General features: G+C 47.3%; 48 protein-coding genes (2 of these 48 only partly in view). 31 read left to right on the forward strand and 17 right to left on the reverse strand.

Features of this window, described 5'->3' with window-relative positions:
- Nucleotides 1-160 carry the final stretch of a hypothetical protein gene (locus UNH61_RS08435; RefSeq protein WP_326991641.1) on the forward strand. The gene continues 638 nt to the left of window position 1, outside the view, so 160 of the gene's 798 nt are visible here — the last part of the coding sequence; its start codon lies beyond the left edge, outside the window; the stop codon is at nucleotides 158-160.
- On the opposite strand, the gene queG is transcribed toward UNH61_RS08435, so the two are convergent.
- A complete protein-coding gene (queG, locus tag UNH61_RS08440) occupies nucleotides 141-1,061 on the reverse strand; it encodes a tRNA epoxyqueuosine(34) reductase QueG (RefSeq protein WP_339070821.1) in 921 nt (306 codons plus the stop codon). The genes UNH61_RS08435 and queG overlap by 20 nt on opposite strands.
- Before the next feature lie 106 nt (nucleotides 1,062-1,167).
- Here queG and UNH61_RS08445 point away from each other — a divergent pair, with 106 nt between their 5' ends.
- Together UNH61_RS08445 and UNH61_RS08450 are read left to right on the forward strand one after the other, a co-directional pair.
- A complete protein-coding gene (locus UNH61_RS08445; protein WP_326991643.1) occupies nucleotides 1,168-3,183 on the forward strand; it encodes a transglutaminase domain-containing protein in 2,016 nt (671 codons plus the stop codon).
- 3 nt (nucleotides 3,184-3,186) lie between these two features.
- Nucleotides 3,187-5,100 (forward strand): DUF3857 domain-containing protein, encoded by a 1,914-nt coding sequence (locus tag UNH61_RS08450; RefSeq protein WP_326991644.1) that lies wholly within the window; start codon nucleotides 3,187-3,189, stop codon nucleotides 5,098-5,100.
- 98 nt (nucleotides 5,101-5,198) lie between these two features.
- On the opposite strand, the gene UNH61_RS08455 is transcribed toward UNH61_RS08450, so the two are convergent.
- Complete coding sequence (locus UNH61_RS08455; protein ID WP_326991645.1) at nucleotides 5,199-6,461, reverse strand: DUF937 domain-containing protein; 1,263 nt, start codon at nucleotides 6,459-6,461, stop codon at nucleotides 5,199-5,201.
- Nucleotides 6,462-6,815: 354 nt separating this feature from the next.
- On the opposite strand from UNH61_RS08455, the gene clpB reads away from it, so the two are divergent.
- Together clpB and UNH61_RS08465 are read left to right on the forward strand one after the other, a co-directional pair.
- Nucleotides 6,816-9,416 carry an ATP-dependent chaperone ClpB gene (clpB, locus tag UNH61_RS08460; protein ID WP_326991646.1) on the forward strand — a complete coding sequence of 867 codons (2,601 nt, stop codon included), beginning with the start codon at nucleotides 6,816-6,818 and terminating at the stop codon, nucleotides 9,414-9,416.
- A gap of 114 nt (nucleotides 9,417-9,530) precedes the next feature.
- Nucleotides 9,531-10,010, forward strand: a complete 480-nt coding sequence (locus UNH61_RS08465) for a nucleoside deaminase (RefSeq protein ID WP_326991647.1) — start codon at nucleotides 9,531-9,533, stop codon at nucleotides 10,008-10,010.
- 97 nt (nucleotides 10,011-10,107) lie between these two features.
- On the opposite strand, the gene UNH61_RS08470 is transcribed toward UNH61_RS08465, so the two are convergent.
- The 4 genes from UNH61_RS08470 to UNH61_RS08485 all read right to left on the reverse strand — a co-directional run bounded on the left by UNH61_RS08470 (nucleotide 10,108) and on the right by UNH61_RS08485 (nucleotide 12,818).
- Entirely contained in the window at nucleotides 10,108-10,470 is a 363-nt protein-coding gene (locus UNH61_RS08470) for a zf-HC2 domain-containing protein (RefSeq protein WP_326991648.1), read from the reverse strand.
- Nucleotides 10,471-10,487: 17 nt separating this feature from the next.
- The gene (locus UNH61_RS08475; protein WP_326991649.1) at nucleotides 10,488-11,069 is read right to left on the reverse strand and encodes a sigma-70 family RNA polymerase sigma factor; all 582 of its coding nucleotides are present in this window, start codon (nucleotides 11,067-11,069) and stop codon (nucleotides 10,488-10,490) included.
- A 74-nt stretch (nucleotides 11,070-11,143) separates the two neighbouring features.
- Nucleotides 11,144-12,256 (reverse strand): zf-HC2 domain-containing protein, encoded by a 1,113-nt coding sequence (locus UNH61_RS08480; protein WP_326991650.1) that lies wholly within the window; start codon nucleotides 12,254-12,256, stop codon nucleotides 11,144-11,146.
- Complete coding sequence (locus tag UNH61_RS08485; protein ID WP_326991651.1) at nucleotides 12,246-12,818, reverse strand: sigma-70 family RNA polymerase sigma factor; 573 nt, start codon at nucleotides 12,816-12,818, stop codon at nucleotides 12,246-12,248. The genes UNH61_RS08480 and UNH61_RS08485 overlap by 11 nt, the downstream gene beginning before the upstream one ends.
- 92 nt (nucleotides 12,819-12,910) lie before the next feature.
- Here UNH61_RS08485 and UNH61_RS08490 point away from each other — a divergent pair, with 92 nt between their 5' ends.
- Nucleotides 12,911-13,687 (forward strand): C40 family peptidase, encoded by a 777-nt coding sequence (locus UNH61_RS08490; protein WP_326991652.1) that lies wholly within the window; start codon nucleotides 12,911-12,913, stop codon nucleotides 13,685-13,687.
- 45 nt (nucleotides 13,688-13,732) lie between these two features.
- Here the strand turns inward: UNH61_RS08490 and UNH61_RS08495 are convergent, their stop codons facing one another.
- The 4 genes from UNH61_RS08495 to purE all read right to left on the reverse strand — a co-directional run bounded on the left by UNH61_RS08495 (nucleotide 13,733) and on the right by purE (nucleotide 16,762).
- Nucleotides 13,733-14,266, reverse strand: coding sequence for an inorganic diphosphatase (locus UNH61_RS08495; RefSeq protein WP_326991653.1), 534 nt, complete (start codon nucleotides 14,264-14,266; stop codon nucleotides 13,733-13,735).
- A 230-nt stretch (nucleotides 14,267-14,496) separates the two neighbouring features.
- A complete protein-coding gene (locus UNH61_RS08500) occupies nucleotides 14,497-14,991 on the reverse strand; it encodes a hypothetical protein (RefSeq protein ID WP_326991654.1) in 495 nt (164 codons plus the stop codon).
- 260 nt (nucleotides 14,992-15,251) lie between these two features.
- Nucleotides 15,252-16,208 (reverse strand): PhoH family protein, encoded by a 957-nt coding sequence (locus tag UNH61_RS08505; protein WP_326991655.1) that lies wholly within the window; start codon nucleotides 16,206-16,208, stop codon nucleotides 15,252-15,254.
- 98 nt (nucleotides 16,209-16,306) lie between these two features.
- Nucleotides 16,307-16,762, reverse strand: coding sequence for a 5-(carboxyamino)imidazole ribonucleotide mutase (gene purE, locus UNH61_RS08510; protein ID WP_326991656.1), 456 nt, complete (start codon nucleotides 16,760-16,762; stop codon nucleotides 16,307-16,309).
- A 259-nt stretch (nucleotides 16,763-17,021) separates the two neighbouring features.
- Here purE and UNH61_RS08515 point away from each other — a divergent pair, with 259 nt between their 5' ends.
- Both UNH61_RS08515 and UNH61_RS08520 read left to right on the forward strand, forming a co-directional pair.
- Complete coding sequence (locus UNH61_RS08515; protein ID WP_326991657.1) at nucleotides 17,022-19,667, forward strand: PAS domain S-box protein; 2,646 nt, start codon at nucleotides 17,022-17,024, stop codon at nucleotides 19,665-19,667.
- A gap of 9 nt (nucleotides 19,668-19,676) precedes the next feature.
- A complete protein-coding gene (locus UNH61_RS08520) occupies nucleotides 19,677-20,066 on the forward strand; it encodes a response regulator (protein WP_326991658.1) in 390 nt (129 codons plus the stop codon).
- Here the strand turns inward: UNH61_RS08520 and rpe are convergent.
- From rpe to thrA, 5 genes are all read right to left on the reverse strand, one after another.
- Complete coding sequence (gene rpe, locus UNH61_RS08525) at nucleotides 20,047-20,712, reverse strand: ribulose-phosphate 3-epimerase (protein WP_326991659.1); 666 nt, start codon at nucleotides 20,710-20,712, stop codon at nucleotides 20,047-20,049. The genes UNH61_RS08520 and rpe overlap by 20 nt on opposite strands.
- A 34-nt stretch (nucleotides 20,713-20,746) precedes the next feature.
- Nucleotides 20,747-21,760, reverse strand: a complete 1,014-nt coding sequence (locus UNH61_RS08530) for a tetratricopeptide repeat protein (RefSeq protein WP_326991660.1) — start codon at nucleotides 21,758-21,760, stop codon at nucleotides 20,747-20,749.
- Nucleotides 21,761-21,784: 24 nt separating this feature from the next.
- On the reverse strand, nucleotides 21,785-23,080 hold the full coding sequence (gene thrC / locus UNH61_RS08535; protein WP_326991661.1) for a threonine synthase: 1,296 nt from the start codon (nucleotides 23,078-23,080) through the stop codon (nucleotides 21,785-21,787).
- Nucleotides 23,081-23,100: 20 nt separating this feature from the next.
- Complete coding sequence (locus tag UNH61_RS08540) at nucleotides 23,101-24,027, reverse strand: homoserine kinase (RefSeq protein ID WP_326991662.1); 927 nt, start codon at nucleotides 24,025-24,027, stop codon at nucleotides 23,101-23,103.
- A gap of 72 nt (nucleotides 24,028-24,099) precedes the next feature.
- On the reverse strand, nucleotides 24,100-26,544 hold the full coding sequence (thrA, locus tag UNH61_RS08545; protein ID WP_326991663.1) for a bifunctional aspartate kinase/homoserine dehydrogenase I: 2,445 nt from the start codon (nucleotides 26,542-26,544) through the stop codon (nucleotides 24,100-24,102).
- A gap of 788 nt (nucleotides 26,545-27,332) precedes the next feature.
- Here thrA and UNH61_RS08550 point away from each other — a divergent pair.
- The 8 genes from UNH61_RS08550 to UNH61_RS08585 all read left to right on the forward strand — a co-directional run bounded on the left by UNH61_RS08550 (nucleotide 27,333) and on the right by UNH61_RS08585 (nucleotide 38,352).
- Nucleotides 27,333-28,490: a homogentisate 1,2-dioxygenase gene (locus UNH61_RS08550; RefSeq protein WP_326991664.1), complete on the forward strand. Its 1,158-nt coding sequence runs from the start codon at nucleotides 27,333-27,335 to the stop codon at nucleotides 28,488-28,490.
- Between the two features lie 46 nt (nucleotides 28,491-28,536).
- Nucleotides 28,537-29,667 carry a 4-hydroxyphenylpyruvate dioxygenase gene (gene hppD, locus UNH61_RS08555; RefSeq protein WP_326991665.1) on the forward strand — a complete coding sequence of 377 codons (1,131 nt, stop codon included), beginning with the start codon at nucleotides 28,537-28,539 and terminating at the stop codon, nucleotides 29,665-29,667.
- A gap of 645 nt (nucleotides 29,668-30,312) precedes the next feature.
- Nucleotides 30,313-31,119, forward strand: coding sequence for a hypothetical protein (locus tag UNH61_RS08560; protein WP_326991666.1), 807 nt, complete (start codon nucleotides 30,313-30,315; stop codon nucleotides 31,117-31,119).
- A gap of 264 nt (nucleotides 31,120-31,383) precedes the next feature.
- A complete protein-coding gene (locus UNH61_RS08565) occupies nucleotides 31,384-32,133 on the forward strand; it encodes a L,D-transpeptidase family protein (RefSeq protein ID WP_326991667.1) in 750 nt (249 codons plus the stop codon).
- Nucleotides 32,134-32,323: 190 nt separating this feature from the next.
- Nucleotides 32,324-32,899, forward strand: a complete 576-nt coding sequence (locus tag UNH61_RS08570; RefSeq protein WP_326991668.1) for a gluconate 2-dehydrogenase subunit 3 family protein — start codon at nucleotides 32,324-32,326, stop codon at nucleotides 32,897-32,899.
- Nucleotides 32,900-32,937: 38 nt separating this feature from the next.
- Nucleotides 32,938-34,635 (forward strand): GMC family oxidoreductase, encoded by a 1,698-nt coding sequence (locus tag UNH61_RS08575; protein WP_326991669.1) that lies wholly within the window; start codon nucleotides 32,938-32,940, stop codon nucleotides 34,633-34,635.
- 85 nt (nucleotides 34,636-34,720) lie between these two features.
- On the forward strand, nucleotides 34,721-36,418 hold the full coding sequence (locus UNH61_RS08580; RefSeq protein ID WP_326991670.1) for a GMC family oxidoreductase: 1,698 nt from the start codon (nucleotides 34,721-34,723) through the stop codon (nucleotides 36,416-36,418).
- 119 nt (nucleotides 36,419-36,537) lie between these two features.
- A complete protein-coding gene (locus UNH61_RS08585) occupies nucleotides 36,538-38,352 on the forward strand; it encodes a beta-galactosidase family protein (RefSeq protein WP_326991671.1) in 1,815 nt (604 codons plus the stop codon).
- 74 nt (nucleotides 38,353-38,426) lie between these two features.
- Here the strand turns inward: UNH61_RS08585 and UNH61_RS08590 are convergent, their stop codons facing one another.
- Nucleotides 38,427-39,149 carry a LytTR family DNA-binding domain-containing protein gene (locus tag UNH61_RS08590; RefSeq protein ID WP_326991672.1) on the reverse strand — a complete coding sequence of 241 codons (723 nt, stop codon included), beginning with the start codon at nucleotides 39,147-39,149 and terminating at the stop codon, nucleotides 38,427-38,429.
- An 11-nt stretch (nucleotides 39,150-39,160) separates the two neighbouring features.
- Nucleotides 39,161-40,291, reverse strand: a complete 1,131-nt coding sequence (locus UNH61_RS08595) for a histidine kinase (RefSeq protein WP_326991673.1) — start codon at nucleotides 40,289-40,291, stop codon at nucleotides 39,161-39,163.
- A 248-nt stretch (nucleotides 40,292-40,539) separates the two neighbouring features.
- Between UNH61_RS08595 and UNH61_RS08600 the strand changes: the two genes are divergently transcribed.
- The 15 genes from UNH61_RS08600 to UNH61_RS08670 form a co-directional block, all read left to right on the forward strand.
- Nucleotides 40,540-42,792 carry an outer membrane beta-barrel family protein gene (locus UNH61_RS08600; protein ID WP_326991674.1) on the forward strand — a complete coding sequence of 751 codons (2,253 nt, stop codon included), beginning with the start codon at nucleotides 40,540-40,542 and terminating at the stop codon, nucleotides 42,790-42,792.
- Nucleotides 42,793-42,949: 157 nt separating this feature from the next.
- A complete protein-coding gene (locus UNH61_RS08605) occupies nucleotides 42,950-43,393 on the forward strand; it encodes a CBS domain-containing protein (RefSeq protein WP_326991675.1) in 444 nt (147 codons plus the stop codon).
- 249 nt (nucleotides 43,394-43,642) lie between these two features.
- On the forward strand, nucleotides 43,643-44,116 hold the full coding sequence (locus UNH61_RS08610; protein WP_326991676.1) for an NADH-quinone oxidoreductase subunit A: 474 nt from the start codon (nucleotides 43,643-43,645) through the stop codon (nucleotides 44,114-44,116).
- 32 nt (nucleotides 44,117-44,148) lie between these two features.
- Complete coding sequence (gene nuoB, locus UNH61_RS08615) at nucleotides 44,149-44,787, forward strand: NADH-quinone oxidoreductase subunit NuoB (protein WP_326991677.1); 639 nt, start codon at nucleotides 44,149-44,151, stop codon at nucleotides 44,785-44,787.
- Between the two features lie 82 nt (nucleotides 44,788-44,869).
- Nucleotides 44,870-46,615 (forward strand): NADH-quinone oxidoreductase subunit C/D, encoded by a 1,746-nt coding sequence (gene nuoC / locus UNH61_RS08620; protein WP_326991678.1) that lies wholly within the window; start codon nucleotides 44,870-44,872, stop codon nucleotides 46,613-46,615.
- A gap of 10 nt (nucleotides 46,616-46,625) precedes the next feature.
- Nucleotides 46,626-47,090 carry an NADH-quinone oxidoreductase subunit NuoE gene (nuoE, locus tag UNH61_RS08625; RefSeq protein ID WP_326991679.1) on the forward strand — a complete coding sequence of 155 codons (465 nt, stop codon included), beginning with the start codon at nucleotides 46,626-46,628 and terminating at the stop codon, nucleotides 47,088-47,090.
- 25 nt (nucleotides 47,091-47,115) lie between these two features.
- Nucleotides 47,116-48,390, forward strand: a complete 1,275-nt coding sequence (nuoF, locus tag UNH61_RS08630) for an NADH-quinone oxidoreductase subunit NuoF (protein WP_326991680.1) — start codon at nucleotides 47,116-47,118, stop codon at nucleotides 48,388-48,390.
- Nucleotides 48,377-51,070, forward strand: coding sequence for an NADH-quinone oxidoreductase subunit NuoG (gene nuoG, locus UNH61_RS08635; RefSeq protein ID WP_326991681.1), 2,694 nt, complete (start codon nucleotides 48,377-48,379; stop codon nucleotides 51,068-51,070). Before nuoF ends, nuoG begins: the two co-directional genes overlap by 14 nt.
- Before the next feature lie 5 nt (nucleotides 51,071-51,075).
- Nucleotides 51,076-52,023 (forward strand): NADH-quinone oxidoreductase subunit NuoH, encoded by a 948-nt coding sequence (gene nuoH / locus UNH61_RS08640; RefSeq protein ID WP_326991682.1) that lies wholly within the window; start codon nucleotides 51,076-51,078, stop codon nucleotides 52,021-52,023.
- A gap of 28 nt (nucleotides 52,024-52,051) precedes the next feature.
- The gene (nuoI, locus tag UNH61_RS08645; RefSeq protein ID WP_326991683.1) at nucleotides 52,052-52,567 is read left to right on the forward strand and encodes an NADH-quinone oxidoreductase subunit NuoI; all 516 of its coding nucleotides are present in this window, start codon (nucleotides 52,052-52,054) and stop codon (nucleotides 52,565-52,567) included.
- Nucleotides 52,564-53,094: an NADH-quinone oxidoreductase subunit J gene (gene nuoJ, locus UNH61_RS08650; protein ID WP_326991684.1), complete on the forward strand. Its 531-nt coding sequence runs from the start codon at nucleotides 52,564-52,566 to the stop codon at nucleotides 53,092-53,094. The genes nuoI and nuoJ overlap by 4 nt, the downstream gene beginning before the upstream one ends.
- Complete coding sequence (gene nuoK, locus UNH61_RS08655; protein ID WP_326991685.1) at nucleotides 53,091-53,399, forward strand: NADH-quinone oxidoreductase subunit NuoK; 309 nt, start codon at nucleotides 53,091-53,093, stop codon at nucleotides 53,397-53,399. Before nuoJ ends, nuoK begins: the two co-directional genes overlap by 4 nt.
- A gap of 10 nt (nucleotides 53,400-53,409) precedes the next feature.
- Complete coding sequence (nuoL, locus tag UNH61_RS08660) at nucleotides 53,410-55,299, forward strand: NADH-quinone oxidoreductase subunit L (RefSeq protein ID WP_326991686.1); 1,890 nt, start codon at nucleotides 53,410-53,412, stop codon at nucleotides 55,297-55,299.
- An 18-nt stretch (nucleotides 55,300-55,317) separates the two neighbouring features.
- Nucleotides 55,318-56,769 (forward strand): NADH-quinone oxidoreductase subunit M, encoded by a 1,452-nt coding sequence (gene nuoM / locus UNH61_RS08665; protein ID WP_326991687.1) that lies wholly within the window; start codon nucleotides 55,318-55,320, stop codon nucleotides 56,767-56,769.
- Nucleotides 56,756-57,671, forward strand: the 5' portion of a protein-coding gene (locus UNH61_RS08670; RefSeq protein WP_326991688.1) for an NADH-quinone oxidoreductase subunit N. Its footprint extends 524 nt past the window's final position; the window shows 916 of its 1,440 coding nt (coding positions 1-916); the start codon lies at nucleotides 56,756-56,758; its stop codon lies beyond the right edge, outside the window. The genes nuoM and UNH61_RS08670 overlap by 14 nt, the downstream gene beginning before the upstream one ends.

Here is a 57,671-nt window from a genome sequence, read left to right on the forward strand (position 1 = left end):
CCGGGTGGGAAAAGGCACTGTCTTCGCGGTGGGCGACCCCTGGTTCTACAACGAATATGTTAACGGTAAAAGATTGCCGGCCGAATACCGGAATTATCAGGCGGCTGCAGAATTGACTACCTGGCTGTTAAAACAAATGCCTAAGAAGAAAGCTTTATAAAATCCAGATTCCGCCGTATCCCGGCGAATTTGCTCCGCTTGAGCGGGGAATGGCGGAATATTTCGCGGAAGGCATCTTCCGTAAGATCCTCCCAGTCGCTGGTAGAAAAGTTCAATATGGCTGGTATCGGGGTAAATGCGGCTTCCTCATTGGCTTTCGAAAAGCGATTCCAGGGGCATACATCCTGACAGGTATCACAACCGAACATCCAGTTATCAAACTGCCCCTGCATATTGCCAGGGATCAGCTGCTCTTTCAGTTCTATGGTAAAATAGGAAATACATTTACTGCCGTCTACAACCCCCGGTGCTACCAGGGCCTCCGTTGGGCAGGCATCCAAACATCGGGTACAGCTGCCGCAATGATCCGTTACCGGGCCGTCATATTCCAGCGCCAGATCCGTAATCAGCGTGGCAATAAAGAAAAAAGACCCCGCCTGTTTATGGATCAGGTTTCCGTTCTTGCCTATCCACCCTAACCCGCTGCGCCTTGCCCACGCCCGTTCCAGCACTGGTGCTGAATCTACAAATCCACGCCCCTGTACCGGCCCGATATGTTCCTGCATCCGCTGTAACATAGTCCGCAGCCGGGCCCTGATCACATCATGATAATCCTGGCCATAAGCATATTTGGAGATCCGGGGGGCATCGGCCCGCTGCTGTTCGGAAGGGAAATAGTTGAATAACAGGGTGATCACCGACTGTGCCCCGTCTACCAGTTTACGGGGATCTATACGCATATCGAAATGGTTTTCCATATACTGCATGTTGCCATGCATACCCTTATTCAGCCACGCTTCCAGCCGGCGCGCATCATCATCCAGCTGCTCCGCCCTGGCGATGCCACAATGATCGAATCCCAGCTCCTTCGCCAGTGCCTTTATAAATTGCGTGTGGGTCATGACCACGAAATTACACGAATTTTGCAGATGCGGGAGGATTACCGGTTTCATCTTATTTTTTATACCTTAGCGCCTGCATATTTATATCCCATATGCCATTTGTTATATGCGCTATACCCTTGTTACTGTAGCCTCAGTTGTGAGTTGTTTGTTTGCCCTGTCCACCCATGCCCAGGATGGCAGCAAAATGAAGTTCGGAAGAGTAGCTAAAGAAGAATTTACAGATAAGAAGTTCGCACAGGATACCGGCGCCCATGCCATTGTCCTCTCAGAAATCGGATCTTCTTCCTTTGAAGCAGAGGGGGGCGATTTTCGGCTGGTACATAAAGTACACCGGCGACTTCGTATTGTAGATAAAAACGGCTATGATGCCGCCACGGTCCGCATCCGCCTGTATAAAGGCGATAATGCGGAAGAAAAACTCGTCAACCTGAAAGCTGCTTCCTATAACCTGCAGAATGGCGAGGTAGTAGAAACGAGAATGGACAGCAAAAGTATATTCAACGATAAGGTGGATAAAAATATGCTGGTGAAGAAATTCACGCTGCCTGCTGTGCTGGAAGGTACCATCATTGAATATTCTTACACTATCACATCGCCTTATTACAGATACCTGAGATCCTGGGATTTTCAGGGCGCCTATCCACGCCTGTGGAGCGAATACTCCGTGTCTATCCCGGAGTATTACGACTATATGCTGATCCCTCAGGGATTTGAGAAATTTGCCGTGCAAACAAAAGACTATTCCCGTAGCACCTTCACGTTCCGGGAGGAAAAACATGGCGCCGGCGCTGCCGCAGAAATGGTCACCGTTTCTCCGAATATCACCAATTACCATTGGGCGCTGAAAGATGTTCCGGCAGTCAGAAACGAGAGCTATATTACTACCACCGATAACTACGTTTCCCGCGTGGAATTCCAGCTTTCCGGCATCAACTACCCGGGCATGGAGCGTAAACCGATACGCAGTACCTGGGAACAACTGATGATCGATCTGATGAAATCAGAACAGCTGGGAGGTGTACTGAATAACAACAACGGCTTCCTTTCTGATCAGGTGAACGAATTGGTGAAAGATGCTAAAACAGATAAAGAAAAAGCCCATAAAATTTATGCCTGGGTAAGGGATAACTACTCCTGTACTGACCATAGCGAGGTATGGATGGAGCGCCCCCTGAAAGCTGTTTTTAATGCTAAGAGTGGAAACGTTTCAGAGATCAACATGTTGCTGACTGCCATGCTGAAAAAAGCCGGCCTGTTTGCTTCTCCTGTTATCCTGAGCACCCGCGATAACGGATACGTTTACCAGTTTTATCCGTTGACTACCCGCTTTAACTATGTACTGGCAGGAGTTAATCTGGGAGATGAATATGCAACACTGGATGCTTCTCATTCGTTGATGGGCTTTGGTAAACTCCCTCCTGATTGCTATAACGGTGCCGCCAGAACGGTAGACGAATTTGCCACTCCGGTAATATTATCGGCCGATTCGCTGAAGGAACAACAGTTCACCAGTGTGCTGCTGGGCAAACTCGAAAACGGGAATCTCACCGGCTCATTTGCACAACGCCCTACTTATTTCGGCTCCTACAGTATCCGCAACAAGGTGAAGGAAAAAGGCATGGACGACCTGTTTTCCGGTATCAAAAAAAGTTACACCGGAGAGATTGAAATAAGTAATAAGGAAATTGAAGACCTGAAAGAGCTGGAACAGCCTGTCATGTTGAAATATGATTTTAAGATGCAGGTAGGCGACGGCGATGTACTTTACATTAATCCTTTAATGGGAGAAGCATATAAAAGCAACCCGTTCAAATCCATGGAACGCCACTTCCCGGTGGAAATGAACGCTATTCAGGATGAGGTGTACTCCCTCAATATGGAAGTGCCCGAAGGTTATGTGGTCGACGAACTGCCTAAATCGGCTATTGCCAACTACAATGAAACAGAAGGAACCTTCCAGTACCTGATTCAGCAGCAGGGCGATCATATCCAGCTTCGCTGCAGGATCAAACTGAATAAAGCCGTTTTTATGCCGGATGAATATCCCACCCTGCGGGAATTCTACGACCTGATAGTAAAGAAGCAGGCAGAACAGATTGTTTTAAAGAAGAAAAAGTAGTTTATGTGTAAGTTGTTATCGATAGGCATAGCAGCAGGTCTGCTTGCTGTAACGCTGCATGCCACTGCCGGTGACCCGGAATACCCTGTCAGCGCTATCGCTGCTGCAATGAAGGAAAATGCACATGTGGTGAAACGCCTGGAGGAAGTATCCGTAAAAATTAATGATGCGCAGGATGTGCGCTATACCCACCGGTACGTTAAAACAATACTGGATGAAGCAGGAGCTGATGATGCAGAGATGATTGAACAATACGACAAACTCCGCGAAATCCGCTCTATCAGCGGCACGCTCTACGACGCGGAGGGAAAAGTGATAAAACGCCTGAAACAAAGCGATATCCGCGATGTAAGCGCTGTGGATGGCAGCAGCCTGATGACGGACGCCAGGGTGAAAATTCACCGGTTCTACAATGTCGTATACCCGTATACGATAGAGTATACCATTGAGATGAAATTTAACAATACCCTTATGTCAACTTCCTGGCAGCCCCAGGACGACGTTGATTGTACAGTAGAACAGAGTAAGCTGACTGTAGAGGCGCCTGCAGCTTTCGAACTGCGTTATCAGGAATACCTGTATAATGGTCAGCCGGTGGTTACCGAAGCAAAAGGTGCTAAGGTCTATACCTGGGAAGTTAAGCAGCTGGCTGCGTTAAAGGATGAACCTTACCCGATCGAATTCTACCGCCGTACTCCAAGTGTTTTCGTGGGGGCCGTAAATTTTGAACTGGAAGACTACAAAGGAAGCCGTCGCTCGTGGAAAGACTTTGGCAGCTTTGTGTATAAGCTGAATGAAGGCAGAACAACACTGCCGGATAATATAAAAACTAAAGTACATGAACTAACGGATAATCTGAAAACGCGTAACGAAAAGATCAGTGCACTTTACAAATTTCTGCAGCAGAATACCCGCTATATCAGCGTACAATTGGGTATAGGTGGCTGGCAGGCGTATGATGCCACCTACGTGGCTACAAAAGGATACGGTGATTGTAAAGCGCTTTCCAATTACATGAAATCGTTGCTGCAGGAAGCAGGGATCAGCTCAAACCTGGTGCTGATAAACGGAAGCCCTAACCGGCGCACCATCCGCGAAGATTTTCCATCTCTCCAATTTAACCACATGATCCTTTGTGTGCCTGATGTGAAAGATACCACCTGGCTGGAATGTACCAGCCATATTGATCCTGCCGGATACCTCGGATCTTACACTGGTGGCCGACCTGCATTGGTAATAGATGAAAAGGAAAGTAAACTGGCATTCACGCCGGTTTATGGTATGGATGCTAATCTCCAAACACGAAGCATCACCGCAACAGTAGATAGTACCGGCAACGTAAGTGCAGCAGTCGTAACCCGCTTCACCGGCGAACAACAGGACGAGCTGAATATGAAAACCCATGCCTTGAGCAGGGAAAAATTACTGGAGCTGCTCCATAAAGAGCTGGACCTCTCCAGTTATGATATCAGCGATTATCAATTCCGGGAGCTGGGAACACCCATCCCTTCGATGGAAGAAAAGATCGGGATCAATGCGCATAACTACGCCACTGTTACCGGTAAACGCATGTTCTTTCTGCCTAACCTCCTTTCCCGGAATGGCCAGAAACTGGAAGAAGATACCCTCCGCCGGTCTCCTGTCAGGTTTAACTATGCCTACAGAGATATCGATACGGTCCACTTCATCCTGCCTGCAGGCTATAAGCCGGAATCCTTGCCTGCACCGGTTGCCATATCCGGTAAGTTTGGTACTTATACCGCCTCCATCCTGGTGAATGGCAACACCTTAAGCTACATCCGGAAAATGGAACGCAAAGCCGGATCATTTCCGCCAACTGATTATCCCGAGCTTGTAAAATTCTACACCACGATCTATAAATCTGATCGAAGCAGAATTGTATTAGTGAAGAATTAAAGAACTACAAATTAGGGCGAAGACTTTAGCGGGAATATTATCCGCTAATGTCTTCGCCCTAATTTTTAATTCGTAATTTTTAATTCGTAATTCTCTAACTATTTCTCTCTCACACTCACCGATATATGCCTATCCTTCACCCGGTCTGCTTCCGGCGCATTGGCCGCTGCTTTGGCAAACTGTGAGCCGTAGCCATCGGCCCCAATAAGCTGGTCCGTATTGGTGTTGGATTTTTTCAAGGCGCCAAGTACGGCTTCTGCGCGTTCTTTTGAAAGATGCAGGTTGGCAGTACTATCTCCTGTACGGTCTGTATAACCACCAATCTTGATCTTGGCTTTAGGAAAGGCTTTCATGATGGCCGCTATATTTCCTACCTGTTTCATACTTTCGTCAGTCAGCTCTGCACTGCCTACTTTGAAATTCAGGTTGTCAAAATCAAACCACACATCTTTGCCAGGCTTGCGGCTATCATCTTTCAGGAAGGCTACCAGCTGATCTTCTATACCGCCTTTGTAGGCATCCAGTACAGTACCATCCGGCAATGTTACTTTAATACTTTCCCGGGTACCTGTTACTGCTTCGGGTATATTTTTAGAGGCAGAATCAGCCAGCTGGGTAGTGGTAATGCTGTCGCTTGCCGGGCTGCTGCCTGCTTTATTTCCTCCGCATCCGCGCATCAGGTACCACAATAACAAAACAGCCACAAGGATCAGTAATAACGACCATAGCCACTTGCCGCCTCCCGCCTGTTTCGTGGCGTTGACCACGCCGGCCGCACCAGCGCCGCCTGCCAGGCCGCCAAGTTTTTTACCCAGCTCGCCCAAACTACCCAAACCCAATATCCCGGCCAGGTTGATGCCACCCGGTATGGCTCCCAGTATCTTGTCTTTCTGCGTATCCAGGAAGGAGAGGAATGATGATGGTGTAAGATTATTTTGCGCGGCATATTGCCCCACCGCTCCCAATGTGGCAGGTGTAGTGCTCTGAAGCAGTGTATTGGCGGAGGATTCCTTGATACCCGCATACGACGACAATGTACCAACAATGGAATTCACCTTGTCGCCAAACAAACTGCGCAACAGGTCGCCCCCTTTACTCAATACGCCGCCAGCACCACCTTGCAGCGCTCCGGTAATAGACGATGGATTCGCTTCTCCTGCAACACCCTTCACCATATCCAGTAAACCACCCGCTGCACCGGATGTCCCGGCTTTGTTAAGCAGGCCCGTTAATACCATCGGTACAATGCCCGATAATGCTTTCTGAATGCCCCCTTCACTTTCTCCAAGCTGTGATGAGGCCTGACTAACTACATTGTTGTTGAAAATGTTTTTAACGCTTTCCAGTAAATCGAAAGACATAATTGTAGGGTTTAGTGATGAAGAATATGCTGATTAGTTTTAAGCATTCTCCCGTAAGAGCCGGGTAAATCGTTAAACGAATAACAGGAAACTAATAACAACAGAGTACGCCTCCTTGTTTGATTCCTGCTGTATTTATTATCAGCCAAACCTTCCTCCTTCAAAACCCATAGGTGTCTGGGCCACAGCTATCTCTACCTGAAAAAATAACAGCTTTTCGCTACGCCTGCTGCTAAAAATGCAGTAAACTTTCCTTTTATATGCCATAATTACCGAATATAGAACATTGGAGCATAGTTTGTTGTTAGTAGGGACGTCTGAATAAATCAGAAAAAAGGAGAAAAACAACTAGTTATGAATCTGAATAATTTTACTATAAAATCACAGGAAATCCTCCAGCAGGCTCAGCAACTGGCTTTCAATAATCAGAATCAGTCTATTGAAACCGGGCACCTCCTGAAGGCCCTGTTAAACGATGAGGACAGTCCCATTGAATACCTGTTGAAAAAGAATGACGTGAATACATCTTTCGTCAACAGCAAACTCAATGAACAAATCAACAAATACCCGCGCATGGCAGGTGGAGACGCCGGCCAGACGCTCAGCCGCGATGCCAACAACGCTATCCTGCGTGCCGGCGCCGCTATAAAAGAATTTAAGGATGAATTTGTCAGCGTAGAACATCTGCTCCTCGGTATACTCGGCGGCAACGACGACACTGCCAAACTACTCAAGGATGCCGGGTTGACCGAAAAAGGCCTCAAAGCCGCCATCAAAGAACTACGTAAGGGCGACACCGTTAATTCACAAACCGGCGGTACCCAATACAATACGTTACAGAAATACGCCAAAAACCTCAACGAAATGGCGAGGGAAGGAAAGCTCGACCCCGTTATTGGTCGTGATGAAGAAATTCGCCGTACCCTCCATATCCTCTCCAGGAGGTCTAAAAACAACCCCATTCTGGTAGGGGAACCCGGTGTAGGTAAAACTGCCATTGTGGAAGGTTTGGGGCATAGAATCATCAATGGCGATGTGCCTGAGAACCTGAAATCAAAAACCATCTATGCACTCGATATGGGCGCTTTGATGGCTGGAGCCAAATACCGCGGTGAGTTTGAAGAGAGACTGAAAGGCGTGGTGAAGGAAGTGGCCGAGAGCAATGGAGAGATCATCCTCTTTATTGATGAGATCCATACCCTGATCGGGGCGGGTGCCATGGAAGGCGCCATGGATGCCGCTAATATCCTGAAACCGGCATTGGCAAGGGGGGAGCTCCGCGCTATCGGTGCTACTACGCTCAATGAATACCAGAAATATTTTGAGAAAGATAAAGCCCTGGAACGACGCTTCCAGAAAGTATTGGTGGATGAACCTTCTGTGGAAGATGCCATCTCCATCCTCCGTGGTCTGAAGGAAAAATATGAAAGCCATCACCACGTGCTGATTAAAGATGAAGCGATCATTGCTGCGGTGGAATTATCACACCGCTATATTACCGATCGTTTCCTCCCCGATAAGGCTATCGACCTGATCGATGAAAGCGCCGCGAAACTCCGCCTGGAAATGAACTCCATGCCGGAAGAACTGGATGAACTGGAAAGAAGAATCAGGCAACTGGAAATCGAGCGCGAAGCGATTAAAAGAGAAAATGATGAAGAAAAACTCCGTGAATTAGGAGAAGAAATAGCCCGGCTTGGTGAAGAACGAAATACGTTCAAAGCCAAATGGCAGGCAGAAAAAGAAGTGGTAGACCAGATACAGAACGCCAAATCTGCTATCGAAAACCTGAAGCTGGAAGCGGAACAGGCGGAACGTAATGGCGATTTTGGTCGCGTTGCAGAGATCCGCTACGGTAAAGTGAAGGAACAGGAAAAACTGGTACACGACCTGAGCGAAGAACTGAATAAAATCTCTGCTAATCATAAACGTCTTCTTAAAGAAGAAGTGGATGCGGAAGACATTGCAGAGAATGTAGCCAAAGCTACCGGTATCCCGGTATCTAAAATGATGCAGAGTGAGAAGGATAAATTGTTACATCTGGAAGAAGAATTGCATCAGCGGGTAGTTGGACAGGACGAAGCCATTATCGCGGTTTCTGATGCCATCCGCCGCAGTCGCGCCGGTTTACAGGATCCTCGCCGCCCGATCGGGTCTTTCATCTTCCTCGGTACCACCGGGGTGGGTAAAACAGAGCTGGCCAAAGCATTGGCGGAGTACCTGTTCGACGACGAAAACATGATGACGCGTATCGATATGAGCGAATACCAGGAGAAACATGCAGTAAGCCGACTGGTAGGAGCGCCTCCGGGATATGTTGGGTACGATGAAGGCGGACAGCTGACCGAAGCAGTACGCCGCAAACCTTACTCAGTGGTATTGCTGGACGAAATCGAAAAAGCGCACCCCGATACTTTTAACATTTTGTTACAGGTACTCGACGATGGACGCCTGACCGATAACAAAGGCCGCGTGGTGAACTTCAAGAACACCATCATTATCATGACCAGCAATATGGGCAGCCATATCATCCAGGAAAATTTTGAAAACATTAATGACTCCAACAGAGAAGAGATTGTAGATAAGACGAAGGAGGAAGTCATGAATCTGCTGAAACAAACGATCAGACCTGAATTCCTGAACAGGGTAGATGAGGTGATCATGTTCCAGCCATTAATGAGATCTGAAATTAAAGGAATAATTAACATTCAGTTGCAGCAACTGAAGGACATGGTAGCGAAAAATGGCATGATATTGGAATTTTCTGATTATGCGCTCGAATACCTTTCCGTTCAGGGTTACGACCCACAGTTTGGTGCAAGACCGCTGAAACGCCTCATTCAAAAAGAAATCATCAACCTGTTAAGTAAGAAGATTCTGGCAGGAGATATTGATAAGTCAAAACCAGTGTTGATCGATGTGTTTGACGGCGTAGTAGTAATAAGAAACAAGTAATTCTAAATACGACGATACATAGTTAACGACCAGCTCCGCGATTCCTCGCGGGGCTTTTTTATGCAAACATCCACGGTTTTCAGTAAATTCGAATGAATCAAAAAGTAACAGCGTATGACCGGAGAAAGAGAAAGAAGATTTATGCAACATGCTATTGCACTATCACGCAGAGGAATGGAAAATGGAGATGGTGGCCCTTTTGGTGCAGTAGTGGTAAGAGGAGATGAAATAGTAGGAGAGGGATGGAATCAGGTACTGATGCATTCAGACCCTACTGCCCATGCTGAAGTGGTGGCCATCCGTGAGGCTTGTAGAAAATTAGGCTCCTTCCAGCTGCACGACTGCGAAATATTTACCTCTTGCGAGCCCTGTCCGATGTGTCTCGGTGCCATTTACTGGGCACGCCCTCAACGTGTTTATTATGCTAACTCAAAGGAAGATGCCGCTGCCATCAATTTCGATGACTCTTTCATCTACCACGAAATAGGCGTGGCGCATGATCATAAAAAGATACCGCTGATACCACTCCCCGACAAAGCAGCCCTCGCCGTTTTCCAGGATTGGAGAAACAAATCAGACAAAAAACTCTATTAATAAAAAATGCAGCGAAAATCTTCGCTGCATTTTTTAATATAATGTTTCCGCTGCATTTAATGCTGACAGCTGATAGCTAAAGACTAACAGCTTTCTCTCAATGCCCGAACCCTTTCTGAGAAAAGTGATATGCCCAGAAAAGCGCCAGTAACAGGAAGAGTATGGCAACAATGATCACCGTGAGATAGATGTAATGCTCGCTTTTCCTTCGTGGCCGGTAACGTCTCCGGAGTTTCTTCAGCAGGCCCCATTTCATTTCGATGATCCAGCCGGGTATCTTCTCCTTTTCTTTGATGGCGGACAGTCCCTCCAATGCATCGCTGCAAAGTTCACAGTCAGCCAGGTGCATTTCTACTTCATGCTGCTCTTCGGGCGACAGCTTTCCCTGGACGTAGTCCAGCAGCTGCTGTTGCGAAGGACAGCCTGTAGTAACAAAAATATCGTTGAAATGCTCGTTCATATCATTATTGATGCAAATTAACGCTTATTTGCGCGTTGTTGTTTTTCCAGTATAAGTTTCAGGTTCCTCTTTCCATTCTGAATATAGCTCTTAACCTGTAGCAGGCTATATCCTGTCCGATCGGCAATTTCCTGGTACGACTTCTTCTGCAGATAGAACAGATCCACACATACCTTCTGTTCCTCATTCAGCTGAGCCATGGCCTGTCCCATGTTTTCCAGCAACAGATCCTTCTCCTGGTATGTTTGCTTGTCTTCCGCTTCAACAGCCATATCGGCAGCATGCTTATCGGATATCTCTTCCTTATACTTCATATGCTTCTGACGCAGCTGCATCAGGCAATAGTTTTTAGTTACCTGGTATATCCAGGCCCGGAAATACTGTATTTCATGTTTATTAATATCGGATAATACCTTCAGGAAGATCTGCTGTACCGCATCGCGGGCATCTTCCTCGTTTTTTAGGTATTTCATACACATACCCAGTAATAGCAGCGCATAGCGGTCAAACAGCACACCTACCCAATCACTGTTGTTATCAGCTTTGAACCGTTGCAGGAGCTCCTGGTCTGTTAGTTGTTGTATATCTGGATTCGTCACAGGCTAAAAAAATGGAATGCTGCAAGTAAGATGCAGCATTCACAAAAATCCACAATATTTTTGATATCTAAAATTTACAAACTGTCTAATGCTTGCTGGGCGGCATTTTTCAGTGGTCCGTCCATTCGAATAACTTCCCTGAACATCCGTCTTGCTTTGCCCATCTGCCCTTTGCTGCGGTAGCAGACAGCGAGCTGGTAGCGCGCCATTTCCACATATTTGCCGGAGCTGACAGATTCAATACGTTTGTAACGGTCGATCGCCTCACCGAGGTTACCTTGTTGCTGATATACCATTGCAGCTTTATACAGGTATTCATCGCTGTTAATAGGAGCAGGGGCATCCTTTTTAGCTGTTTCTACAGATGGCGCCTGTTCTTTAGGAGTAGATTTGGTTTCAGTTGGCTGGTCATTTTTCTTGTCATCATTATTTTTTTCCTTCGCGGCAGCTTCTTTTGCGGCCTTATCAGCAGCAGCAGCCTTTTTAATGGAATCCTGCTGCTTCTGCTGCAGTGCTACACGCCGGAGACTGTCGGCCGTTGCTCTCCGCTGTTGTGCTTTCAACGCTGCTGCCTTTTTTAATGCGGCGGAATCAACGCGTTGCGCCGGAGGCGTAACTGGCGGCTGAGTGGTACCAGGCGCAGGTTTATGCCCGGGAGCCGTTGTATTCGGCGGTGGATGCCCGTCGCCTTGCACCGGTGCTACTACCTGCGCGGTCTCCGCTACATTACCGGTTTGTACAGCATCTTTTTCTTTCGCAGATACGTTGGCAGCCACCACATGTGCCGGTGGCTGATTACGCATATGCCCGCGTAATACATACACACTGCCTATACCCAATCCTATAAACGCCACTATCCAGAAATACACGAGCATATTTTCCTTATTCCTTTCTTTCCGTGTATACTGAGCTACTTTCTGTACATGCGAAACCGGCTGTACGCTGTTTTGTACATAGCGTTGAAGCTTACCGGTGAGATCATTGTATCTCTCCGTATTTCCCTCCTTCTCTAATGCCAACAGGGCGTCATAACACAAATCACAATCTGCGAGATGCTGTTCTACCAGGTGTCTTTCCACATCAGTAAGCCTGCCTTCCATATACCGTGGCAGCTGGTCTTTACTCAGGCAGCGGATGGAGGAAAAGATCTTCAGTACTTTTTCATTATTCGGTTTACTACTTAACATATCCCTGATTCATAAATAGCTTGGCAAGTTTCCCCTTGGCGGCTTTCAGCTGGGATCTCAGTTTTTCTCTGGAAATTCCGGTAGCAGCTGAAAGGTCGGCAAAAGATTTATTTTCGAGATAAAATTGCGTAATGAGTTCCTTTTCTTCTGCATTCAACCGTTGCAGCGCCTGCTCCAGCCTGACAGCCAGATCCTGGCGGTCGATGACGTTGGTAGCGGCCTTGTCAACAGTATTTTCAATATGCAGCAGATCTCTTCCATCACGGGAAGGATAGAAAGGCGTATTTTTTTCGGGCTTGCCCAGATACCCTTTCTGGATATGTAGTATCCACTCGTTGACCTTATAGATGGTCTGTGTTTTCAGGCTGGCATTCAGTCGTTGTAACAGGGCGGGAAATACTATATTGGGGTCATAGTTAGAGTTATCCAAATGGGGCATTGTTACCGCAACCAGCAGATGACTGTACCTGTCCATCAATACTCCTTCTGCCTCGCGATCGTGCTGTTTCCTGGCGCGGGATATCAACTCCTTATCCGATAAATTGGTTAACTGTTGTTGCATAAACTTATTACTTTATATTTACGTACAAAAGCGGAAAAAGTTCATTCAGCACATAATATTATTGAATAATAAAACGGATTTATACAATTTATATGCCATACGCCATTGTTATTGTGCCAGTTGCGCCTTTGAGGGCCTCAGCTTCACACAGAAGCGAAATGATCTCCCAGCTTTTATGGGGTGCTTGTGTGGAAATAATAGAGACCGCATCAGACGGCTGGGTTCAGGTAAAAAATCAGTACGATGAATATACGGGCTGGGCTACTGTTGCCCACCTGGAAACAATCAACGAAAAACTGTACCAGGCTCCCGCCACCCATTATTTTCCGCACTGGGTAAACCGGGTTACTGTAAACGGCCGGCCAATGCACATTCCTTTCGGTTGCGTGATTAAAAGTGGTAATGATACCGGTACGCAATGGGGAAGTATCAACATAAGCTTCGAAGATAAGCCTCTTTCTCTGATTAGCGCCGCTAATATTGATATCAATGCAATGAAAAACGCCGCATGGCAATTTCTGAATACTGGTTATCTGTGGGGCGGGGTCAGCGTTTTTGGGGTCGACTGCTCCGGGTTCACTCAAAATGTATTCAGGCTTTCAGGTATCCATTTGTGGCGCGATGCTTATCAACAGGCCACGCAGGGAAATACCGTTGATTTTCTGCAGGAAGCCCGGTTGGGAGATCTTGCTTTCTTTGATAATGAAGAAGGCCGCATCACACATGTAGGTATCCTGCTGAATGATCACGAAATTATACATTCTTCCGGAAAAGTCCGCATAGATCCTATCGATAACCAGGGCATTACTAATGCAGATACAGGGGTAAGAACACACCAGCTGAGAATAATAAAAAGAATGATTAGCTAGTGGCTACCAGCTGCCAGTGGCTGACAGCCGGTAACTTCTTTAGCTTTATTTGAAGTTCTTTTTATAATCTTCAAAGCTTTTGAGAATAATTTCTGCTGCTTTCTTCTTATTCTGGAATTCTTCTACCACTACGGTTTTCCTTTCCAGTTTTTTGTATTCTTCAAAGAAATGACGCATTTCATCGATGAAATGAGGAGGCAGCTCGGAAATGTCGTTGATATGGTTCACGCTCATATCATTAGCCGCCACGGCGATGATCTTGTCATCCGCCTCGCCGCCATCAATCATTTGCATAACACCAATCACTTTCGCTTCGATGATACACATCGGTACACACTCGATCTGTGAGATAACGAGTATATCCAGCGGATCATGATCATCGCAATATGATTGAGGAATAAAGCCGTAGTTGGCAGGATAATATACAGAAGAATATAAAACCCGGTCCAGTTTCAGTAAACCGCTATCCTTATCCAATTCGTATTTCGCCCGGCATCCCTTTGGAATCTCTATAATGGCATTTACAACATGAGGCACTTCAGAACCAGGGCTCACACTGTGCCAGGGATTTGTCATCATAAAATCTACTTTACTTTAAGGTTTATTGTTCAATATCTGCATTATACAGGAAAGCAGCCTGCTTATTCACCTCACTTTTCAGGTAAGCCAGATGTTGGTTTCCGGTAAGTAAAACGGGAACTAAGCCACACATACTGAATCGTATAATGCGTGGCAAAATTAAGGGAACTGACCGTTAATAGCTAATAATTATCTCTCCCTTTTATATAAAAAAGGAAAAGAAGCGGCAATTACCTGGTTTGCGGTGCTGTAGCCCCGGTTTGACTGGCAGTGTCAACAGACGGTACAACAACGGTGGCAGAGTCGAAGGCATTGGCATTACCTGCCTGAGGGGTGTAATTGGGAATAATGCTGTCGAATGTCAGAGAGATCTTCCATTGACCGTTTTCTTTCACCATTTGTAATACCTCTTTCTGATGTGCAGAAGAGTTCAGTATGGTAACAGCAGCTTTGTCGCCGTTTTCCTCTATGTTAACCACCTCGATCTTCGCATTTTTGATTTTTTCACGTTCAGCCCCACTACGGCGGCCATCAAAAATAGCGTAGATCTGAATTACCTGTTGAGATTCTTTAGTGGCATAATCTTTTGCCTGGTCATAGTTCGAATCCTGAATCGCATGCATAAACGCCAGTGCTACCTCTTCTGGGGAAGCCTTTTTCTTGCAACTGCCCAGTAGTAAAGTGGTCAACAAGGCCAGCGTCATGATTCGAAAAAAATTGGTCATGCGGTCGATAAGTTATTATATATCACAACAAAAATAGGGGTAAACTTCAATTCTGCAAAGTCATCAACTATAGTATAGCTCATTCACAGGCTCCCGGATTGAGTATTTCCCTGAATAAAAAACAGGTGAACTTACGGCAAACGCCGTTAACAAAGAGTTAATATTTATTTGCCCGGCTCCCGGCGACACAGATAACAGCCCGGAAAACTGCCTTCCCGTAGCATATCTGTATCAGCCGATAGCCGGACGATTGAAATGAACTACTTGTCTTTATTCGCGTCGTATGCCTTGATGATTGCCTTTACCAGACGGTGTCTTACCACATCTTCTTCATCAAGCTCTACATGCCCTATACCATCAATGTTGCGAAGGATACGCGTTGCTCTTTCCAGACCGGATTGCTGATTCTTAGGTAAATCTATCTGCGTAAGGTCACCAGTGATGATGGCCTGTGCAGAAGCACCAATACGGGTCAGAAACATCTTGATCTGTAAATCCGTAGCATTCTGCGCTTCATCGAGGATAATAAAGGAATTATCCAATGTACGTCCACGCATGTATGCCAGCGGCGCAATTTCAATGATACGGTTGGTCATGTAGTAACTCAGCTTTTCAGCGGGGATCATATCATCCAGAGCATCATAAAGCGGGCGCAGATAAGGGTCAATCTTCTCTTTCAGGTCTCCGGGCAGAAATCCCAGGCTTTCGCCTGCTTCCACCGCAGGGCGGGTGAGGATAATCTTCTTAACAGCCTTGTTTTTGAGCGCTCTTACCGCCAATGCAACAGCCGTATAGGTTTTACCAGTACCAGCAGGACCAATCGCAAAGATGATGTCGTTCTTCTCTGCCATCGCTACCAACTTCTTCTGGTTTGCCGTGCGAGCCCGTACTGTACGGCCATTTGGACCAAATACTAATACTTCATTGGGATTACGCTCACTGAAATTATCGATTCTTATGCCTTCCTCATCTCCCAGGATCTGTTCAAAATAATTCTCCGTCAGGTTTCCATTCCGTTCAAGGTATTTTACTATCTGACCGATTTTCTCCTCTGCTGTAGCTACTTCCTCGGGCGCTCCGCTTAATTTTAACTGGGTGCCCCTGGACAGGATTTTGAGCAATGGAAATTTCTTTTTCAGCAGATCAAGTTTCCCGTTATTAACACCGAAAAACTCTATGGGATTAATACTGTCTAAATTGATAATGGATTCAGTCAATGATTCTACGATTTAATTGTCCAGGAAATGTCGGTATTTTTCAATCCGAATATATTTAAATCTTGTACAACCTGGAACACGCAATTGTTAAGCTATCACTAAATTCTGTAGCCGTTTTGTTTGAACGCTTCCACCCTGGAGGCAATATCCTTATTGCCCAGGGCCAGAATACGGGCTGCCAGAACCGCTGCATTGCGCGCACCGGCTTTTCCTACTGCCAGGGTACCTACCGGTAAACCTGCAGGCATCTGTACAATGGAATACAGCGCATCAATACCTCCGGGCAAACCGCCATCCAGCGGAACTCCCAGTACCGGTAAAGACGTATAGGCAGATACCACTCCGGGTAATGCAGCTGCCATACCGGCTGCAGCGATGATAACGCCAAAACCTTTCTCCTGTGCGGTTATACATAATTCTCTTACCTTATCAGGATTGCGATGTGCGGAAGCCACGACTAATTCGTTCTCAATGCCAAAATACTGAAGGTGTTTCTGTGATTCTTCCATTACAGGCTTATCACTCTCGGAACCCATGATAATCAAAACTTTCATCTACTATATTTTAAAATATACTAATTTATTAAAGTCACTCAAAGATATTGATCGTTTAACAATTTTAGAAAACTGAAAATCCACAACTGGTGGATAAACACCCCGGCAGTTTTTTCCCGGCCCCGGATACGTGTGGTACATACGGGGAATTGACCTTTATCAGGCATTTTATTACTTTTACAAATTCAATAGATTTTTTTATATATAATATCTGTTTCGGACAGATCCTGACACAACGATATTTAGATCCTGCTATCATATGAATGGAGTTATGCTGGAACAGTACCACCGCCACTTACAGCATCTTGAATCCGCCATCAACGCCTGGGCTTTTTCTGTTACAACAGACGCTTCAGGAACCCTGACTGCTGTAAATGCGCAGGCGGCGGCTGTATTGCAGCAAGCCCCCGACCAACTCCTCGGCCGGGATTTTAACAGCGTTTTCTGCCCGGCCGATCAGCAGCAATGGCGGCAGATCTGGGAGAAGTTACTGGCCGGAAACCCGGTCAGGGAACAGATTTGTTTCCTCCCGGCTGGTACTCCTCTATGGCTGGAAGCCGGCCTCAGCCCGGTTACCGACGAATCCGGCGCTGTAACGCACTGCATGCTCATCGGCATGGATATTACCTCCCGCAAGCTGGATGAGATCAAAAGAGCCCAGAATGAGTTGTACTACAGCCAGGTGCTGGAAAACCTGCCACTAGGCCTCCAGCAGTTTGCTGCCGACGGCGTTAGCATGGATATGAACAACCGCCAGCGCAATATCTGGGGCGAAACACATCCCTTTTTTACTCAACCCGGGTACAAATGGCTGGACGACCCTTTCTACCGCATCAATGGCCTCGCCGGAATGTTCTCCGATGCCCTCAGCTCCGGCAGAACCGTAAAACGGGAAATCCTGCTCAACTATCGCGAAAAGAAACACGGCAATATCACCCGGCTGTATCCGGTCTATTTCGAAGCTACGCTCTTCCCGGTCACCGACAAGCAACGCCATCATGTAAACATCTTCCTGATCCTCGACGATATTACCGAGAAAAAAATTTCAGAACTCAGCCTGCAGAAAAGCGAACGGCTGCTCGACAATATCATCGAAAATTTGCCCATCGGCTATATCCAATTCGATAATTTCGGATTCATCCGCCGCATTAATCAGACCCAACGGTCGTTTTTTAATTCACCACAGTTGAGCCGCCGCCAGCCCTTCAATGTCATGAGCGATGAACTGGCTACTTCGTTTGAGCTCGACAAACTCTTTATTCAGGCGCTCGAAGAAAACCGGTCTATCAGGGTGGAGAAACGGATCGATTTTTCGCAGGATCAGCGCTGGACTACCGTCGGACGCGAAGTATACCTCGATCTGACTGTTTTCCCGGTCATAGAGCCGGTGGATAAGGAAATGATTGTGGTGGCCCTCGTGAATGATATCACCGACCAGAAATTACAGGAACTGGAGATGGAGAAAAGCCAGGAATTCCTCCAGCAAACCGGCAGCATTGGCAAAATAGGGGGCTGGGAACTGGATCTCGACAGTAAAAAGGTACGATGGACCAGCCAGTCGTACCACATTCATGATACCTCACCTGATGAAGAAATAGACATCGATAAGGCGATGTCGTTCTACACCGCCGAAGCCAGGGAAAGCCTGGATATACTGATGAAGCAGTGCATAAGGGAAGGCAAGCCCTTTGATGTGCAGCTGACTATCGTTACAGCCAGGCAGCAGCTGAAGAAAATACGTTCCATCGGCCAACCGGGCTACGTAGATGGCCGCCTCGTCAGGATGTACGGCGTGGTACAGGACGTCACCGAACAGCTGGAGATCCGCGATGCATTGACCCGGAATACAGAACTGATGCGCCTTTTCTTCGATACTATCGATATGGGCTATGCGGCTATGGAAAAGAACGGAAACGTTAATTTCCTGAACCGTAAAGCGGAAAAAATGATAGGCCACCCCGTTGTGATAGGCAGCAACATTTTCAAAGAATTCCCCAGGCTCAGCGGTACAGTGTTCTATGCAAGGCTGCAGGAATGTGCACAGCAACAGGCGTCCCAGTCGTTCGGTATCTACTTCCCCGGCGTAGACAAATGGTACGATTTCCTGATGACGCCCATGCAGGACGGCGGTATTTCCGTATTCATGCGGGATATCACCGACAGCCGCAAGCTGCAGAAAGAGCTTAGAAAAGCCAACGACCAGCTGTCGAACCTGAATAAGAACCTCCTGAATCAGAACAAGCAGCTGGAAGACTTTGCCCATATCACCTCCCATAATCTCCGGGCGCCGATTGCCAACCTCAAAGCCCTGATGCAGATGCACAATGAGGCCGCCGCCCAGCAGGAACGCGACCTGTATCTGGGGATGGTACATGAGGTGATCAAAAAGATCGATGAAACCCTGAACGACCTCGTGGAGGTAGTGCAGATAAGAAAAGATGTGAATGTTGAGAAGGAAAAGTTGTTATTTGCAGAAAGATTACAGAAAGTAATGGATGTTTTACTGGTAGATATCGAAACCAGCGGCATCCGGATTACGTATGATTTTAATGAGGAACCGGCGATAGAGTATCCTAAGGTATATCTGGACAGTATATTACAGAACTTTATTACCAATGCCATCCGCTATCGTTCCCCGGATCGCCCGCCTGCGTTGCATTTACAGACGAGGAGAGAGAACGAACAGATATTGCTGACCGTACAGGACAACGGGGTAGGGATAGACATGGAGCGATTTGGCAGTAAATTATTCGGGTTCCGTAAAACGTTTCACAAAAACAAAGATGCCAAGGGAATCGGTCTTTTTATTACCAAAACCCAGGTGGAAGCAATGAACGGAAGCATAAGAGCTGAAAGCATTCCCGGAGAGGGAACGAAATTTATTATTACATTTAGATCCGAATAAACCCCTTTTATGAAACTGATCAATACGATCTTTATTGTAGATGACGATCCGATTCATCAGCAGATTGCTAAAATCATGATCGAACGTCAGGCTATCAGCAGTCATATCCGCGTATTTTCAGATGCGCAGGATGTGCTGGATTTTATACGGGAACATGCAGGGGACAAGGAGGCATTGCCGGATCTGATCCTGTTGGACCTCAACATGCCGGTAATGGATGGTTGGGAATTCCTGGAGGAATACGCATCCTTCCATAACCAGCTGCCAAAGAGTATCCGGATATTTGTGCTGACATCTTCTATTGATGAAAAGGATAAAGAACGGGTGGGCCATTACAAATTCGTAACAGGCTATCTCACCAAACCGTTATCCAAAGAGATTATTGCGCACTTGTCTTGAGTGCACGGATAGTTTTCTCCGGATCTGGGGAAGAAAAAATAGCGCTGCCGGCTACCAGTACATTTGCTCCTGCATGAATTAACTGCCCGGCATTTTCTGTTCCTATACCGCCGTCAACTTCTATCAGTGCATGTGCATTATTTTCTGAGATCAGCTTCCGTAATTGTCCGATTTTATGATAGGTTTGTTCGATGAATGTCTGCCCGCCAAAACCCGGGTTAACACTCATCACCAGCACCACGTCTATATCCCGGATAACATTTTCCAGCATTCCCACCGGCGTATGCGGATTAAGCGCTACTCCTGCCTTCATACCCAGCCCCTTGATCTGTTGTATGTTCCGGTGCAGATGGATACATGCTTCCAGGTGTACTGTGAGAATATCCGCACCTGCTTTTTTGAATTCCGCCGCATATTTTTCCGGTTCTTCTATCATCAGATGCACATCACATGGTTTTTTTGCCCGCTGTTTTATTTGGGAGATGACGGGCAGGCCATAGCTGATGTTAGGCACAAATCTTCCATCCATTACATCCAGATGAAACCAGTCAGCCTCACTGCGGTTAACCATGTCCACTTCTTTTCCCAGCTCCAGGAAATTTGCTGCCAGTAATGATGGCGCCACTAAAACAGGATGATTTTCCAAATGCAATATTTTTGATTACTGTAAATGTAAGTAATTAAGGATTGAGTCTTTTCAAGGCTGCTGCCGCTTCTTTGAAATCTTTTTTGAAAGAAAGCGCCTTTGTATAATCTTCTGCTGCCTGTGTTTTATTTCCTTGTTGCTCCAGGGCCTGCGCCCGGTAGTAATAGGCCCAACCATCTGTAGGAGCAGATTTCACGGCAAGATGATAGTAGTTATAGGCTGCTTTCCAGTCTTTTTGTTTGGCGTAAATACTGCCCATCGCCAGATAGGCCGGCTCAAACCCCGGATCTGCAACTATGCACCGGTGATAAATGTTCAGCGCTTCGGCTTCCTTACCCTGCTCTTCGCGGAACTGACCTGCTTCAAACAATGGATGGGCATTGGTGCTGTCCTGCTGCCAGGCCTGTATATAATACCTTGCTGCTTCAGGCGCTTTCCGGGCCCTGAGCAGATCGCCCAGTTCCATGAGTGCTTCAAACTCAGGCTGTGCCCCCGCCGTTTTAACGGCTTCGCTAAGATAGCCGATGGCGGCGCTGGTATCCTGCTTGTCTTCCGCCATGCGGGCTTTCAGATAAAAAGCTTTGTCGCGGCCGTCTTTCGTTTGTACCAGCACGTTAGCAATGCTGTCCGCACTTTCGCTTTGCCTGTTTTCGATCAACGCTGTTCCCAGTTTGTATTGCAGGTACGTATAGCCGGGAGCGGTAGTCAGTGCCTGGCGGAAAAAGGTAGCAGCGCCTTTATAGTTATTGATAACGAGGGCTGCTTCGCCGGCGCCTGCCCAATAATCTGTATTGGCCGGCATCAGCCTGGCGGCCTTTTCAAAGTCGGCCTGCGCCAGTGCCGGATCTGTATTGAATAATAACAGGGCCCGGCGGTAATATAGTTCGTGATGGTCCGGAAACTGTTGGATAGAATCTGTTACCGGGCGGATGATATCGCTTTGCAGAACGGAGTCGGCATGACTGAGCGTATTCGTTTCCTTCGGGGCGCCGGTGTGCTGACATGCCACGACGCCCGCCATTAACAGGAGGATAGGTAAGTGCTTCATACTGGCGTCAAAGCTACTGAATCCTTATTGCATTAACCAGCTTTTGAATTCCTGGTAATCAGCCGCCAGTAAGGTGGCCTGTTTCTCTTTTCCGTACAACGACATCACTTTGGAAGGAGTATAGATCTCCTCGCGGATCGAACGGGGTGCAGTATCTTCGAACTTCACCGGGTGGGCTGTTTCGAGGAAAACGCCACTTAGCTCAGGCGAGGTTTCGAGGTAGCGTTGCAGGCCCATAAATCCAACTGCTCCATGAGGATCCAGCATATAGTGGTTTTCTTTCCACACCTGTTCCATGGTTCTGCTGGTTTCTTTATCGTTGAAGCTGTAGGCGGTCAGTTTTTCTTTCAGGGCAGGAAGACTGTTTCCGAACAGTTCCAGTATCCTTACAAAGTTGCTGGGATCGGCCACGTCCATGGCGTTAGACAGTGTAGGGAAGGCGGTGCCTGGTTCGTATTTGCCGCTGGTCATGAAGCGGGGAACGGTATCGTTGATATTGGTAGCTGCCACAAAATGAGAAACCGGGAGCCCGATGGCGGCTGCCATCATACCGGCACAGATATTACCGAAGTTGCCGCTGGGTACAGAAAATACCAGTCGCGGATGCGCTGCCTTCATCTGCTTATAAGCCAGGAAATAGTAGAACATCTGTGGCAACCAGCGGGCTACGTTGATGGAGTTGGCGCTGGTCAGCGGTCTTTGGGCCTGCAACTCCTGATCCAGGAAAGCAGTTTTTACCAGTTGCTGGCAATCATCAAAGGTACCCTGGATTTCCAATGCATGAATGTTTCCGCCCAATGTAGTCAGTTGCTTTTCCTGCAACAGGCTCACTTTCCCTGAAGGATAGAGGATCACTACTTCCACCCCCGGTACGTTGTAGAAACCGCTGGCCACTGCTCCGCCTGTGTCGCCGGAGGTAGCTACCAATACGGTTACAGCCCGGGAACTATTGCGGCGGAAATAGCCCAGGCAACCAGCCATGAACCTTGCACCTACATCTTTAAAAGCAAGCGTAGGGCCGTGGAATAATTCCAGTGCATAAGTATGACCGGTCACTTTTTGTACCGGAAACGGAAAGTGCAGGGTATCAGTAACGATTTTGCGTAAAGCTTCTTCGGGTATTTCATCACCTGTAAACGGACGGATTACATGGAGCCCGATCTCATGATCCGTATAGTCGTGAATGTTAGTTATAAAATTTTTATCGAGGACGGGAATATTTTCAGGAAAATATAAACCTCTGTCCGGAGCTAACCCTTGTACAACGGCTGTTTCAAAATTTACCTTGTGCTGCTTGTTCTGTAGGCTGAAATACTGCATGAATAATACGTTGTTTTTGGTTAGTCAATCACTTTTACACCGGCGGTGTTGATCCGGGAAACATAGATTTTATATTCCACTCCAAGTGGCGCGTAAACGCTATCCATAGTGGCCGCTACTTTGCGGGCATTCTCTTCTCCTTTACTAAGCATGAATACAGAAGGACCGGAACCGGAAATGCCTCCGCCGAGTGCACCGGCTTCCCTGCATTTCAGTTTCAATTCGTGGAATGCCGGTATAAGTATCGCCCGTACAGGCTCTACAATCACGTCTTCCAGCGAACGGCTGATGAGCTCATAGTCGTCCTGGTACAGCCCGGCCACCAATGCGCCTACATTTCCCCATTGGCGGATGGCATCGGTCATCAGCACTTTCTGCTTCAGTATTTCGCGTGCATCCGAGGTTTTTACCTCTATCTGTGGATGTATAACGGTCACCCATAAATGCTCGGGTGTATGCAGGGTGGTTATATCCAGCGGACGGTAGCTCCTGACAAGGGTGAAACCTCCCAGGATGGCCGGCGCCACATTATCAGCATGGGCCGAACCACAGGCCAGTCTTTCTCCCTCCATGGCAAAACGCACCAGTTGCTTCCTCGTGAAAGGCTCTCCCAGCAATTTGTTTACTCCTACTACAGCGCCGGCGCTGCTGGCTGCACTGGAGCCAATGCCGCTGCCGGGATGTATTTTTTTAAAGATCTCTATTTCTATACCTACATCAGGCTGATCGTACTTCTGCAGGAGCGCCTGTACAGCTACTCCAGCCACGTTCCGTGCCGGATCCAGCGGGAGATCTGCTCCGTGAATGGCGGTAATGCGGATACCAGGTTCGGCGGATCTCCGGAGTATCATTTCATCGCCGGGCGCATCGAGCGCCAGCCCTATCACATCAAAGCCACAGGCTACATTGGCCACTGTTCCGGGTGCAAATACTTTTATACTGTCCATATTACCTTTGCTAGTTTAATTTAATAATTGATTTCCACGTTTACAACAGGGTGGCGCTAATTCATATAAAGTTTATAGTCTTGCACTACGGATGATATCCGCAAATATACCTGAAGCGGTAACATCGGCGCCGGCGCCGGCCCCCTTTACAATAAGCGGCTGCTCCTGGTAACGACTGGTGGTATACAACACGATATTGTCTTTGCCTTCCAGCTTAAAGAACGGATGATCTGCCGCTACGCTCTGCAAGCCAACGGAAGCCCTGCCATCTTCATATCTTGCTACAAACTTCAATCGCTTACCCTCCGCTTCAGCAGCTTCTCTCAGGCCCTGAAAGTGTGCGGCATGTACGTCCAGCTGTTCGTAGAAATCGGGCACAGATGGCGCATCCAGGCATTCGGCCGGCAGAAAGGAGTGATTCACAATTTCATCTATCTCAATGGCAGCACCGCTTTCCCTGGCCAGGATCAGAATCTTTCTCATCACATCTTTTCCGCTCAGGTCAATCCGTGGATCGGGTTCAGTGTACCCTTCATCCTGTGCGGCTTTCACCACTTCGCGGAAACTGGCGCCGTTGACAAAATGATTGAAAACAAAATTCAGACTGCCGGAAAGTACCGCTTCTATACTGTGTACTTTATCGCCGCTCCTGACAAGATCATTCAGCGTATTGATCACCGGCAAACCTGCTCCCACATTGGTTTCGAAAAGGAACGAGGCATTGTATTTACGGGCCAGGTCTTTCAGCTTTTTGTAATAAGCATAGTCGGAAGAACAGGCAATTTTATTACAGGTAACCACAGAAATACCATGTTGCAGGAATTCGTGGTAAACGGCAGCAATGTCGGCGCTGGCAGTATTATCCACAAATACGCTGTTACGGAGGTTCATGGATTTGATCCGCTGTACGAAGTCGTCTGTCGATAACTGCTCGCCTTCGTCCAGTTCCTTCTTCCAGTTCTGAAGCGAGATGCCGCTATCGCTCAGCAGGATGCGTCTGCTGTTGGCAAGGCCGGCAACTCTTATCTGCAGGCCCAGTTCGTGTTGCAGATAATGCTGTTGCTGCTGCAATTGCTCCAGTAGCTTACTGCCTACGTTGCCAACACCGGCTACAAAAAGATTGATCTGTTTGAGCGGTGTTTCAAAAAATGTCTCGTGCATAACGTTCAGCGCTTTTTTGATATCAGCCTTATTGATCACTGCGGAAATATTTTTTTCGGTAGACCCCTGGGCAATAGCCCGTACATTAATACCGTTCCGGCCCAGTGTTCCGAAGAGTTTACCGCTGATGCCATGATGGTTTTTCATTTGGTCGCCCACAACGGCTACTATGCAAAGATCTTTTTCCACTTGCAGGGGAGCAATCCTTTTTTCGGTTATTTCCTGCGCAAACTCACTGTCTACAGCTGTTTTTGCCTTCAGCATATCTGCGTCATGTATGCCCACAGTGATAGAGTGTTCAGAGGAACTTTGGGTAATCAATATAACGTTGATGCGTTCCCGTAAGAGCGATTCAAACAGCCGTTTTGAAAACCCCGGAATGCCCACCATGCCGCTTCCTTCAAGGGTCAGCAGGGAAATATGCTGTATGCCTGAAATGCCGGTCACAGGGAAGTTCCGGTCCGCCTGATCCTGGATAAGCGTACCATGATCTTCAGGCGCGAATGTATTCCTGATCCAGATGGGAATACGCCGGTTCATCACGGGTTGTATGGTAGGAGGGTAGATGACTTTCGCTCCGAAATGCGACAGCTCCATGGCTTCCACATAGGAGATATGCGAAATAGGAATGGCTTGTGATACAATCCGCGGATCGGCGGTCATCATACCGCTTACATCTGTCCAGATATCCAGCACAGATGCACTGACGGCAGCAGCAACAATGGCTGCTGTATAATCGGAGCCGCCCCGGCCCAGGGTAGTGGTTTCTCCTTCAGCAGTAGCCGCCACGAAGCCTGGCAGCACTACATAGTCGGCCCCGGCCTGTGCAAAATACTGGGATATATTATGATTGGTGGCAACAAAGTTCACGGTGGCGTGCCCGAAGTTATTATCAGTAACAATCAGCTCGCGGCTGTCTTTGCAGGTGGCAGAAAATCCGGCTTGTTTAAGCTTTTCTGCAACGATGGTACACGACATCAGTTCGCCGTAACTCATGATTTTATCGAGGGTGCGTGCACTCATTTCTCCTACCTGGAAAATGCCGTCGCACAGGTTTTCGAGCGCATTGAGTTTTTTCTTCAGCTGGCTGATTTGCCCGCTTTGCGCAGTGATAGGGAACAATTCGCGGATAGTGTCCAGGTGCCTGACCTCAATTTCCTGCAATATCTGTTTATATTCTTCCTTACCCTGCTCTGCCAGCTGGCCGCAACGTATAAGCTTGTCCGTTATCCCGCCAAGCGCCGATACCACGATAGCATACTGTCCGGCTGGTTTATGTTGTCTGAGGATATTACAAACCTGGTCGATCGCTTTGGCGCTTCCTACTGAAGTACCGCCAAATTTTAATACTTGCATATGAATATTTTATATATGGATAACTACGGGTCCTCCCGTTGATGTACCACCCGTGTGGTCGTTGGATCATATGTGAAAATTAACCCCGCACTGGGGTTGTAATGGTAGTGGACGTAATCGTCATAGTGCCCGCATGTTCCTGCCAGGAAGCAGGAATCAAAGAGATTTGATATGTACAAAACGGTTTCACTAGTTGAAATATGACGATTGTGTAACAAAAGTCTATAATTGTGGTGATAAATAAAAGCGCAGTGATTATTTTTAGAAATGCTTTAAAATTGCCTGCTTTTTTTGATTTAATATCTTTTTAGTGTTGTGTTTATTGATATTTATTTATCAAATGAGCTTTTTGTTGAGAAATTTACTGTTTAGACATTTTCTGTTAACTGTTTTTCGATGACATTTTAATGACATTATTTGATGGTGGATATTGAAATCGAGGACTGATCGACCCCGGCAAAAAAAATTGGCTGATTTGATTTATTTCTTACCTTAGGCATATAAATCACAGCCACTTGTCCATTTCACTGAAATATACAAGCAATAGTCAGCTTAATTACTACTTTCTCATGGCAACGCTCGCCATGGATTCGACTTTGGCATAACCTTTCCCAACGGCCGTAACCGGCTATCCTTCGTATTTATATACCGTAACTTTGTAATAGTAATCCGTTGCTGTTTCGTATGTATGTATCTGCCATCAGCGGAATATATGCTGCGCATTAAGAACTGGAATTATACACCAAGGCAATTTTTCATACACCAAAACAATTTTTCAAATTCCTGTTATGCCACATTATTATCAACTCGGACAAATACCGCATAAGCGCCATACCCAGTTTCGAAAGCCGGATGGCGGGCTGTATTCGGAACAGTTATTTTCTACGGAAGGTTTTTCTTCCAATTCAAGCCTGTTGTATCATTGTCATCCACCCACCAGTATTATCAAAGTAGATGAACCATATACCGTGCTGCCGAAAATAGCGGAAGAGAAAATGCTGAAACACCGCAGCTTTCTGGGATTCAATATGAAGCCGGCCGACGATTTTTTGCAGAGCCGCAAAGCCGTGCTGGTAAATAACGACCTGCATATTGTACTGGCAGCTCCCCGTCAGAGCATGGAGGGTTACTTCTATAAAAATGCAGATGCAGATGAAATGATATTCGTGCACGAAGGAACCGGGGTATTAAAAACCCAGTACGGTCAGCTGGAGTTCGGGTATGGCGACTATATAGTAGTACCGCGTGGAACGATCTACCAGATCCGGTTTAATGGTGATAACAACCGGTTATTTATTGTAGAATCGTTTAGCCCTATCCGTTATCCCAAACGTTACCTGAGCAAATATGGACAGTTAGCGGAACATGCACCTTATTGTGAACGGGATATCCGCCAGCCACAGCAGCTGGAAACGATAGATGAAGAAGGTGATTTCCTGATCCGTGTGAAGAAGAAAGGGGTTATATATCCCATTCATTATAAGTACCACCCGTTTGATGTGATCGGATGGGACGGATGCGAATATCCGTTCGCTTTTTCCATTCACGATTTTGAACCGATCACCGGCAGAGTGCATCAGCCGCCGCCGGTGCATCAGACTTTCGAGGGGAATAATTTTGTGGTTTGTTCCTTCTGTCCGCGGTTGTTCGACTATCATCCGCTATCGATACCCGCGCCTTATAATCACAGTAACATCGATAGTGATGAAGTGTTGTATTATGTGGATGGGGACTTCATGAGCCGTAAACACGTAGAGCGGGGAATGATCACTTTACATCCGGCCGGAATACCGCACGGGCCGCACCCCGGCGCGGTAGAGAAAAGTATAGGCGCAAAGGAAACAAAAGAACTGGCAGTAATGGTGGATACTTTCCATCCGTTGCAGATTACAGAAGAAGCACTGGGCATCGAAGACCAGGGCTATGTAATGAGCTGGGCTGAATAATATAATAATACCAACCTGATTATAACACCAAAACAATTGAAATGCTATGGAAACAGCATTAATAAATGCAGATAACCTGACCGGTCAGCAAGACTTTCTGCCGCTCAATGGAACTGACTACGTTGAGTTTTATGTTGGCAACGCCAAGCAGGCAGCCCATTATTACATGACCGCTTTTGGCTTTCAGGCAGTGGCTTATGCAGGCCCGGAAACAGGTGTGCGCGACAGGGCTTCTTATGTACTGGTGCAAAACAAGCTGCGTTTCGTATTAACCACTTCGTTGATACCTGATTCCGAAATTGCCCGTCATATTGCCAAACATGGCGATGGCGTAAAAGTGCTGGCATTGTGGGTAGATGACGCCCGCGCAGCATTTGAAGAAACAGTAAAAAGAGGCGCTACTCCTTATCTGGAGCCGGTGGTGGAGAAAGATGAATATGGAGAAGTGATACGCAGCGGCATCCGCACATACGGCGATACTGTACACGTATTCGTAGAACGCAAAAGCTATAAAGGATTGTTCATGCCGGGCTACAAAGCCTGGAAACCCCGCTATCAGCCTACAGACACCGGTCTTTTATACGTGGATCACTGCGTAGGCAATGTTGGATGGAATGAGATGAATACCTGGGTTGGTTTCTACGAACGGGTAATGGGATTCCGTAACCTCATCTCCTTCGACGACAGTGATATCTCCACTGAATATTCTGCGCTGATGAGTAAAGTAATGAGTAACGGTAACGGACGTGTGAAATTCCCGATCAACGAACCGGCTGAAGGAAAGAAAAAATCGCAGATCGAAGAATATCTTGATTTTTATGGAGGTCCGGGTGTGCAACACGTTGCTATCGCTACCGACGATATTATTAAAACCGTATCCGAACTGCAGCAAAGGGGCGTGGAATTCCTTACGGTGCCAGACAGCTACTACGAAACTTTATTACAGCGGGTAGGACATATTGATGAAGCAATAGCGCCACTGCAGCAGCTGGGGATCCTGGTAGACCGGGACGACGAGGGATACCTGTTGCAGATCTTTACAAAGCCCATTCAGGACCGGCCTACTGTGTTTTTCGAAATTATACAGCGCAAAGGAGCGAAGTCCTTTGGCAAGGGCAATTTCAAGGCGCTCTTCGAATCTATAGAAAGGGAACAGGCTTTGCGCGGTAATCTGTAGTGCAGGAACCTGATGTCTTTTATATATAGTAAGATTACAACAATGCTAAACATGCTTCTTTAAAAATTTCCGCCCCGTATTGCCGGGGCGGAAATTTTTTTGGTAATTTGGCATGGAGTTTGTTTCTTTGTTTTCAGATTCGATTAGGGAATCTAACCAACTCCAATATTTTAACTACAGTTATATGTCTGATTGACCAATGATGTTGTCAATCATTTAAAACCTCACCCAATATTTTAACCGCTGAATTTACACTGAAAATGTGTTTGTTTGCTTTGCAGGCAACTATCCGAAATCCGTCAGTGTTATATAAAACCCATTGATAACATGTTTGTTGTCATGTATTCAGCATTCATTTTCGATATTTTAACCACAATTGTATTCAACTGATAAACAATCCGTTATCAGTTTTTAAAGCCTACTTCCGATAAATTAAGCATTGACAGGTATGTATTGACCTTTCCGTGCCCCAGGGCACCCGGCTAATCTTATTTTCTAATAAATTAATTATTTATATAATGTATTTTGATTATTGTTTTTTTTAGATTAGTAGCCTGTAATAATTGTAAATACAGATAATTTAACACATATAAATTTTATTTTATTTAATTTTAAACATTATTATTAACTTTAATACACACTACTATGTTTACTACAAAAATTACAAACGGAACAATCGGTGCAGCTTTACTGGCTTCTGTAACCATTTTATCTTCTTTCCGCGGAGGCGACAACAAAACTTATCTGCATAAGGTAGTATCCTCTGCGGGTCAGACAATGCTGGAATACAATACAGACAAAACTATCAGCCGTATTGTACAGTTGCACAAAACTGAAGATAACAGCACTTACAATACTGTACAGATGCCAGTGTATGAAAATGGCAAACTCGTAAAAAGTCTGCTGGCTGATGACGAAAAAGCAACTTCCGGCGATGTATACCAGGCTTTCGAGTACAGTGGTGATCACATTTCCAAAATGAGCTATTACCGCGATGGTCAGGTGAATACCGTAGATTCACTGGCATATGATGCGAACGGACAACTGGCTACCCGCTATCAGTTCGGCAGAAATGCAAAAGGTGCACTGGTAATGACCGGCTATCAACAATACAACTGGGATAAAGAAGGCAACGTAGAACGCGTAGATAATTATGGAAAACAACCTGGCTATAGCAAATTCGTTTATACATCTTCCGTAAGTTATACCTACGACAATAAGCTGAATCCTCAACAGGAACGTCCGGAACTGGCATTTCTGCTCGATGCGAGTGCTGGTAGCATTTCTGCTCACAACGTGATCACTGAAAGCTTTAGTTCGCCTAATTCTGCCCAGGTAATCACCAATACATACAGCTATGCTTACAATGCCAGCAAATTCCCTGTAAAAGGAACTTTCATCTCTGGTTTGGATGGAAGTACATCAAAACTGGAATGGTCAAAGCTACAGTAAGGAATAAATAGTTAACTTTACAATATTAAAGTTTACTGTTCCGTTTTTTATGAGGATTCAAACACTGTTTGGGATATTATTTTTACTAGGTGGGATTTTTCAGGCGTTCACGGCTATTTTGATTTACCAGGGCCACAAGCACTATATATTGAAGTTCGCTAACAGGAAAGTGGGGATGGTAATTTATTTTATAATTGCTCTGTTATTGTTTTATCTTGCTTACATAAACCTGGTGTAAATATTAAAATTTTGTCGAATTAGTATATGAAGCGACTTGTTGTAATCGTCCTGATATTGTTGGGTGCAGGAAGGATCTTCGCTCAGCAATCTTTCCTCGAAAATCAGAAAATGTTCCCGAAAGTAGGGGAAGCATACCGCGAAAAAGAGGAGTTACTGAAGAAAGAATTTGAAAAGAAAGGGCTGGCTTATCCCGCGAAATACATCTTTGTCCGTTCGTTTAAGCTCGACAGTGAGATGGAAATCTGGGTAAAGAACAGCGCTGCGGATACCTTCCGCTTGTTTAAAAGTTATCGGGTCTGCACCCTTTCCGGAAAGATGGGACCAAAGCGTAAGGAAGGCGACAGGCAGGTACCGGAAGGTTTTTATTATATCAACGACTTCAACCCGAACAGTAATTATCACCTCTCACTGGGTATCAACTACCCTAATTTCTCAGATAGGATCCTGAGCGATCAGAGAAATCCTGGTGGTGAAATTTATATCCACGGCAATTGCATCACGGTTGGCTGTATACCGCTCACTGACGAGTTCATCGATGAAGTGTACATCCTCGCAGTAAATGCCAAGAATGCCGGCCAGGACTTCATCCCGGTGCATGTGTTCCCGGTAAAGTTTGGTAACCCCGGTTCCATGAACTATCTGAGTACTTTTACGCTTACTGATGGTTCTTCCAAACAGTTCTGGACCGAGCTGAGAACAGCATACGACTACTTTGAAAAACACCATCGCCTCCCGGTTGTTATGGTGGATGATAAAGGCAAATATGTGATGTAGAGAAAAGAATTAAGAATATAGAAAGAAGAATTAAGAAAATGCGGCGGAGATAGTAACGAATTTGATATTCGCGTTTACTATCTCCGCCGCATTTTCTTAATTCTTCTTTCTATACTCTTAATTCAAAAAATATTTGGTTTTTAGGAGATTTTTTTTCAACTTGTCCGGCGGTCAAATCAATTTACTATTTATGCACAGAAGAGACGCAATCAGGAATGTGGCGATATTGTTGGGGACCGCCATTTCCGCTTCCACGTTATCAGCTTTGGAAAGCTGTACCGGTTCCGGCCCGAAAAACTATGATTTACAAAAGCCGGAAACGAAAACCCTGCTGGCGGAGATCGCGGAAACTATCATACCTAAAACCAGCACGCCTGGAGCGAAGGATGCCAAGGTAGAGGAATTTATCATCACCATGATGAACGACTGCTATAAGAAAGAAGATCAGAAGATCTTCCTCGATGGGTTGTCCAAGATCAATGAAGCCAGCCAGAAGCAATATAAGAAAGGCTTCATGGATATCACTCCTGAGCAGCGTACCGAACTCCTCACTGCGATCGAGAAAGAGCGTGTAGATTATAATAAGCGTAAAGATAAAAAAGAAGGAGACCCTACCCATTACTTCCAGTACATGAAAGAACTGACCCTTCTCGGCTATTTCACTTCTGAGCCGGGTGCCACCAAGGCGCTTCGTTATGTACCGGTGCCGGGTAAATTTGAAGGGTGCACGCCTTACACCAAAGGTGAAAAGGCCTGGGCCATGTAGTCAATTAACCTTCTTTTTCAACTCTTAGAACGCAAATCATGAACCTGAATATTAAAGCCCAGGAACAAAATACATATGATGCCATCGTGATTGGCTCCGGTGTGAGTGGTGGTTGGGCCGCCAAGGAACTTACCGAAAAAGGTTTGAAAGTGCTGATGCTCGACCGCGGTAAGCAACTGGTGCATGTCAAAGACTATGAAACCGCTACCATGGATCCCTGGCAGTTTAAGCACCGCGGCCGTATCACTGTTGATCAACGTGAAACGCATCCCAAACTGAGCCGCGACTATCCATATAGCGAGCATAACGAAAAATACTGGATCAACGATTCAGAAAGTCCTTATAACGAGGTAAAACGTTTCGACTGGTACCGTCCGGATATCGTTGGTGGTAAGTCAATCATGTGGGGACGTCAGTCCTACCGCCTCAGCGATATCGATTTTGAAGCGAACCTGAAAGATGGAATTGCAGTTGACTGGCCGATCCGTTATAAAGACATTGCCCCCTGGTACGATTATGTGGAAAAATTTGCCGGTATCAGCGGTAGCCGTGAAGGTTTGCCACAGTTGCCTGATGGTCAGTTTATGCCTGCCATGGAAATGAACTGTGTGGAAAAAGATATAAAGAAAAAAGTAGAAGAGCATTTCAAGGGCCGTATCATTACAATGGGCCGTGTGGCGAATATCACGCAACCACTGCCTGGCCGTGAGAAATGCCAGTACCGCAACCTCTGCAGCCGCGGATGTCCGTTCGGAGCTTATTTCAGTACCCAGTCATCTACACTGCCGGCAGCAATGGCCACCGGCAACCTCACCCTTCGTCCGGATTCCATTGTGAATGCTGTTATCTATGATGATAAGCAGGGGAAAGCTACCGGAGTGAGAGTGATCGACAAGCATACCAAGCAAACAGTTGAATATTACGCGAAGATCATTTTCATCAACGGTTCTACCCTGGGTTCTACCTTTGTGATGATGAACTCTATTTCTTCCCGTTTCCCCAATGGGCTGGGCAACGATAGCGGTGTGCTGGGTAAATTCCTCATGGATCACCATTTCCGCACCGGTGCTTCGGGTACCGCAGAAGGATTTGAAGATAAATACTATTTCGGTCGCCGTGCAAACGGGATTTATGTTCCGCGTTATCGCAACCTCAATGGCGATAAGCGGGATTATATCCGCGGCTTTGGCTACCAGGGCGGCGCCGGTCGCTCCAATTGGGCGCGCGGCGTAGCTGAAATGGGCGTAGGTAAAGACTTTAAGGATTCCCTGTCAGAACCAGGCCAGTGGAGTATTGGTTTGGGCGGATTCGGAGAGTGCCTGCCTTATGAAAATAACGTGGTTACCCTGGATAGCTCCGTAAAAGATGCATGGGGCCAGCCGGTACTGAAATTCGATGCTGAGTTCAGGGAGAATGAGAAGAAAATGAGGGTGGATATGATGAACGATGCGGCCGAAATGCTGGAAGCAGCTGGCGTAAAGAATGTAAAAACGTATGATAACGGTTCTTATCCTGGTATGGCTATCCACGAAATGGGTACTGCCCGTATGGGACGCGATCCTAAAACATCCGTATTGAATGCCTTTAACCAGATGCACGCAGTAAAGAACGTGTTCGTTACTGATGGCGCCTGCATGACGTCTGCGTCCTGTGTGAATCCATCACTGACGTATATGGCGTTGACAGCACGTGCAGCGGATTATGCAGTAAAGGAATTGAAGAAAGGAAATATTTAATTACAATAAGGGGCGGTCAGGTGATTAGCTTTCGAAAGAAAGCTATGCCTGACCGTCGTTCGTTTTAACGGGTAAATGAAATCTTATGAATCTCAATATAAAAGCTGAGAAAGAAAATACCTATGATGCCATTGTGGTTGGATCCGGCATCAGTGGCGGATGGGCGGCAAAAGAACTGTGCGAAAAAGGATTGAAAACCCTGGTGTTGGAAAGAGGCCGTAATGTAGAGCATATCAAGGATTATACTACCGCTACCCTGGCTCCTTGGGAATTTAAACATCATATACAGACCACCAATGAGATGCGCGAGAATCATCCCATTCAAAGCCGGTGTTATGCTTTTGATGAAGCCACGCAACAGTTTTGGGTTAATGATAAAGAGAATCCCTACAACGAAATAAAGCCATTTAACTGGCTGAGAGGCTACCATGTAGGAGGCCGCTCCCTGATGTGGGGCCGGCAGGTATATCGCTGGAGTGATCTCGACTTCACCGCCAATGCAAAAGACGGGCATGGGGTTGACTGGCCTATTAGGTATAAAGATATTGCCCCCTGGTACGAATATGTGGAGAAATTCATCGGTGTAAGCGGACAGGCAGAAGGCTTGCCGCAATTGCCCGACGGACATTTTCTGCCTGCAATGGAAATGAATTGCCTGGAAAAGCACGTGGCAGCACGTATCAGGGAAAAATATACGGACCGTATCATGACGATCGGCAGAGTAGCACATGTTACCCAGAAGCACAATGATCGCGGACCTTGCCAGTACCGTAATCTCTGCGCGAGAGGTTGTCCGTTCACCGGTTATTTCAGCAGCAACGGTGTTACACTGCCTGCGGCGGCCGCCACCGGTAACCTGACCCTGCGCCCGGATTCCATCGTGCTGGAAGTATTATATGATAAAGATAAAAGTAAAGCTACCGGCGTAAGGATAATGGATGCACATACCCTGAAAACAGAGGAGTATTATGCCAATATCATCTTCCTCAATGCCTCTACATTGGGCTCCACCTGGGTAATGCTCAATTCCGTATCCGATCGCTTCCCCAATGGTTTTGGCAACGACAGTGGCCAGCTGGGACATAATCTGATGGATCACCACTTTGGAGTGGGCGCCGGTGGAGAATTCGATGGCTTCGAGGATCAGTATTACAGCAGCGGGCGCAGACCCAATGGTATTTATATTCCGCGTTTCCGGAATGTAGACGGCAAAACGCTGCAGAAAGACTATGTCCGCGGCTTTGGCTATCAGGGCGGCGCAGGAAGAGACCGGGGAATCGGTGGTGAAGGTATTGGCGTACAGCTGAAAGAATCTGAGTCTGTGCCGGGAAAATGGGGCATGGGCATCGGCTCCTGGGGTGAGCACCTGCCTTATTTCGAAAATAAGGTAACGATGAACAAAGAGAAGAAAGACAAATACGGGTTGCCTACCCTGGATATCGATTGTGAATTCAAGGAAAATGAACTGGCCATGCGTAAAGATATGCAGGCCAGCGCTATAGAAATGCTGGAAGCAGCCGGATTGAAAAATGTTCATGGATACGACGGCGCCCCGCCTCCGGGGCATTGTATCCACGAAATGGGTACTGCCCGCATGGGAAAAGACCCCAAAACGTCCGTTCTCAACGCATTCAATCAGGTACATGCCGCTAAAAATGTATTCGTTACTGATGGCGCCTGTATGACCTCTTCGTCCTGTGTAAATCCATCTATCACCTATATGGCCCTTACAGCACGAGCCTGTGACCACGCAGTTACAGAGCTCAGGAAAGGCAACATCTAACAGCCACTAGCTACCAGCAGCTTGCTGCTGGTAGCTTCTCCTCATTTTTATCTTCCCCCAAACAGCTAATACCTGAAATTATTTGTATTTTGTACGCTTATTGGTAACTTATTTGGACAATGAAAAAAGTAATCCTAAGCGGCATACTTGCATTGTCCTGCTGGGCAGGACAAGCTGTGCAGGCACAGAACAAGCATTCATTTGCTTTAAGTAAAACGGATTTCCTGCTGGATGGAAAACCTTTCCAGATCATCAGCGGAGAGATGCATCCGGCGCGTATTCCTCATGAATACTGGCGTCACCGCATCCAGATGGCAAAAGCCATGGGGTGTAATACGATCGCTGCTTATGTTTTCTGGAATTACCATGAGCAGGAAAAGGGGACGTTCGATTTCCACACCGGCAATCATAACATTGCTGAGTTTATCAAAATTGCCCAGGAGGAAGGAATGTGGGTGTTATTGCGCCCGGGACCTTATGTATGTGCAGAATGGGAGTTTGGCGGCTTACCTCCGTACCTGCTGCAGACACCTGATATAAAAGTACGGTGTATGGATCCCCGTTATATGCAGGCAGTAACTGCATATGTGCAGCATCTTGCCGCTGAAGTAAAACCATTGCTGGTAACGAACGGCGGACCCGTTGTGATGGTGCAGATAGAAAACGAATATGGCAGCTATGGCAACGACAAGGAATACCTGAATGAGCTGAAAGCCCTTTGGGTGAAGAATGGCATCAATGTACCTTTTTATACCGCAGATGGGGCTACCGCCTATATGCTGGAAGCTGGCGGAGTAGATGGTGCTGCTATCGGACTGGATTCAGGAGGTTCTGAAGCCGACTTCGCAGCGGCTAAAAAGCAGAACCCGGATGTGCCCTCATTCAGCAGCGAAACCTATCCCGGCTGGCTGACGCATTGGGGCGAAAAATGGCAACGCCCGGGCATAGATGGTATTTCAAAAGAGGTGAAATTCCTGATGGATACCAAACGTTCTTTTAATCTTTATGTCATCCATGGAGGTACCAACTTCGGCTATACTGCCGGCGCCAACTCCGGTGGCAAAGGATATGAACCGGACGTAACCAGCTATGATTACGATGCGCCTATCAATGAGCAGGGCAGGGTTACCCCTAAGTATGAAGCTTTGCGCAAACTGATTGCTTCCTATCTTCCTAAAGGCAAAAAATTACCACCAATACCAGCGCCGGTTCCTACTATCAGCATCCCGGAATTTACGGCTGCACCATTTACATCTGTTTGGGACCATTTGCCTCAGCCGGTACATTCGCCCCAGCCGCAGCCTTTTGAAGCTTACGGACAGGATTACGGATTCATGCTTTATAAAACCACACTGATAGGACATAAAAGCGGTAAACTAACCATCAGGGATCTGCACGACTATGCCACTGTTTTCCTGAATGGTAAATACATCGGCAAAATCGATCGCCGTCTGGGAGAGAAAACAATTGACATCCCGGTGAGCGATGTGAAAAATCCGGTGCTGGAAATACTGGTAGAAGGTATGGGCCGTATCAACTTCGCGGAGGCGATTATAGATCGTAAAGGGATTACCGACAGAGTAGTACTCAATGGTATGACGCTCATGAACTGGGACGTTTACGGTTTGCCTATGAACGAAAAATTTGTTGAGAGTCTGACGTCATCTGCCAATAATGCTAACAAACCAGGACAGTTCTTCAAAGCTACTTTCAACATCGACAAACCTGGCGATACCTACATCGATATGTCGGCCTTCAAAAAGGGCATTGTTTGGATAAATGGCCACAATCTGGGCCGCTACTGGGAAATAGGGCCACAGCTTCGCCTGTATTGTCCTGCTCCCTGGCTGAAGAAAGGCGCAAACGAAATCATCGTTTTTGACCTTCACCAGGAAACAGCCGGAACGGTGAAAGGAACAAATGAGTTGAATTAAGAATTGGGAATATAGTATGAAGAAGAGCGGAGATAGTAAACGCGATAATCAAATCGCTACTATCTCTGCTCTCCTCACCACAGTCGCTTCGTCACTACCTGTTTAATCACCTGCTCGCGGTAGTTCCGGCTGATGGGCACACGGTGGGATTGGATGTATATTTCATTGCCTTCGATGCTCTCTATCTTATCGATAGCTACAATATAGGATTTATGTACCCGGATAAATGATTGGCTGTTTAAATCTTCCTCCAGTTTTTTCATGTTCAGCAGGGTCAGGTATTTATTCTTTAAAGTATAAATGACCACATAATTTTGCAGGCCCTGAATGTACAGGATATCCTTAAAATATATTTTCTCAAACTTATTCCCGCATTTAATAAAGCAATAGTCGGCACCTGGAACCACTTGTGGCTGGCCTGCATCCGCAGTTTTGGTGAGTAGCCGGTGATAGTCCTTCGCCTTGCTGGCAGCTTTAAAAAAACGTTCAAAGGTAATGGGCTTCAACAGGTAATCCAGCACATTAAGCTGGAAGCTTTCCAATGCATAACTGGGAAAGGCTGTGGTGATCACCACCATGGGCGCTTGTGGGGTGATTTTTAAAAACTCCATACCATCCATTTTGGGCATTTGTATGTCCAGAAAAATCAGGTCTATCTGATGTTGATCCAGCAATGATGCCAGTTCAACCGGATTTACACAGGTGCCTGTTAACTGTAGGAAATCCACCGCTCTTACGTAGTTGGCCATGCCTTCCCTGGCTAGTGGCTCATCATCAATAATGGCACAATTTAACATCGTAAATAATTTTAAACAGGTAACCAACTGGCGTTATGGGCTTTGAACCTTAAGCTTTCTGCTTTAAGCGTTAATGTTATCTCAAAGCTATGCGCGCTGCTTTCTATATCCAGTGTATATTGTCCGGGATAGATGAGATCCAGCCGGCGCTGCACATTCTGCAGGCCAATACCGCTGTAATGCACCACCTCTTTGTAGGTGCTGGCGGTGGTGCTGTTACATACGGTGAAATATAATTGTTGTCCATCCAGCTTCAGCTGTATATTTATCCAATTGATATCATCCGTATGTTTCGAAACATGTTTGAAGGCATTTTCTACAAAGGTCATCAATATAAATGGCGCAATGGCCCATTGACTGCTGTTTGTTTGTGTAATCTCACAATTTACTTCCATGTTGTTATTCTGTCGCAACTTCTCCAGTTCAATAAAATTTTCCAGGTAGGTAATTTCTTTGTTGAGTGGTATTTGCAGGTCGTTACATTCGTATAGCTGATACCGTAGTAACTCAGAAAATTTCGCCAGTGAGGCGGCAGCCATTTGCGGATTTTTATGTATCAGGAAGAAGATAGAGTTGATGGTATTAAAAAGAAAATGTGGGTTAAACTGGTTTTTGAGGAATTGTAGTTCTGTTTCCAGTTTTTCTTTTTCCAGCAGTTGTTGTCTTCTTTTAGTTTGTACCCAGTTTTTGGTCAACTTGATACTCATAGCCAGCGTAGTGCTGGCAAAAGTAGAAGGCAGTGCATTACCAAAAAAGTAAAAGAAGCAAACATTGCTGCCATATAATTCGCTGATAGTACGGTGTGCTAACAACGCGGTGACGTAATATCCGCCTACAATGCATAGGGACGTAATCAGCAGGGTACTCAGCAGATAGGTAATATAGATACCAAACCTGTTTTTTTCAAGGTAACGTGGCATCAGGAAATACAGGTTGAAGTATACTGCCAGCGCCTGAAAAATAACATAGAACAGGTATTTGACAGCAAATGGTGTGAAGAATATAGAGGTGGCTGCTTTTACCGGATTCCCGATGGCTACCACCCACCACAGGTAATGATAGGCACACCAGAAGGGAAGGTGGTACAACTTATACCTGAAAAACCAGTGCTGCCGTGGATGGCTGTCTGATAAAACGCTCATGGCACAATTACTCCTTATCTGTAAGGTACCCAAATTTTGTTGTACCTGCTGTTATAATACACGAGTAGCAACTATGGATTGATCAAATGTAGCCAGGAATAAATAAGCGGTGAAAGCAGCTTTTTTTGATTCGGATCGGTGGAAAAAACGGGTAAACTGCATTTCATCAACCAGGTACAGCTGGTCGTCATTCCGGTTTCGGGAATTTTCGGTCCGGGTGTTTCTTTGGGATAAAGTCCTGCAACACCATGCAACCACTATATTCCATCCCGCTATTATGCTGTCTTTTTCAGTCTGTCTATGCCCAGGTGCCTGTTCGCCCAATGTCAGATACGCCGGCTATACGCCCTCCCGCCAACCGTCGGCTGAACGAAGTAGTAATACAGGCAACCAAACCAGTGTTCCGGCAACAGCCATATGGTACCATTGTAAATGTAGGCAGCAGCGTGCTTACCAGAGGAAGTTCCGCCCTGGAAGTGCTGGAACGCTCGCCAGGTGTGTTTATCGATCGACGGAATAACAGCATTGCCCTGAATGGTAAAAGCGGCGTAACCGTAATGCTCAATGGTAAGCAGGTTCGCATGCCTGTGGAGCAGTTGGTAACATTCTTAAACGGACTTCGGGCAGACAATATTGAAAAGATAGAATTGCTTACCACACCTCCCGCCGGTTATGATGCCGAAGGCAGCGCAGGGATGATTAACATTGTGCTGAAGCGGAACCGGCAGCACGGCACCAGTGGCACGGCCTCCGCTACCGCCGGCTATGGCTGGGGAGAGAAAGCGGTGTTAAGTCTTAGCCTGGCGCATAATACTCCGCGGGCGCAGGTTTATGGCGACTATTCCTTTTCGCACGACAGGAGCAATATGGACTGGCATTCCGATGCTACGGATAATGTGCCGCTAATGGGGCCTGCTGTTTCCTATTTTCTGAGCACAATGCGACCGGTGCAGCGTAATCATAACGCCGGCGCGGGTGTGGAGCTTCATCCCGACTCTACTGTTACCCTGGGGGCCAGCCTGCGTTACAACAACAGTTTACTCAATTTTATGACCATGAACAAAGCACGCTACCACATACTGCCGGATTCGCTGGTACTCCTGGACGCAACCATAAACGGACCTAATCGCTGGCGAAATGTAATGGGTTCCTTATACCTTGAAAAGCGTCTCCGCCGGGGCACACAGTTGAGTGCAGATCTTGATTACCTGCGTTATATCAACGATAATCCCAGCGATGTGCAAACCACGCTGGTAAACACCAATGGCAAAGTTGTGCGGGAGAATGACAGTTTGTTTGCTCATCAGCAAAAAGGCATGGCCCATACCGTTATCAATGTAGGAGTGGTGAAGATGGATTACATCAGACAGTTTAATCCGGTGTGGAAACTGGAGGCGGGTATTAAGGGAACTTATACCCAAAGCCGCAGTGTATCGGGCATCATTAGCCTGGTAAATGGCCAATGGGTTAGCAGAGAGGAAACCTCCAACAACATAGCCATGAAGGAAGCGATTGGCGCGGCTTATGTTTCCCTGAACGCCCAGTTGAACCCGCTTACCAGCCTGGTGATAGGAGCAAGGTATGAGTATTCCCTTACCCGTATGGGCGACCGGTTTAAAAACGAGTCTGTGGCCAACCGCAAACTAGGTAAGCTGTTTCCTTCCATATTCCTGTCCAGGAAACTGAATGAGCAATCTGAACTACAGTTTTCCTTTACTGAAAGAATCAGTCGCCCTTCTTATAACGATCTGGCTTCCTTTGTTGCATATACCGATCCGGTATCTGTATTTACCGGTAATCCCCTGTTAAAGCCCGCTATTACGTATAACCTGAAGCTGGGCTATCGTTATAAAAGCTATGCCTTTTCCTTGTTAGGCAGCAGAGACAACAGCCCTATTGTACACTACCAGATTGTAGAAGTCCCCGGCAGCAACCTGCTGCACGTATCTCCCCAAAATCTGGCGTGGCAGAACAATATTGCCTTACAGGCTGATTTACCCTGGAAGGTGGGCAATTGGTGGAACATGAATTACAGCCTCGCAGGCGGGTGGCGGCAGTTCAGGGTGGAGTTTACCCGGGTGCCGGCAGAAAAAGCCTACTATTGGTATACCATAAACTTTAATGAAACTTTTCAGCTGCCCCAGCATTTCTCCCTGGAAGTAAGCGGTTGGTACAATGGTCCTTCCTACGATGGATCTAAAAAATACGATGGATTTGGTGCTGTTAATGCCGGTATTAAAAAAGAAATGAAAAATAATAGCGGCACTTTGCAACTATCCGTTACCGATGTTTTCAGGACCAACCAATCGCATAGTTATTATGGTGCATTAACCGAAGAGGCCTTTTCCCTGAGAAGTCATGTCGTATTTAATACAGAATCCCACTATTCACCCATTTTTAAATTAACCTACGCCCGGTCTTTCGGTGGCAACGCCACCAAAAACCAACGCATCCGCCAAACTGGTGCCAGCGAGGAACGGGAACGGGTGAGAAGTAATTAGTGAATAGGCTTCTTCTTAATTCTTCATTCCCGATTCCTCATTCCATAATGTGTAATTTGTACACATTTCCATTCTTTACTGTCTTGCTTTTAACAGTGAAAAATCTTAACTTAGGTATGGTGGTTTTTCATTTTTTACTTCTTTAAAAAGGTTTGGTATGGGAAAAGTACGTAACATACTGCAGGTAAAGGGTCATGCAGTATACTCAATCAACCCTGATAATACCGTTTTTGAAGCACTACAAATGTTAGTTGACCGGAATGTAGGTGCATTAACAGTGGTAGACGAAAACGACCGCTTCCTGGGAATTTTTTCCGAACGCGACTATGCCCGCAGGGTCATCCTGAAAGGGCGTGCATCCAAGGAAACCCTGGTTCGTGAGATCATGACTGAACATCCTGTTACAGTAAGCGAAGAAGATTCCATAGAAGATTGTATGGCATTGATGACTGAAAGAAGGATTCGTCACCTGCCGGTAACAGATGAACAAAGCAGGTTGATCGGACTTATTTCTATTGGAGACGTAGTGAAATTTATTATCGATGACCAGCGCTACATTATTACCAGCCTGGAGTGCTATATAACAGGCACGCATACCTGATGATCACCTATTAATCTGTTTTGCTGAGTAAAGGTAAATTTTGTAACTTCATATTCATATAGTCTTTACCGTAACGCGGAATTTGAAAGTATTGAAACGGGAAGTTTCCCGAAGTGTTCTCGCGGTTTACAGACTTATAGATAGATTTATAACCGGCATGTTACAGTAGATTGGAAAGCATACTACTGGTTTTTTTCTGAAGACAGGCTCAACAGACTTTTAAGTAAATCGCTCGGGAGGGCGAACACTTTGGAAAGCACTGTTTCAGGTACCCACCCTATCTGGCCATTTTTAGTTTATGGCGGTATCGTAGTAGTACTTATTGGTACCATACTAGGATTATCCTATGTTCTCGGTCAACATCATAAAGACCGTGCTACTGGCGAGGCATATGAGTCCGGCATCGTCTCTACGGGTTCCGCCCGCCTAAGATTTCCATCTCAATTTTATCTGGTTGCTATGCTGTTTGTCATATTCGACATCGAAACAGTATTGATCATCTCATGGGCAATTGCCTACGATGCGGTGGGATGGACCGGCTTTCTGGGAGTATCCGTTTTTATCTTCATATTGGTGGCTGTACTTATTTACGAATGGCGTAATGGTGCACTGGATTTCGGGCCGGACGGGAAAAGAATTTTGCGTGCATATAGGAAGATGAAAAAGAAAAAGGCTGTTCACGTTAACGGATATACGGAGAAACATTCTCCTGCACTTACCTGATTGATTCAATGACAGCGTAAAAGCAGCATATTATGAAATGGTGGCTGACTAAAGCAGACGATGTTACCGGTAAAGTATCCGGTAATACTTCTGTGGAAGAAGTAATACAACAGAGTGTGATGCTTACATCAGTAGATCGTTTGCTTGCCTGGGGGCGTAAGAATTCGCTCTGGCCGTTCCACTTTGGCCTTTCCTGTTGTTTCGTTGAGATGGCAACTGCCATGACCCCCAAATATGATATGGCCCGATTCGGAGCTGAAGTGATACGCGGTACGCCGCGTGAAGCGGATGTGATGATCATTGCCGGTACCGTATTCATCAAAATGGCGCCTGTTATACAACGCCTGTATGAACAGATGATGGAGCCCCGTTGGATCATTTCAATGGGCTCCTGTGCCAACTCCGGCGGTATGTATGATATTTATAGTGTTGTGCAGGGGATCGACAAATTCCTGCCCGTAGATGTATACGTGCCTGGTTGTCCGCCACGCCCGGATGCTTTCATGCAGGGACTGATGTTGCTGCGCGACAGTGTAGGCAATGAAAAGCGGCCGCTGAGCTGGGTGATAGGCGAACAGGGAATCATAAAACCTTCAAAGCCTTCCGTAAAGGAAATCATGAGAGACAAACGGCAACAAATGACACAGTTTAAAACAACTGATGAGATATAATTGAATGAAATACTAACGTTAACGACTATATGACATAACAGCGGATTACTTATTTATTGCTTCGTCTAAAACTTAATACGCCATGCCAGAGCGCATTGCAGCGGAATTAAGCTCCCGTTTTGGCGATATTGCCTTTCAGCCTCAGGCTACACGGGATGGAACGCCCACCTTCTGGACGCCACAGGAGAATATTGTGACGGTCCTGAAATATCTTAAATCAGAAATTTCCTCTCCATATCCTATGCTCTACGACCTCACCGCGGTCGATGAGCGGGCCTATAACCGGCAGCAGAACGGGCATAAGCATTTCGATTTTGCTATTGTATATACCCTGTTTTCCTTCGACAGAAATGAATTTCTGCGTATTAAAGTCGGTCTGTACGGCGAGTTTCCGTCCATTGAAACAATCACCTCCGTCTGGCCCTCCGCCAATTGGTACGAAAGGGAAGTGTACGACATGTTTGGGATTCGTTTCAACGGACACCCTTTCCTCAGGCGCATTCTGATGCCCGGCACCTGGGAAGGGTACCCCCTGCGTAAGGAACACCCGGCCAGAGCTACAGAAATGGGCCCATTCAGGCTATACGATGATAAAGTAGACAGGGAACAGGAAGCCCTGCAATTCAAGCCTGAAGAATGGGGACTGAAGCGCCATAGCGAGGACGCAGATTTCATGTTCCTCAACATCGGGCCGCAGCACCCCGGCACGCATGGCGTGTTACGCATTATTCTGCAGCTTAACGGGGAAGACATTGTAGACGCCGTACCTGAGATCGGATTCCATCACCGTGGCGCTGAGAAAATGGGCGAGCGGCAATCCTGGCATACTTATATTCCTTACACCGACCGTATCGACTATCTCGGGGGTGTCAATAATAATCTTGCTTACCTGCTGGCTGTTGAGCAGCTGGGAGGCATTGATGTACCGGCACGTGCACAGGTGATCCGTGTCATGCTCTGCGAATTGTTCAGGATTGCCAGTCACCTTGTCTGGTATGGCACCTTCGCGCAGGATCTCGGCCAGTTATCACCTGTCTTTTATATGTTCACCGACCGTGAAAAAATTTTCTCCATCATAGAAGCCATCTGCGGCGGCCGTATGCATCCCAACTGGTTCCGCATTGGTGGTGTTGCACAGGATCTTCCGAATGGCTGGGAACAGCTTGTAAAAGATTTTATCCGCTATTTCCCCCGGCAACTGAAAGAATATGATAAGATGGTGATGCAGAACTATCTTTTTAAAGCCCGTACAAAAGGAATTGGTATTTACACCCTGGAAGAAGCGATCGACTGGGGCGTAACAGGGCCGGGCCTCCGGGCATGCGGCATGGAATGGGATATGCGCAAGAAACGACCTTACAGCGGTTATGAGCAATTCGATTTCGATATACCCGTGGCAGATAATGGTGATTGCTATGATCGTGCAGTAGTAAGAGTGGAAGAAATGCGGCAAAGTTTACGCATCGTGGAACAATGCCTGAATAACATGCCAGCCGGAGAATACAAATCCCATCATCCTTTGGCAACACCTCCCGTAAAGGCACGTACCATGCAGGATATTGAAACACTGATTCATCATTTCCTGAATGTAAGCTGGGGACCGGTGATACCAGCAGGAGAAGCGATGAGCTGCACAGAAGCCACTAAAGGCTGGAACAGCTATTACCTGATCAGCGATGGTAATACTGCCGCTTACCGGGTAAGGGTAAGAACCCCGTCGTTCCCGCATATGCAAATGATACCATTGATCAGCCGTGGATATACAGTGGCAGATCTTCTTTCTATACTTGGCGGAATGGATTATGTACTGGCCGACATCGACCGATAAAACAGCAGATATGCTTACTACCATCGAAATAGAAAAAATCAATCACGAAGTAACACAGGTACCTGTTAAAAAAGCCGCCTGTATAGAAGCGTTGAAGATTGTACAGCGGGAAAGACGATGGGTGTCGGATGAAAGCGTGGCCGACATTGCCGCCATCCTGGATATGAGCGCTGCGGAAGTAGACAGCGTAGCCACTTTCTATAACCTGATCTTCCGGCACCCCGTAGGCAGGCATGTGATTCTGCTGTGCGACAGTATCAGTTGCTACGTGATGGGCTATACGAATATCAGAAACAGCCTGATGGATTTACTCAGCATTAAATACGGACAAACCACTGCCGACGACCGCTTTACCCTGCTCCCCAATGCCTGCCTGGGTACCTGCGATCATGCGCCTGCAATGATGATAGATAACGATCTGTACAGGGATATCCGGGAAGATGAACTTCCCGGCATCCTGCAAAATTATTTGTGAGAACAACAGCAATAATCGGAGTGATATGGAAAAACCGCTCACACAGCATATTCCGGCGTCCGGAGAACCGCTTCAGCTGAAAGCATATGAAGCAGTAGGAGGGTATTCCGCACTCCGTAAAGTATTGCAGGAACTTACTCCCGAAGAAGTTACCGGAGTGGTAAAGGATGCTAACCTGAGAGGAAGAGGCGGCGCAGGATTCAGTACCGGCGTGAAATGGAGCTTTGTGCCGATGAATGTTACCGGACCTAAATACCTCGTTGCAAATGCGGATGAAATGGAGCCAGGCACATTCAAAGACAGATGGTTGCTGCAAGGTAACCCGCATCAGCTACTGGAAGGAATGATTATCGCCGCTTATGCCATACAGGCTACCCAGGCTTTTGTTTTCATGCGATGGGCCTACAAGGAAGCAGCTGCTATAATGACCCGGGCCATTGCAGATGCATATCATGCCGGTTATCTCGGTAAAAACATACTCGGTAAAAATTTTAACCTGGACATGCAGTTGCATACAGGTGTAGGAAGATATATGTGTGGGGAGGAAACAGCATTACTGAACTCGCTGGAAGGCAAGCGCGCCGTGCCACGTGCGAAACCCCCGTTCCCGCAGGTAAGCGGCCTGTTTGGAAAACCTACTATCGTTAACAATGTGGAAACGCTGTCGTATATCCCACATATTCTCAACAAGGGTGGCGACTGGTTCAAATCATTGAGCTATACCGCCGACGGGGGAACGAAAATCTATGGCGTGAGCGGTAAAGTGAACCGACCGGGTGCATGGGAACTTCCCATGGGCGTAACTATGAGAGAGCTACTGGAGGAGCACGCCGGCGGTATGAGAAATGGTTACCGCTTTCGTGGAGCCCTGCCTGGCGGCGCATCTACCGACTTCCTGACGGATGCACACCTCGATGTTAAAATGGATTTCACCGGTGTATCCGCCGCTGGCAGCAGGCTTGGTACCGGTACTATGGTTGTACTGGATGACCATACCTGCCCGGTTGGATTTGTACATAACCTGGAACATTTCTTTGCACAGGAATCCTGTGGCTTCTGCACACCCTGCCGGGAAGGATTACCCTGGACCGAAAAGTTATTGCTGGCCCTCGAAGAAGGCCAGGGAACATATGCTGACCTGGAACAGCTGGAAATGCATACCAGGTTGTTAGGACCGGGAAATACATTCTGTGCGCTGGCGCCCGGAGCAATGGAGCCTTTGCAAAGTGCACTGAAGTATTTCCGGGAGGATTTTGAACAACATATCAAAGAGAAAAAATGCCCGTATGCCCATCATTAACATAGACAATAAAGCATATGAAGTCAGGGAAGGTAAAAACCTGCTGGAAGCCTGCCTGTCGCTTGGCCTCAACCTCCCTTATTTCTGCTGGCATCCGGCGCTGGGCGCCGTGGGCGCCTGCCGTCAATGTGCAATCAAATTATTCAAAGATGCAGACGATACACGGGGCCGTATCGTAATGGCCTGTATGGAACCGGTAAAGGACCAGCAGTATTTATCGATCGACGATAAGGCAGCCCGTGATTTCAGGGAGCATGTGATCGGATGGCTGATGACCAATCATCCTCACGACTGTGCTGTGTGCGATGAAGGAGGCGCCTGCCATTTGCAGGACATGACAGTGATGACGGGGCATAGTTATCGTGATTATCGTTTTACAAAAAGAACCTACCACAATCAATACCTGGGCCCTTTTCTGAACCATGAAATGAACCGATGCATACAATGTTACCGATGCGTACGTTTCTATAAAGATTTTGCAGGTGGAAAAGATCTGGATGTGTTTGCCGCGCATAACCACGTGTATTTTGGCCGTCAGCAGGAAGGGATACTGGAAAGTGAATTCAGTGGTAACCTGGCGGAAATTTGTCCTACAGGTGTATTTACGGATAAAACCCTTAAGGAACATTATACCCGCAAATGGGATCTTACTTCCGCTGCCTCGGTATGCCAGGGCTGCGGTCTGGGATGTAACATTATCGCTGGTGAAAGATATGGAGCGGTCAGGCAGATCACCAATCGCTTCAATGGCGCAGTGAATGGATATTTCCTGTGCGACCGTGGCCGCTATGGTTACGAGTTTGTTAACAGCGACAATCGCATTCGTGAACCCAAAGTATATCACTCACCGGCTGAAAAGAGCAACGGTATTCCCATTATGCAACACCTGATTAACAGGATACCGCCAGGCAAAACAGTCGGAATCGGCTCGCCCCGCGCTTCTCTCGAATCCAATGCTCTGCTGAAAGAACTGGTGGGCGAAGAAAATTTTTATCTGGGCGTTTCCGATGCTGAGCACGACCTGGTTTCACTTTCGCTGAAGATACTCCGCGACGGCCCGGTGCGCGCCGCTTCCCTGCAGGAAGCAGCTACTGCCGATGTGGTACTGATTCTTGGTGAGGATGTTACAAATACCGCCCCGATGCTCGCGTTATCGGTCCGGCAGGCGGTGCGCAGCAAACCTGTAGATGAAGCGATCAATCACATACATGTTCCTGCCTGGCAGGATGCAGCCATCCGGGAAGCCGTGCAGGATCAAAAAGGGCCGCTGTACATATTGAATGTAGTAACAACCAAACTGGATGAACTGGCAAAGGGAGTTTATCATACTGCACCCGACAATATAGCGCGTATAGGCTTTGCCGTTAGTCATCTCCTGAATGAAGATATACCTGAAGTGCAAGGTATGTCGGAACAGGGAAAGGCTGCTGCCGCTGAAATTGCAGCGGCATTGAAGAATGCCCGGAAACCCCTGATCATTGCCGGTTATGGCAGTGGCAGCGGAGCCGTGATCAAATCGGCCGCCAACATTGCATGGACACTTCATCAGCTGGGAACAGACGCCATGCTAACACTTACTGTACCCGAATGCAACAGCATGGGCCTGGAAATACTCGGTGGCCACCGGCTTAGCGCCGCAGTAGACCGTGTACTGGGTAACGACGTGGAAACCGCGATAGTATTGGAAAACGATCTGTATCGCCGCCTGGATAAACACCGGGCCTCTCTGTTCTTCGATAAAATAAAGGATCTCATCCAGCTCGATCATCTTTACAACGATACTTCTGAAAAGGCTACCATACTGCTACCTGCGGCCACGTTTGCAGAATCAGACGGTACGCTTGTGAATAATGAAGGACGTGCGCAACGGTTCTTCCAGGTATTTGCTGCAGCCGGAGCCATGCAGGAAAGCTGGCGCTGGCTGTTGCAAATCGGAAAGGCGGTAGGATTAGCTGCTTTTGCCAGGCTGGAACATTTTGATGAAGTAGTGGCTCACATAGCGGCCGGAGTGCCGTTGCTGGCACGGATTGATACACTTGCGCCGCATGCAGATTTTCGTATAGCCGGCCAGAAAGTACCCCGCGAACCTCACCGGTACAGCGGACGTACTGCCATACTGGCCAATGTGAATGTGAGCGAGCCTAAACCTCCGGAAGATAAGGATACCGCTTTGTCTTTCACCATGGAAGGATACCGCAATGAGCCTCCTTCTGCCATGATACCTTTCTTCTGGGCACCCGGATGGAACTCCGTGCAATCTGTGAATAAATTTCAGGTAGAACCGGGAGGACCGCTGCATGACGGAAATCCCGGTCAACGCCTGCTGGAGCCTCATAACAATGGGTCTATACGCTTCTTTACCGAAGTGCCGGAACCATTTCTTCCATTGCCCGAGCACCTGCTCCTTGTACCCGTTTATCATATTTTCGGATCGGAGGAACTGAGCATTTATACGCCAGGCATCGCGGAAAGAGTGCCTGCGCCGTATATCATGCTACACCCCGACGATGCAAAACGGTTGCAGGTGGCCGAAGGACACTCACTACATTTTATTAATAACGGGCACAGATATACGTTGCCCGTGATATTGAATGAAGAGTTACAGCAAGGCATAGCCGGCATACCGGTAGGTTTACCAGGAATGGAAATAGCAGAAGTTCCTCAATTGATCAAAGTATAAATATTATGACAAACTACTGGTGGGTAATAGGAGGCGTACTATTTGTGCTGCTGAATACAGCAGCCGGGCTGATCTGGGTAGAGCGCCGCATGCTGGCACTCTGGCAGGATCGATATGGTCCCAACAGGGCAGGGCCTTTTGGCTTGCTCATTGTGTTGGCAGATACGATCAAACTCTTCTTCAAGGAAGACTGGATACCTCCTTTCGCAGACAGGGTAGTATTTGTATTTGCGCCGGCAGTAGTAATGCTGAGCGTACTCATGAGCTTTGTAGTGATCCCCTTTGCACCTGGTATTGTAGTGCTGGATCTGAATATCGGCCTGCTGTTTTTTCTGGCAATGTCGTCGCTGGGCGTTTACAGCGTGGTCTTGGGAGGATGGGCGTCCAATAATAAATATTCGCTGCTGGGAGCCATGAGAGGCGCTTCCCAGATGATCAGCTATGAGGTGTTTATGGGCCTTGCATTGATGGGCGTGGTAGTATTGAGTGGCTCATTCAACCTGCGTGAAATTGTTGAGGCGCAGAAAAACATGTGGTTTATTGTTCCGCAGTTCTTTGGTTTTCTGATTTTCCTGGTTGCCGGAGTGGCCGAAACACATCGTTTGCCTTTTGATATACCTGAGGCGGAAAGCGAACTGGTAGCGGGTTTTCACTCTGAGTACTCAGGAATGAAATTCGGTATGTTCTTCATCGGGGAATATCTTGGGATTACCCTTATCTCCGGAATGCTGGTAACACTGTATTTCGGCGGCTGGCTTGGACCTGCTTTTCTGCCCCCGGTGGTCTGGTTTGTAATAAAAACATTTGTCTTCATTATGCTGTTCATCCTGCTGCGTGCTTCCATGCCCAGGCCCCGGTACGATCAGCTGATGGAGTATGGCTGGAAGGTGCTGTTTCCGTTATCACTACTTAACCTTTTGGTAACTGCGGCAGTGAAGCTTTGGATGAAATAGATTTCAAACAACTTCAAATTCTCCGACAATGTTCAGTCTGATAAGAAGCATGTGGCTGGTATTTCTTCATATGTTTCATAAAAGAGAAACGTACCAATACCCTGAGCAAAAAGCGCCGCTGCCTGCCCGCTGGCGTGGCCGTATAGCGCTTACCCGCGATCCTGATGGCGGTGAACGCTGTGTGGGATGCTATCTGTGCGCAGCTGCCTGCCCGGTTGACTGTATTTCCCTGCAGACCACCGAAGATCAATCGGGACGAAGATATCCCGAATTTTTCCGGATCAATTTTTCCCGCTGTATTTTCTGCGGCTTCTGTGAAGAAGCTTGTCCTACCTACGCGATACAACTGCTACCTGATTTTGAAATGGCGGAATACGACCGCCAGCATCTTGTTTATGAGAAAGAAGATTTATTGATCAACAGCCAGGGAAAGTACCCGGGATATAATTATTACAACGTTGCCGGCCTCGCAATACAAGGTAAACAGAAAGGAGAAGCACAACAGGAAGAACCACCGGTGGATATTAAAAGTCTTATGCCATGATCGGACCTGCATTTTACATAGCTGCGCTGGTCGCCATCGTGGCCACAGTGATGGTGATCACCCGTTACAACATTATGCACGCTTTATTGTACCTGGTGGTGTCGCTGCTGGCAGTAGCAGTAGTACTTTATCTCTATGGTGCGCCTTTTATGGCTGCATTGGAAGTGATTATATACGCCGGCGCTATTATGGTGCTGCTGATCTTTTTTGTGATGATGCTGAACCTGGGCCGGGAGTCGGCTGTACGGGAGAAACTCTGGCTAAGGCCGGCGATATGGATATTACCGGCCGTGCTTTGCGCCATATTGCTGGGTGAATTGCTCTTCCTTGTTCTGCAGAATCACCAGCCCGTGGCGGAAATAAAAGAGGTAGATCCACGGGCAGTTGGAATGGCTTTGTTCGGGCCCTATCTGTTAGCAGTAGAACTGGCAGGTATCCTTCTGATGGCAGGTATTGTAGGCGCTTATCATTTGGGCAGGCAGAAAGAAAAAACATTACACCGGTTTCTTGAAAACGATACGCCATGAATATGCATTCTACTACAGCGGGTATGATGCTCGCAGGTATTTTGTTCGTATTGGGCATGATTAGCATCCTGGTACGGCGCGATATTATTTTTATGCTCGTTTCTGTGGAAGTGATGCTGAATGCTGCCGGTCTTGCTTTCGTAGTGGCATCTTCCCACTGGGGTACGGCCGACGGACAGGTGATGTTTATCTTAATATTGGCTATGGCAGCGGCGGAAGTTTCCGTTGGACTGGCATTGATCCTGCAGCTATACCACCAGCTGAAAACGCTGGATAGTGACGAAGCCGCAAAAATGAATGGTTAAAAATGAAATTATGTTTCCTGTACTCATACCGCTCATTCCTTTTGTCAGCGCATTGTTGCTGATGTTGGGCTGGATACGTCTGGGGCGTATATCCGTTGCCGTTATAGGATGTGGCAGCATCGGAATAGTAGCGCTGCTGGCGATACTTACTGCTTTTCAGTTTGCTTCCGGAGGAGAGCAGGCTATTGTACAACATGCAGGAAACTGGATCACTGCCGGAAATTTGAAGGTGGGGCTCGACTTCCGGCTGGATGCGCTGTCGGTTGTTTTTGTACTGATCATCACCGTGGTGGGCTTCCTGATCCATGTATATGCTTCCGGTTACATGAGCGATGACCCTGACTATGCCCGTTTTTTTGCATGCATGAACCTTTTTGTAGGCGCTATGCTGGTGCTGGTCATGGCAGATAATTTATTACTGCTCTACTTCGGCTGGGAAGGAGTGGGGCTTTGCAGTTACCTGCTGATTGGCTTCTGGTACAAGGATCCGGCTAATGGGCAGGCTGCGCGGAAAGCTTTTATTGTAACAAGAATAGGAGATACAGCGATGGCTATCGCCTTGTTTATGCTGTTCAGTCATATTGGTTCTTTAAATATCCCCGATATATTGGTGAGCAGTACCGAGATCTGGTCAAAGGGTGATACCGTGGTTACCTGTATCGCACTGCTGTTACTGGGAGGCGCGGTAGGAAAATCGGCGCAGCTACCGTTGCAGACATGGTTGCCGGATGCAATGGCAGGCCCTACTCCGGTGAGCGCCCTGATACATGCCGCTACGATGGTCACTGCGGGTGTATACCTGATAGCACGCATGCATACACTGTTTGAACTGGCGCCTGCTGCACAGCTTACTACAGCCATTATTGGCGCGTTGACCCTGGTGCTGGCGGGTTTCAGCGCACTGGTGCAAACGGATATCAAAAGAGTGCTGGCCTATTCTACCATCAGCCAGATCGGTTATATGTTTCTCGCACTTGGCTGTGGCGCATGGTCTGCTGCCGTATTCCATTTCGCCACTCATGCCTTCTTTAAAGCGCTGCTCTTCATGGGAGCGGGCGCTGTAATTGTGGCCCTGCATCACGAGCAGAATATGTTCAGGATGGGAGGCTTACGTAAACAATTGAAAGCGGTATACTGGGTGTTCCTTATCGGATCCGCATCGCTTGCTGCTATTCCATTTATAACGGCCGGTTTTTATAGTAAAGACCAGATCATCTGGTTGTCGTGGGCCGCTACAAACGGGCATGTTGGCTTATGGCTGGCAGCATTGCTGGGAACACTACTGACTGGTATGTACACCTTCCGTATGTTCTTCCTTGTTTTTTATGGAGACATAAAAACAACAGTACATCACTTACCCGGTAACAGTATGATGATTCCCCTGTATGTGCTGGCAGTGCTTTCTACCATTGCAGGCTTTATTGAGCTGCCACCGGCGTTGGGGCATGTGACACTTTTCAGCAGCTGGATGCAGCCGGTATTGCCGGCAGTAGCCATTTTGCATCACAGCACGGCCCTGGAATGGACGTCTATGGGATTATCAGCGCTGCTGGGGCTTAGCGGCATCGGGCTGGCGTACACCTGGGTGGTGAACCGCCCGGTTGGTATGGTCGACTTCCTGGAGATGCCGGCGCTACAATGGATGAGAGAATGGTGGAAACGTGGCTGGGATTTCGACAAGCTGTATAACATCATACTGGTGTACCCGCTGGTGTACCTGTCGCGGTTGAATAAACGCGATGTCATAGACTCATTTTATTCCGGGCTGGCAGCATTTACAGAATGGTGCCACGACGTACTGGCCCGTACCCAGAGTGGCTTGTTGCGCTGGTATATTATGGGTGTAGTGATGGGGGCGGTGGCTATACTATCTGTATTGATCTGGAGAATATACTTATAACCTCATAATCCAATAACCATGATACTGCTGTTGCTTATACTGATACCATTTGTTGCTGCATTGCTCTCCTGGGCCGCGGGAGCGAAGAGCCATGGCGCCAGCCGCTGGATAGCGCTGTGCAGTATGCTGGTAAACCTGGGGATCGTGATTGGCATATGGATGAATCATTCGCAGGCGCCCGGGCAATGGTGGTATATCTACAAAGTTGACTGGGTACCGCATTTCGGCATCAGCCTTCACCTTGCACTGGATGGCCTGAACCTGCTGATGCTGGCACTGACTTTCTTCCTTGGTGCACTTTCGGTGATGATTTCCTGGAAAGAAATAAATACCCGCGTCGGATTCTTTCATTTCAATCTCTTGTTTGTATTGTGCGGAATTACCGGTGTATTTCTGACAATGGACCTTTTTATGTTCTATTTTTTCTGGGAGATGATGTTAATCCCTATGTATTTCCTGATAGGTATCTGGGGACATGAGCGCCGTGAATACGCTGCCAACAAATTCTTCCTCTTCACGCAGGCGGGCGGCCTCTTGATGTTGCTGGCCATCCTGGGATTGTATTTCATACATGCAGCTAACACCAACGTATATACGTTCAATTATTTTGATCTCCTGCATACATCCATGGACCATGCTACGGCCCGTTGGCTGATGCTGGGCTTCCTGGTTGGTTTCCTGGTGAAGCTGCCGGCGGTGCCATTTCACACCTGGCTGCCGGATGCCCATACCGAAGCGCCTACGGCTGGAAGTGTTGTGCTGGCGGGGCTGCTGCTGAAAACGGGCGCTTATGGTATTCTGCGCTTCGTATTGCCGCTATTCCCGGCGGCATCAGCAGAAATAGCACCGGTAGCAATGTTACTGGGGGTAGTAGGCATTCTGTACGGCGGTGTGCTGGCTTTTGCCCAGATGGATCTCAAACGTCTCATTGCTTACACCAGTGTAAGCCATATGGGATTTGTATTGCTTGGCGCTTTCGCTTTCAACAGCATCGCTTATCAGGGAGTGGTGATGCAAATGATCACGCATGGCATAAGTACCGGTGCCTTGTTTATTTTGGCCGGTGCGTTGTATGAACGTATACATACCCGTAATCTCCACGAAATGGGCGGCCTCTGGTTAAAGATTCCCCTGATGGGCACTGCTACCATGATATTCGTTATGGCCTCGCTCGGGCTGCCAGGCCTCGGCAATTTCGTCGCGGAGTTCCTGGTGCTACTCGGCAGCTGGCAGGCCAGTCATCTGCTTACTATACTCGCTACAACGGGCCTCGTAATAGCTACTATATACTCTCTGCGCATCATGCAGCGGGTTTTCTTCGGCCCCTGCGACCGTCAGTACGCGCTCCCCGATCTGGGTGGACGGGAACTGGTGATTATTGTAGCGTTGATCCTGGTAATATGCTGGTTAGGATTTCATCCTCAACCGGTGCTTCATACATCACAAAATATAGGTTATGTCGTTCGCTGATTTTATGAGCCTCGGCCCACTGATCACGCTATGTGCAGCTGCGGTATTGATGATGCTGCTGGTGGCTGCCTGGCGTAATCACCGTATCGTATATACGTTCACGTTAATCGCTTTCCTGATGACGATGGCGTCCGTTATACCGGCTATTGCGTATATCCCGCATGTGATACCACCACTGCTGGTGATCGACGAATTTTCCCTGTTTAATTCCGGTCTTATACTGGTGGCGGCGTTTATCATCCTCCTGATGTCGTTCAATTACTTTGAAGAACGGGAGGAACGGAAAGAAGAGTATTATATACTATTGCTGCTCGCCACCATCGGCGCTTTGGTGCTCGTAGTCAGCAGGCACTTTATGTCGCTGTTCCTGGGCCTCGAAATACTCAGTGTAAGTCTTTATGGATTGATTGCCTATCTGCGTGCCCGCGAACGCTCCGACGAAGCTGGGATCAAATACCTGATGCTGGCTGCTTTGTCATCAGCGTTCCTGCTGTTCGGTATGGCGCTGGTGTATGCTTTCACCGGGCATATGGATTTCCCCGGCATCGGTGCTGCACTGCGGCAGGCTGGCTACCTCCCGGTAAGCGTGATGGCTGGTTTCGGGCTGATGCTGATCGGTGTTGGATTTAAGCTGGGCATCGTTCCGTTTCATATGTGGGCGCCGGATATATACGAAGGCGCACCGCTTCCGGTCGCTGCGTTCATCGCTACTGTCTCCAAAGGGGCCATGCTGGTATTGCTGATCCGCTTCTACCAGGATATTCACGGTAACGACTACCCGATGATCTGGTGGATCGTGGCTATCATTGCCGTGGCATCTATGTTTGCAGGCAACTGGCTGGCTTTAACCCAGCAGAACGTCAAACGTATACTCGCTTATTCTTCCATCGCACAGATGGGAT

This window comes from Chitinophaga sp. 180180018-3 (genome assembly GCF_037893185.1).
GTDB lineage: Bacteria > Bacteroidota > Bacteroidia > Chitinophagales > Chitinophagaceae > Chitinophaga.

Excerpts from the sequence above, each read along its gene's own strand:
- UNH61_RS08580 (WP_326991670.1), top strand. The coding sequence starts at position 34,721 with ATGAATCTCAATATAAAAGCTGAGAAAGAAAATACCTATGATGCCATT.
- UNH61_RS08485 (WP_326991651.1), bottom strand. The coding sequence starts at position 12,818 with ATGCAACAACAGTTAACCAATTTATCGGATAAGGAGTTGATATCCCGC.
- UNH61_RS08565 (WP_326991667.1), top strand. The coding sequence starts at position 31,384 with ATGAAGCGACTTGTTGTAATCGTCCTGATATTGTTGGGTGCAGGAAGG.
- UNH61_RS08540 (WP_326991662.1), bottom strand. The coding sequence starts at position 24,027 with ATGGACAGTATAAAAGTATTTGCACCCGGAACAGTGGCCAATGTAGCC.
- UNH61_RS08520 (WP_326991658.1), top strand. The coding sequence starts at position 19,677 with ATGAAACTGATCAATACGATCTTTATTGTAGATGACGATCCGATTCAT.
- UNH61_RS08495 (WP_326991653.1), bottom strand. The coding sequence starts at position 14,266 with ATGATGACAAATCCCTGGCACAGTGTGAGCCCTGGTTCTGAAGTGCCT.
- nuoI (WP_326991683.1), top strand. The coding sequence starts at position 52,052 with ATGTTCAGTCTGATAAGAAGCATGTGGCTGGTATTTCTTCATATGTTT.
- nuoC (WP_326991678.1), top strand. The coding sequence starts at position 44,870 with ATGCCAGAGCGCATTGCAGCGGAATTAAGCTCCCGTTTTGGCGATATT.
- UNH61_RS08470 (WP_326991648.1), bottom strand. The coding sequence starts at position 10,470 with ATGAACGAGCATTTCAACGATATTTTTGTTACTACAGGCTGTCCTTCG.
- nuoM (WP_326991687.1), top strand. The coding sequence starts at position 55,318 with ATGATACTGCTGTTGCTTATACTGATACCATTTGTTGCTGCATTGCTC.
- queG (WP_339070821.1), bottom strand. The coding sequence starts at position 1,061 with ATGACCCACACGCAATTTATAAAGGCACTGGCGAAGGAGCTGGGATTC.
- purE (WP_326991656.1), bottom strand. The coding sequence starts at position 16,762 with ATGAAAGTTTTGATTATCATGGGTTCCGAGAGTGATAAGCCTGTAATG.
- UNH61_RS08585 (WP_326991671.1), top strand. The coding sequence starts at position 36,538 with ATGAAAAAAGTAATCCTAAGCGGCATACTTGCATTGTCCTGCTGGGCA.
- UNH61_RS08590 (WP_326991672.1), bottom strand. The coding sequence starts at position 39,149 with ATGTTAAATTGTGCCATTATTGATGATGAGCCACTAGCCAGGGAAGGC.
- UNH61_RS08605 (WP_326991675.1), top strand. The coding sequence starts at position 42,950 with ATGGGAAAAGTACGTAACATACTGCAGGTAAAGGGTCATGCAGTATAC.
- UNH61_RS08560 (WP_326991666.1), top strand. The coding sequence starts at position 30,313 with ATGTTTACTACAAAAATTACAAACGGAACAATCGGTGCAGCTTTACTG.
- clpB (WP_326991646.1), top strand. The coding sequence starts at position 6,816 with ATGAATCTGAATAATTTTACTATAAAATCACAGGAAATCCTCCAGCAG.
- UNH61_RS08490 (WP_326991652.1), top strand. The coding sequence starts at position 12,911 with ATGCCATACGCCATTGTTATTGTGCCAGTTGCGCCTTTGAGGGCCTCA.
- UNH61_RS08550 (WP_326991664.1), top strand. The coding sequence starts at position 27,333 with ATGCCACATTATTATCAACTCGGACAAATACCGCATAAGCGCCATACC.
- nuoF (WP_326991680.1), top strand. The coding sequence starts at position 47,116 with ATGGAAAAACCGCTCACACAGCATATTCCGGCGTCCGGAGAACCGCTT.
- nuoH (WP_326991682.1), top strand. The coding sequence starts at position 51,076 with ATGACAAACTACTGGTGGGTAATAGGAGGCGTACTATTTGTGCTGCTG.
- UNH61_RS08450 (WP_326991644.1), top strand. The coding sequence starts at position 3,187 with ATGTGTAAGTTGTTATCGATAGGCATAGCAGCAGGTCTGCTTGCTGTA.
- UNH61_RS08530 (WP_326991660.1), bottom strand. The coding sequence starts at position 21,760 with ATGAAGCACTTACCTATCCTCCTGTTAATGGCGGGCGTCGTGGCATGT.
- nuoL (WP_326991686.1), top strand. The coding sequence starts at position 53,410 with ATGTTTCCTGTACTCATACCGCTCATTCCTTTTGTCAGCGCATTGTTG.
- nuoJ (WP_326991684.1), top strand. The coding sequence starts at position 52,564 with ATGATCGGACCTGCATTTTACATAGCTGCGCTGGTCGCCATCGTGGCC.
- UNH61_RS08500 (WP_326991654.1), bottom strand. The coding sequence starts at position 14,991 with ATGACCAATTTTTTTCGAATCATGACGCTGGCCTTGTTGACCACTTTA.
- UNH61_RS08595 (WP_326991673.1), bottom strand. The coding sequence starts at position 40,291 with ATGAGCGTTTTATCAGACAGCCATCCACGGCAGCACTGGTTTTTCAGG.
- UNH61_RS08445 (WP_326991643.1), top strand. The coding sequence starts at position 1,168 with ATGCGCTATACCCTTGTTACTGTAGCCTCAGTTGTGAGTTGTTTGTTT.
- hppD (WP_326991665.1), top strand. The coding sequence starts at position 28,537 with ATGGAAACAGCATTAATAAATGCAGATAACCTGACCGGTCAGCAAGAC.
- UNH61_RS08575 (WP_326991669.1), top strand. The coding sequence starts at position 32,938 with ATGAACCTGAATATTAAAGCCCAGGAACAAAATACATATGATGCCATC.
- UNH61_RS08600 (WP_326991674.1), top strand. The coding sequence starts at position 40,540 with ATGCAACCACTATATTCCATCCCGCTATTATGCTGTCTTTTTCAGTCT.
- nuoE (WP_326991679.1), top strand. The coding sequence starts at position 46,626 with ATGCTTACTACCATCGAAATAGAAAAAATCAATCACGAAGTAACACAG.
- UNH61_RS08480 (WP_326991650.1), bottom strand. The coding sequence starts at position 12,256 with ATGTTAAGTAGTAAACCGAATAATGAAAAAGTACTGAAGATCTTTTCC.
- thrC (WP_326991661.1), bottom strand. The coding sequence starts at position 23,080 with ATGCAGTATTTCAGCCTACAGAACAAGCAGCACAAGGTAAATTTTGAA.
- UNH61_RS08465 (WP_326991647.1), top strand. The coding sequence starts at position 9,531 with ATGACCGGAGAAAGAGAAAGAAGATTTATGCAACATGCTATTGCACTA.
- UNH61_RS08515 (WP_326991657.1), top strand. The coding sequence starts at position 17,022 with ATGAATGGAGTTATGCTGGAACAGTACCACCGCCACTTACAGCATCTT.
- UNH61_RS08570 (WP_326991668.1), top strand. The coding sequence starts at position 32,324 with ATGCACAGAAGAGACGCAATCAGGAATGTGGCGATATTGTTGGGGACC.
- nuoK (WP_326991685.1), top strand. The coding sequence starts at position 53,091 with ATGAATATGCATTCTACTACAGCGGGTATGATGCTCGCAGGTATTTTG.
- nuoB (WP_326991677.1), top strand. The coding sequence starts at position 44,149 with ATGAAATGGTGGCTGACTAAAGCAGACGATGTTACCGGTAAAGTATCC.
- nuoG (WP_326991681.1), top strand. The coding sequence starts at position 48,377 with ATGCCCATCATTAACATAGACAATAAAGCATATGAAGTCAGGGAAGGT.
- thrA (WP_326991663.1), bottom strand. The coding sequence starts at position 26,544 with ATGCAAGTATTAAAATTTGGCGGTACTTCAGTAGGAAGCGCCAAAGCG.
- UNH61_RS08455 (WP_326991645.1), bottom strand. The coding sequence starts at position 6,461 with ATGTCTTTCGATTTACTGGAAAGCGTTAAAAACATTTTCAACAACAAT.